Source organism: Aeromonas sp. 5HA1, from assembly GCF_029237245.1.
GTDB lineage: Bacteria > Pseudomonadota > Gammaproteobacteria > Enterobacterales > Aeromonadaceae > Aeromonas > Aeromonas salmonicida.
Map to the genome: position 1 here is coordinate 1 of NZ_JAACFW010000032.1, position 41992 is coordinate 41992.

Consider the following 41992-nt stretch of genomic DNA (forward strand, 5'->3'; position numbering starts at 1 on the left):
GAATACCGGCCTGTCACGCCGGGGGTCGCGGGTTCGAGTCCCGTCCGCTCCGCCAATAAATTGAGAAGCCCAGTCGAAAGACTGGGCTTTTTTCATTTCCGAAACTGCAAAGTCAGCGGTCACCATTACCCACCTCCTCTTCCTTTCTCCACGCCGAGGCATCTTGATGTTCGCCGCTGGTTGTCTCCTTGCCACTGGCAGCCCGGTCCCTACCTATGTCCGCTTGTGCTTGAGCCGGACAGCACCCTCCCGTCCGCTCAGCCAGTAAATTGAGAAGCCCAATCTAACGACTGGTTTTTTTGTGCATTTTTGCCCAGTACAACAAGGCCCTCCTGCTTGGGCAGGTCTTTTGTGTTCTTGGCTACGGAGTAGCTAGCTTTGAGCTTTAGCAGATTGCTATTGCATCACCAGCTGGATGGATATCTTGCCCTGTTATGCAAGGTGGTGGCTCGGTTCAAAAGCGCTCAAGCAATGGGAAATACAAAGTGTGATGTAAGGCCGGAGGCGTTGGTCTGCGTGAAAGAGCCAACAGGAGGCTTGAGAATGTGCACATAAAGAAAAGGGGACGGCAGTTGCCGTCCCCTCAAGTCATCTAGTCCAGTCCATGAACTGCAATGCTCCCTGCGATCCCTGACTTTATCCTGATCCTTCGGAATATCCCCTTCCCAATCCGTTGAGGTGTCCTGTGACCATCCTGGTCTGGCAATCGTTCCTGATTGCTGCACTCTCTCCATCCTGGAGGTGTCCCTTACCACATCCTGTGGTGTTCCTTGCGTCATCCTGACAGATAACCATCCAGGCTATCTCGCTTCATCCTGAAGCTGTCCTGCTCGCATCCGGCGAGGTCCTGTTCTTCCTGAAGAGCGGTAATCCCTACTGCTCTGCCTCATCCCGAGGTATCCGCAACCACATCCTGTGGTGTCCTGTTCAATCCGTTTGATAACCTTCCCGGTTACCAGCCTCATCCTGAGGTATCCCTGACCACGTCCTGTGGATTATTCCCTGTTTATGCGCTGTTCCTGCATCCTGCCGAACCAGCTTCGTCCTTGTGAGACCCATATTAAGGGAAGCGCACAGAGTAACAAGGGAGCTTGGGTAGTTATCGGCATGAGCCAGCTTGATTAAACCCAATCATTAACAAGATAAATCCATATTAATCATTATGTTAGTTTGTTTCATTGGAAAGCACATGGATTCAAAGATGGCTTCGCGTACGGTGCAACACAGTGGCCTCTTACAGCCTCTATGGCGGATCTCTCACACGAAAAAACAGGGGGAAAACGATGGTACAAGACTGCTCAATTCAACTGGCAAGAGTTAAAAATTAGTTGAATAAATATGCTTGAAAAGAATACAAAAAGCCGAGGCTGAGCTCGGCTTTTTGGGATTAGCTAACCCGGCTGCCTGGTGTCGGGTATGCCTTGCGCAATGACTCTGGCGCCAGCACTTCCAGGTTACCGCTCATGTTATTGAGCCAGGTGCGAAATTCAGGGGTGTCCTGGACTTCCGTCTCCACCACCACACTGCGCTTGTCATAGCGAGTCATGCGTGGGTTGTGGCCCGGGATCTGACCATCGACCAGGGTCGGGCAGTTTGCATCAATGCGACCGACAAAGCGGATTGGACCGCTGACGTCCTGGTAGCCCTGGTCACGGATCAGCTTCTGGATATTGAAATCCTTCGGCTGGGTTGCGCTGAAGTTGGTCAATTCCACGCCCTTGATGTGATCGAACGGGATGCCGTATACCTTGGGATCCAGCTCGGACAAAGTACAGAGCAGGGTCGGACCATCGGCCTGATTCAGGATGCCGAGCGGATTGATGCGGTCATAGCAGAGCCATACAGTACGCTCCTTGATGACGCGCTGTATCTCGGCGCTGAACTTGCGACCACGCCAGAGAGCATCGCGGATCAGGGTGCTGCGACGGATCTCCGGGTTGCCGGCAAACGGACGCGGTGACTGATGTACGCTCTCGAGCCAGCGTTCGGCCAGTTCGCTCTGGCTGTCGCGGATCACCTGGCTGGCCTTGTCGATCAGCGGATTCAATTCGGTCAGCACACTTGCCGGTAGCAGTTGGCTTGCCTGATCACTCCAGGTTTTCAGGGCCACCGCCAGCGACAACGGCATGATATTGGCGAAGTCGTTGAGGCCATGGCGCTCAAAGCACCAGCCGTGGGGTTTGCTGCGCTCATCCGAGGTGAGGTCGAACAACCCCATGCCGGACATCTCTTCCAGGTCCCGTTGCACGGTACGCAGACTGACATGGATACCTTCCTCTTCCAGTTTTACCTGAAGTTGGCTGGCGGTCAGCTTGTAAGGGCGGTGCGGGATGCAACGCGCCAAGGTCAGTTGTCGTAACAGCTTCTTACTCATGGTGCATGCCTTCACTGGTTTAGCGTTGAGTGTATCCTAGCCATGGCATGCGACAGTCTATGTCGCAAGTTTTGCTGCGACAACTGTCGCCATTTTCATACAAACGTCATTAACTACATGATATTAAATATGATTGCTGTTTTGGTGGGTAGCAATTGAGGCTTTTAATTGATGAGAAAATCGCAAATTAAAGTGCTGTCTTGCGGTTTTTAGGGAGAATAAAAAATAGAAATCACGTTAAAGGGCAGAAGATGATGTGGAGGGAATGGCTTCCCCCCACCAGATGGACATTCTTGTCAGGCCAACCAGGACCAGGCCGACTTGGTCATGGCGGCTCCCACCATGTACCCAAACACCGCCAGCGCGGCGACACCCGCCATAAGCTTCTGGCTGCGATCGGGCCGTTTTAACGCCATGACACCGAGCCCTATGTAGACCACCAGAGCGATCAGCTTGGTCATCAGCCAGGGTTGCTGGCCCGGGCTCATCTGCAACGTGACAGCCAGCAGCACCCCGAACAGCAGCAAGAAGGTGTCGTTGACGTGGGGCGCTATCTTCAGCCAGCGCTGTTGCAGACGCGGGCTGGCATTGAGAGAGAGCATCCAGCGATAGACAAACAGCAGCAGGCTGACGATGGCGAGGGTCATGTGCAGGTGTTTGAGCAGAGGGTAATAGGCAATCATGTTGCTTCCTTGTCGTTGTCGGGCAGACCGCTGTTCCAGTTGTGAGCGTGAATACGCTCTTGTCCTTCCTGATCGTCTTGCAACAGATCGGAAAGGATGTCCCTGTATTGCAGGCTCTTGTTGATGTAGGTGTGTTCGTCGTCCAGGTAATTGGCCTGCTCCCGCAGCAACCAGTTGTCGTGTTGTTTGAAGGTCTGTCCCGCCCGCCAGGCCTGGTTGGCCCGAAATCCCAGCTGGGTCAGCGCTTCCACCCCCAGATCCACGGCGGAACCCAGGGTTTCCCGATGCACGCTGTCCACGCCGTGGCGCAGGATCTCGTGAGCATGGGGTCTGTCTTGGGCACGCGCCAGTATCTTAAGGTGCGGGAAGTGTTTCTTCACCATTTCAATCACCTCAAGCGAGGTGGCCGGGTCATTGATGGAGAGTACCAGCAGTTTTGCCTTGTGGGCGCCGGCGGCATGCAGCAGATCGAGCCGGCTGGCGTCGCCGTAGAACACCTGATAGCCGTACCTGCGCAGCATCTCTATCTGACTGGCATCCTGCTCCAGTATGGTTGTGCCTATGCCGTGGCCGTGCAGCAGGCGCCCCACTATCTGGCCGAAGCGGCCGAAGCCGGCGATGATGACGGGGTGCTCCACCAATTCAGGTTGCTCGTGCTGCGGCGAATCGCTGTGGGTACGGTAATCGAACCAGGGCTGGATCACCCGATCGTTGAGGATCAGCAAGAGCGGCGTCAGCGCCATGGAGAGGGCCACCACCAGGGTGAGCAGCGATATGGTGTCGCCAGGCAGCACCTTGTTCTGGGAGGCAAACGAGAAGAGCACGAAGGCAAACTCGCCACCCTGTGCCAGCGCCAGCCCGAAGGTCCAGCGCTGGTTGGGCGAGATACGAATGACAAAGCCGAGCGCCATCAGCACCAGCCATTTCAATGCCATCAGGCCGATCACCAGCGCCGGGATGAGAAAGGGGTGTTCGGCAAACAGGCTGAAGTTGATTCCGGCGCCCACCGACATGAAGAAGAGGCCGAGCAGCAAGCCCTTGAACGGCTCTATGTCCGCCTCCAGCTCGTGGCGATATTCGCTGTCGGCCAGCACCACGCCGGCGAGGAAGGAGCCAAGGGCAGGGGAGAGCCCCACCGACTCCATCAGCACTGCGATGGCGATCACCAGCAGCAGGGCGGCGGCGACGAAGATCTCCCGCATGTGGGACTGGGCGATGGCGCGAAACACCGGCCGCATCAGGTAGTGGCCGCCCAGCACTATGCCGGAGATGGCCGCCACCACCAGCAGGCCGTGTTGCCAGCCGGCCAGCTCCGCACTGCCATTGCTGGCCACCGGTGCTATGGCGAGCAACGGCAGGATCGCCAGTATGGGAATGACGGCAATATCCTGAAACAACAGCACCGCAAAGGCGGATCGACCGCTTTCGCTCTGCATCAGTTTGCGCTCCTGCAGGCTCTGCAACACTATGGCTGTGGAGGAGAGCGCCAGGATGAGGCCGATGGCCAGTCCCTGCTGCCAGGGCAGTCCGATGAGATATGCCACGCCAGTCAGGGCACCTGTGGTGAGCAGCACCTGCAGGCCGCCGGTGCCGAGTATGGGCCCCTTCAGCTGCCACAAGAGGGCTGGGCGCAGCTCCAGCCCGACCAGAAACAGCATCAGCACCACCCCGAACTCGGCGAAGTGCATCACATCCTTCTGCTCCCCCACCAGCCCCAGCAGGAAGGGACCTATGATGATGCCCGCCAGCAGGTAGCCAAGCACGGAACCCAGCCCCCAGCGTTTGGCCAGCGGCACGGCGATCACCGCCGCCGAGAGGTAGATAAGCGCATCAAACAGTAATCCGTGACCCATCAGCCCGCCCTCCGTTTGAACGTCTGGTCAGGCTCATGGGGTCGGCCAAATAGCTGACAGTGTTTCATGAGAGCACCTCCAGCAGATCCCGCAGATAAGATTGCCCCGCGAGCTGATCGGGGGTCAGCTGCTCGTCGCGCAGGGCACACAACAGCTGGCGATAATCCTGGCCACAGCGGCGCAATGCCTCCGGATCCTTGATCTTGTGAAAGGAGTGGAGCACGAACGGGGGTAGCCAGGTCATGCCGCACAGTTGTGCCGTTTGCTGGAACGGCAGCAAAAAGTCGAGCAGTGGGCGACTGTTGTAGCCTGCGCTGCAATAGGACTCTGGGGCGCCCCCCGTGGTGATGGCACTCAGCCACTGCTTGCCATTGAGGGCATGGGCCTCGGGACCGTAGGCATAGCCGTATTCCAGCACCAGGTCCATCCACTCCTTCATGATGGCGGGGCAGGAGTACCAGTAGAAGGGGTGTTGAAAGACGATGATATCGTGTTCCGACAGCAGGGCCTGTTCCTGTTTTACATTGATGAACATGTCCGGGTAGTGCTGATAGAGGTCGTGAACTGTGACACCCTCCAGCCCTTCGATAGCCTGCAACAGCTGCTTGTTGGCTCTTGAGCTCTGCAGGGCCGGGTGTGAAAAGATAACCAGAATGCGTTTCATGGGGTCATAACCTGAAGACTGAGCCTGGTACTGGCAAAAACCAGTACTGGCGAAAAGAAGATGCATTGAGCGGTGACGTTATCAAGAAGTGCCATGGCCCGCCAGTTCCTGAATCAGGTCCCGTTACGCTGGACGCGGGGATCCATGGGTGAATCGCACCCCGCCAGATTACTTACGTCCCGCGAACCATAGAGGGGAGGGCTTGACCCTCCCCCTGGGCCAGAGGTTACCATAGGGCTCTTCTGCTTAATGAGTCATGTCATGGTTCTGACCCGTCGCCAACTCGCTCGCGCTCGCCGCTGGCTCCCCTTGTGGAGTCTGCTGATGGTGCTGATGTCGTTTGGCAGCCGGGCGGCGACCGATCTCTGTACGCTGACCCCCCATTGCAGCCAGAGCGAGCGTACCCTGGAGAAAGCCATGCCGTGTGGCAGCTTTACTGCGGCGCTTGCCATGACGGTGCTCACCAGCGACAGCCTGACGGTGGCCGTGCTGGAGCCTGACAGGCCTGAGTTTATTGCCCCTTCCCTGTATACGCCGGATGCGCCGCCCGAGCGGCTGGAGCGTCCTCCCCGTCATCCCGGTTGAGTCGAGCTTCCCCATTTTTTTGGGTATTTCTTCTTATCCGAGGTGAGTCATGTACAAGTCCCTGTTACTGGCCCTGCTGGCCGGCAGTGTCAGCTTCTCCGCCCTGGCTGCGGAGCGGATGACTGTCTACAAGTCCCAGTATTGCGGCTGCTGCAAGACCTGGATCAAGCACATGGAAGAGAACGGCTTTGAGGTCAAGGTCGTCGAAACCGAGCAGCTTGAACCCATCAAGCAGCAGTACGGCATCACTCCGCAGCTGGCGTCCTGCCACACGGGTGTGGTCAATGGCTATGTGGTGGAGGGACATGTACCCGCTGCCGACGTGCAGAAGCTGCTCAAGGAAAAACCGGCGATCCGCGGCCTGACCATTCCGGGCATGCCCCAGAGTGCGCCAGGCATGGATATACCGGGTCAGCCCTATCAGGTGCTGAGCATCAGTCATGAGGGCGCGACCAAGACCTGGTCGAGCTATCCCGGCTGACGCAAACTGGTCATGAGCAGACACAACTCCATCATGTGAGGCACACCTGAGCGAATCCGTGTCGCTCATGGTCAGGTTTGAGGGCCACTGTCGCGAGACAGTGGCCCTTTTACGTGTTCTGGCGGGTTTTGCGCTGATAACTTGCAACTGGGGGCGACAAGGGGCAGATTGTTGGCCACACCAAGGAGCCAAGGCTCAGGTTTGCCAACCCTTTTAAAGCGCAAAGGATGCGAGATGTTCACCTTTTCCCGAGGGCTTCTGCTGCTGGCTTGTCTGGCCGCCGTCCCCTGTTCATATGCCAATGATGAGTCCGCCATGCCCACAAGTGACACCCTGATCCAGCCTCCCGTGGCCGCCAAACATCCTCATACCATCAAAAAACACGGGGATGCCCGGGTCGACAACTACTACTGGCTGCGGGATGACGAGCGCCAGAACCCCGAGATGCTGGCCTACCTCAAGGCTGAAAACGCCTATACCGATGCCATGCTCAAGCCGACCCAGCCGCTGCGCGATCAACTCTACAAAGAGATGGTGGCCCGCATTCCCCAGCAGGATGAGTCGGTTCCCTATGTGAAGAATGACTACCGTTACCAGACCCGTTATGAGCCGGGCAAGGAGTACGGCATCTACTCCCGCACCAGGGTCGGGGAGAAGCACGCCGATGTGATGCTAGACAGCAACCAGCGCGCCGAAGGGCACGAGTTCTACGCCCTGGGCGCCCTGGAGGTGAGTCGCAACAACCGCTGGCTGGCGGTGGCGGAAGATTTCCTCTCTCGTCGTCAGTACCAGATCCAGTTCCTCGATCTGGAGAGCGGCCAGTGGGCCAGCGACAAGTTGGAAAATACCTCCGGCAACCTGGTATGGGCCAACGACAGCAAGACGGTGTTCTACGTGCGCAAGCATCCCAAGACACTGCTCCCCTATCAGGTCTATCGCCACGAGCTTGGCTCGGATCCGGCGAAAGACACCCTGGTGTATGAGGAAAAAGACGACACCTTCTACGTCAGCCTCTATGCCACCACCTCGGAAGACTTCATCGTTATCGCCCTTTCCAGCACCACAACGGGCGAGGCGCGTCTCATCGACGCCAACGTGCCGACCCAGGCGCCGCGGCTGTTCCTGCCCCGTCAGGTGGATCACGAATACAGCCTGGATCACTACCGTGGCCGCTTCTATGTGCGTTCCAACAAGGACGGCAAGAATTTCGGCTTGTACGAGACCAAAGAGAGCCCGGTCGATCGCTGGAAATCTGTGATAGCTCCCAATCCGGACGTGCTGCTGGAGAGCTACGCCCTGTTCAAGGAGTGGCTGGTACTGGAGGAGCGCAACCAGGGCCTGACCCGGCTGCGCCAGATCAACTGGCAGAGCGGCGAGGAGAAGGAGATCGCCTTCGACGATCCCGCCTATGTCACCTGGCTTGCCTACAACCCGGAGCCGGATACCAGCGCCCTGCGCTATGGCTACTCCTCCATGACCACTCCCGCATCCACCTATGAGCTGGATATGACGAGCGGCAAGCGCACCCTGCTCAAGCAACAGCCGGTGGCGGGCTTCAAAGCACAACTGTATGCCAGTGAGAGACTCTGGATCACGGCCCGTGACGGCGTGTCCGTGCCGGTGTCACTGGTCTATCGTAAGGACAAGTTCAAGAAAAACGGCCACAACCCGCTGCTGGTGTACGGCTACGGCTCTTACGGTGCCAGCATGGATCCCGACTTCAGCACCGCCCGTCTGAGCCTGCTGGACAGAGGCTTCGTCTATGCCATCGCCCATATCCGGGGTGGCGAGGAGTTGGGCCGTCACTGGTATGAAGATGGCAAGCTGCTGAAAAAACAGAATACCTTCAACGACTTCATCGACGTCACCGAGGCGCTGGTGGCGCAAGGGTATGGCGCCAAAGATCAGGTCTATGCCATGGGTGGCAGTGCCGGTGGCCTGCTTATGGGGGCCGTCATCAACCAGGCTCCACAGCTTTATCGCGGCGTGGTCGCCCAGGTACCGTTCGTGGATGTAGTCACTACCATGCTGGATGAGTCGATCCCCCTCACCACGGGGGAGTACGACGAGTGGGGCAACCCGAACCAGAAGCGTTACTACGACTACATGAAGGCTTATAGCCCTTACGATCAGGTCAAGGCACAGGCCTATCCCAATCTGCTGGTCACCACGGGTCTTCACGACTCCCAGGTACAGTATTGGGAGCCTGCCAAGTGGGTCGCCAAGCTGCGCGAGATGAAGACGGATGATAACAAGTTGTTGCTGAATACCGACATGGATGCTGGCCACGGTGGCAAATCCGGTCGCTTCAAGGCGTACGAAGACATAGCGCTGGAATTCGCGTTTATTCTGGATCTGGCCCAAGCCGGTAGCTGAGACAAGATGACACAGGCCCTTGCCCTGCAAGGGCCACAAAAGAATCCGTCATCGTTTTTTATTGCTTCCATCAGGTAGCAGATGGAATTAATCTTTGGTAGGAAAATGAATGATCAGCGTCATAATTTTCGATATTTAATTCCATCATTTTGCCATTTTGTTTGATTTGTGTTGGCTTAATGTGCTTAATCGGAGTGCTTATAACTTTTTCTTTGGCCCCTCAGGGGCCAAATTATCTTCAACTGGCACGAGACCGGTTGACTCACCGCAGGATGAGGGTGATTTTTGGGAAAGGCATCGCAGCCCAACCCTTTTCTTGCATGAGGCAAGTTAGGCAAGCCCAGCGCAGAACAGGGTGTTGTCGTACATTCATCCGGGAATCGGATGAGATAAATCAATGAAAAGGATGGAAAACATGAAAGGATTATCCTTGGCGTGCGCCCTGTCGGCGGCTCTGGTCGGTGTTTCGTTTGGCGGCCAGGTACAGGCGCAGGAGCGCTTCGTGACCATAGGCACCGGCGGCCAGACTGGCGTCTACTATGTGGCAGGCCAGTCTATCTGTCGTTTCCTCAATCGCGGCGCTGCCGATCATCAAATCAAGTGCAACGCGCCCGCCAGTGGTGGCGGTGTTGCCAACGTCAACGGCATCCGCAGCGGTGAATTCAACTTCGGCATCATGCAGTCTGACCACCAGTTCAAGGCGATGAAAGGGCTGCCCCCTTTCCAGACCGAAGGGGCCATGGATGATATCCGTGCCGTCTTCTCCCTGCAGAGCGAGGTGTTCACCATTCTGGCTCGTCGCGATGCCAAGATCGCCAGCTTTGACGATCTGAAGGGCAAGCGCGTCAACATCGGCAACCCGGGCTCGGGTCAGCGTGACACCATGGAAGAGATCATGGCGGTCAAGGGTTGGAAGAAGGGTGACTTCGCGCTGGTTTCCGAGCTGAAACCGGCGGAGCAGGCTTCTGCACTGGGTGACAACAACATCGACGCCATGAGCTACTTCGTTGGTCATCCGAATGGCGCCATCCAGGAAGCTTCCACCACCACGGATGCCGTGCTGGTGCCGGTGACCGGCGAGGCCATCGACAAGCTGTTGGCAGAGAAGAGCTACTACACCAAGGCCGAGATCCCGGGTGGCCTCTACAAGGGCAGCGACCAGCCGACCCCGTCCATCGGTGGCAAGGCTGTGCTCTCCACCAGCGCCAAGGCCGATCCGGAAGTGGTCTATCAGCTGGTGAAGTCTGTCTTTGACAACCTGGATCGCTTCAAGCGCCTGCACCCTGCCTTTGCCGACCTGAAAGAGGCCGACATGATCAAGGTAGGGCTCTCTGCACCGCTGCATGAAGGGGCTGCTCGCTACTACAAAGAGCGCGGCTGGCTCTGATTGAGGGCCCAAGGGCCTTTGTCACTCCCTCGACACCCGTTGGCTGCGCTGTTTGCGGCGGCGGGTGTCGTTTTTGTTGTACTCGTTGGCACAAGTTAACCCTATGCAAGATACACAACTCTCTACCGAGGAACTGATCGCCCAGGATGTGGGCGCTCGTCTGCCGCTCGGCATCATGGGCTGGCTCATTACCGCCCTGGCGCTGGCCTGGTCCCTGTTCCAGCTCTGGATTGCCTCGCCACTGCCCTTCATGCTGGGTTTTGGCGTACTCAATGACACCGAAACCCGTGCCATTCACCTCACCTTTGCCCTGTTGCTGGCCTATCTGGTGTTTCCGGCATTTCGACGCTCTCCCCGGGACAGAGTCCCGCTCAGCGACATGGCGCTGGGGCTGATTGCAGCCGGTGCGGCCTCTTACCTGTTTGTGATGTATGAAGCGCTGGCCCTGCGTCCGGGCAGCCTCACCACCTCTGATCTGATCACGGCCTGTATCGGCATCCCCTTGCTGCTGGAAGCGGCACGGCGTGCTCTGGGCCCAGCCCTGGCGGTCATTGCCCTGCTGTTCCTCGTATACAGCCTGGCTGGCCCCTGGATGCCGGGTCTGCTGGCTCACCGCGGCGTGAGCTTCACCGCCCTGGCCAACCACCAGTGGATCACCACCGAAGGGGTGTTTGGCATAGCGCTCGGCGTGTCGACCAGCTTCGTGTTCCTGTTCGTGCTGTTCGGCGCCCTGCTGGAGCGGGCCGGTGCCGGTCACTACTTTATCCAGCTCGCTTTCAGCCTGCTTGGTCACCTGCGCGGCGGCCCGGCCAAGGCGGCCGTCGTAGCCTCCGGCCTGACCGGCCTCATCTCGGGGTCGTCCATCGCCAACGTGGTCACCACTGGCACCTTCACCATCCCCATGATGAAGAAGGTGGGCTTCAGTGCCGAGAAGGCGGGGGCGGTGGAAGTGGCTTCCTCGGTCAACGGCCAGATCATGCCCCCCGTGATGGGGGCCGCGGCCTTCCTGATGGTGGAGTACGTGGGCATCCCTTATGTGGATATCATCAAGCATGCCTTCCTGCCGGCCGCCATCTCCTATATAGCGCTGCTCTACATAGTGCATCTGGAAGCGCTCAAGCTCGATATGCAGCCTATCGGCGGCCATCAACCCAAGCCCTGGCTGCGTCGTTTGACCGGCTTTGCCTTCGGCGCGGCCCTCATCAGTGGCCTGTCGCTGGCAGTCTACTATGGCCTCGGTTGGCTCAAGCCCGCGCTGGGTGATTATGCCTTGCCAGGGATTTCATTGCTGCTGGCTGCCGCTTATGTGGGTCTGCTCAAGATAGCGGCCAGCAATGAACCATTGGCAGCGGAGGATCCCGACAAGCCGCTGATCAAGTTGCCCAACACCCGCGCCGTGCTGCTCTCCGGTCTGCATTTCCTGCTGCCCGTGGTGGTACTGGTGTGGTGTCTGATGGTGGAGCGCCTCTCGCCTGGTTTGTCGGCCTTTTGGGGCACCGTCATGCTGGTCATCATTTTGCTGACCCAGCGGCCGCTGCTCAACTGGCTGCGTACCGATGGCAAGCATGACTACGGCTCGCTGCTCGATGGCATGGTGGATCTGCGGGAAGGGCTGGTCGCCGGTGCCCGCAACATGATCGGCATCGGCATTGCCACCGCCACGGCGGGGATCATAGTCGGTGCAGTCTCCCAGACCGGGGTTGGCCTGGTGCTGGCGGATCTGGTGGAGTTCCTCTCCATGGGCAACCTGCTGCTGATGCTGCTGCTCACCGCCCTGCTGAGCCTGATCCTCGGCATGGGGTTGCCCACCACCGCCAACTACATAGTGGTATCCAGCTTGCTGGCGCCGGTGGTGGTGACGCTTGGCCAGCAGAGCGGCCTGATAGTGCCGCTCATAGCCGTGCATCTGTTCGTGTTCTACTTCGGCATCATGGCGGACGTGACGCCACCTGTGGGTCTGGCCTCGTTTGCAGCGGCTGCCGTTTCCAAGGGCGATCCCATCAAAACCGGTATCACGGCTTTCTACTACAGTCTGCGCACCGCGGCACTGCCCTTCCTGTTCATCTTCAACACGGATCTGCTGCTGATCGACGTGGACTTCGCCCACGGCGTGCTGATCTTCGTGGTGGCGACCATTGCCATGCTGATCTTCGCCGCCGCGACCCAGGGCTGGTTCCTGGTGAAGAACTGCTGGTACGAGAGCATCTTGCTGCTGCTGGTGGCTTTCACCCTGTTCCGTCCGGGGTTCTGGATGGACATGGTGCACGATCCTTATCGCAGTACACCGCCAGCACAGCTTGCCCAGACCATGGGGGAGGTAGAAGCGCAGAGCACATTAAGGTTGCGGCTCAAGGGTGAGGATATGGTAGGCAAGCCCCGTCAATCCACCCTGCTGGTCGCAGTGCCGGATGGTGCAAATGGCGACGAGCGGTTGGCGAACCTGGGTCTGACGATCTATGAGCAGGATGGCAAGACCCTGATCGACAGCGTGGCCTTTGGTAGCCCGGCCGCCACCATGGGGCTTGAGTTTGACCAGGAGATCCTCTCCGTCAAGGCGCCTACCGAGCGCTGGCGTAAAGAGCTGATGTGGTTCCCGGGCTTCCTGCTGTTCGGGCTGATCGTCTGGTTGCAACGGCGACGTGCGGTTCGCCAATAAAAAATGCCAATAAAAACGGCGCCATCAAGGCGCCGTTTTTATTTTCCCAATCGGGGATTATTCTTGCGGATCCTGTTCCTGCAGCAGGCTCTGGGTCTGTTGTGCCAGTGGACTGAGGCCCGGCAGCTCGCATGCTAGTCCCAGACGGCACATCGTGAGGGAGTGCTAGTTTGACTGAGCCTGCTGTTGCAGCTGATCCAGCGCCTGCTGTTCTTGCGGGCTGAGACCAAGCTGTTCGCAGGCCTGCTCGAAGCTGCTCCCCGGATCTGGAACATCATGATATCCATTTCGGGAGTGCTAGTTTGACTGAGCCTGCTGTTGCAGCTGATCCAGCGCCTGCTGTTCTTGCGGACTGAGTCCAAGCTGTTCGCAGGCCTGCTCGAAGCTGATCCCCGGACCTGGAACATCATGATATCCATATCGGGAGTGCTAGTTTGACTGAGCCTGCTGTTGCAGCTGATCCAGCGCCTGCTGTTCTTGCGGGCTGAGACCAAGCTGTTCGCAGGCCTGCTCGAAGCTGATCCCCAGATGGCACATCATGATATCGATAGCGGGCAGATAGTTTTTCATTTCGTCTTCCATGGTGATCCTCCAGACCCTTCCTTATGCCCTGACCAGGGCCGGCGGGCAATTAGACTTTAGGCGTAGACTGCTCATTTGCTGAGCTCCCCTGCCACTGGCCGAGGGAATTTGCTACTCTGCTGCCAGTCAGAAGATGTTGCCGTATGACTGCGAGCAACACGTGAGGAGCAGGGCATGTTATTGAGTTTCTTGATCATCGCATCGGGCTGGTGGCACATTCGTGCGGCCTACGGCTCAGACTCCCGTCAGTTCTATATCAGCAAGCCGCTGACCATGCTGTTCATCATAGCGCTGGCGTTTGGCTATCAGAGCGATGACCATGACGGCTCACATGCCTGGATCCTGCTCGGGCTCTGCCTGTCGCTGGCCGGGGACGTACTGCTGATGTTGCCAAGGGATCGTTTCATTCAGGGCCTGGCGGCTTTTTTTGTCGCACACCTCTGCTACATAGTCGGCTTTGCCCAGGGACCCCTGGTGTTGAACCTGGTGGATGGTCTCTTGCTGCTGCTGGTGGCTGGCATGGTATTCGGCCTGCTGTGGGGCCGGTTGGGGGAGATGAAGATCCCCGTCTTCTGCTACATGCTGGTGATCATCGGCATGGCCTGGGTGGCTGCCGGTGCCTGGCACGCCTCCTTGACCGCGGGCAGTGCCGCCGCCCTGGTGGGGGCACTGATGTTCCTCTTTTCCGACAGCATGCTGGCGCTGGACAGATTCCGGCGTCCCTTTCCTCACGCCACGGCCTGGATCATGAGCAGCTACTTCGCGGCCCAGTTTCTGATCGCAGCCTCCTTGGCGGGGTGAAGAAGAGCGGGTCTCTTTCGTCACTTGCAGCTGATCACCGGCAAGAAAAATGGGCCTGTTGGCCCATTCTTTGTGTCTGTTTTTACGCCTTGGCTATGCCTCGAGCGGTTCGGCATCGGCCGCTCTGGGGGCTGGCTGCTTGAGCAGCAGCATCAGGGCGCTGGCGATGAGCAGGAAGATCCCCATCACGTAGAACACCTGGTTGTAAGCCATGATGGCCGCCTCGCGGCTGATGGTGTTCGACAGCATGGCCTGGGCCTGCTGTTGGGCCAGCTCGGGACCCGAGCCCTGCGCCATCATGCTCCGGGCCAGCTGCAGCAGGTAGCTTTGCCCCTCTATGCTGCTGGCGGCCAGGGTGCTGCTGATCTGGCTGACATGGACGCGGGTGTCGTTGTCGATCAGGGTCGCTATGATGGCAATGCCAAAGGCACCCCCCAGGTTGCGCAGCACGTTGAGCAGGGTCGAGGAGGAGGGGATCTCGTCGTGACTCAGGCTGGCTGTCGCCACCAGAGAGAGCGGCACCATGATGAAGGGTTGACCCAGGGCCCGCACTATCAGCGACTGGATAAGCTGGGGACCGGCGTAGTCGGCACTCATGTTCATGTTCATGAAGCAGCTGATGGCAAATACCAGAAAACCGAAGCTCACCAGATAGCGCGGGTCTATCTTGTGGGTCAGCTTGGGCACCAGCGGCAACACCAGCAGTTGGGGCAGCCCCATCCACATCAGCACCTCACCGATTTCCAGCGCGTTGTAGTTGTGGATCTGCGCCATGTAGAGCGGCAGCACATAGATGGAGCCCATCAGCGCCATGCCGAGCACCAGATAGGCGAAGCAGGCCAGCGCGAAGCGCGGGTTGTGCAGCAGCCGCAGGTTGACCAGCGGATGGCGTCTGAGCAGCTGGCTGATGACGAAGAACACCAGGGCCACCACAGAGATGACGGTGAGCCGCACTATGAAGCTCGAGCCAAACCAGTCCTCTCTGTTGCCCTCTTCCAGCACCACTTCCAGCAGACCCAGTCCCATCGCCATTGTGATGATGCCGATGAGATCCACCTGCTTGATCACGGTCCAGTCCACCGGCTTCTTGTCCAGCCCATGGGCCAGCATGGCCATCACCAGCAGTCCCGGTGGCACGTTCAGGTAGAAGATGTAGTGCCAGGAGAGCTGCTCCGTCAGCCAGCCGCCCAAAGTCGGGCCTATGGCGGGAGCGAAGGTGGCACAGAGGCCGAACAGTGCCATGCCGGTCGCTCGCTTGTGCAGTGGCAGCAGGCTGACGATGAGGGAGAAGGCCATGGGAATGAGCGCCCCGCCGGTGAAACCCTGCAGCGCCCGGAAGACGATCATGCTGGTGAGGTTCCAGCTGAACGAGCAGAGCACGGAGGCGACGATAAAGGCCCCCGTGGTCCACAACAGGTAACGACGCACGCTCAGACCCCGACTCAGCCAGCCGCTCAGGGGGATGGCGATCATCTCCGCCACCAGATAGGAGGTGGATATCCAGGAGCTCTCGCTCAGGGTGGCCGACAGGGCACCCTGAATATCCTTCAGAGAGGCGTTGGTGATCTGGATGTCGAGGATGGCCATGAAGGCGCCAATGAGGCCCCCCATGACGGCGATCCAGTTGCGACGTGGAATGGGTTCCATCAGTTGGCTGCCACCAGGGCGGCAGGGGCACGGGTATCCACTATCACCTCGGTGGAGAGGCCCGGCAGCAGCTTGCCTGCCAGGGCACCCGGCTCGGGGATGCGGATCTTGACCGGTACCCGCTGCACTATCTTGGTGAAGTTGCCGGTGGCATTCTCCGGTGGCAACAGGGCGAATCTGGCGCCGGTGGCGGGGGCCAGGCTGTCGATGATCCCCTCGACCGGTTGATCCGGATAGGCGTCAAGGATCACTTTGACCTTCTGGCCCGGTTGCATATGGTGCAGCTGGGTCTCCTTGAAATTGGCCTCGACCCACACTTGTTGCAGCGGCACCAGACTGGCGACCTGCATGCCGGACTGAACGTAGAGCCCTGCCCGCAGGCTGCGTTTGCCTATGATGCCGTCAGCCGGTGCCCGCAGCTCGGTATAGCTCAGCTCCAGTCTGGCCTGTTCCAGCTGCGCCTCGCTCAATGCCAGCCTGGCCTGATTCTGCTTGGCCTCGGCATCCAGCACCAACAGACGTTCACGGGCGGCTTGCAGGGCGGCCCTGGCTTCCTGTTCCTGCGCCTGATTGACCTGCAATCCGGCCCGCACTTCATCCAGGCTGTCTTGCGAGCTGTAATGGCGCTGGTTGAGCTGGCTGACCCTTTGCACCTGTTGTCTGGCGCGCACCTGCTCGGCATTGGCGGAGGCGACCTTGGCCTCGGCCTGACGGATCAGGCTCAGTTGCTGGGTCCGGGTCGCGGCCAGATTCTCGGCGGTCGCCTGATTGAGGTGCAGGTCGGCCTCGGCTTCGGCCACCCTGGTCTTGAACTCCCGATCGTCCAGTCGGGCGATCAGCTGACCGGCCTTCACCGCCTGGTTGTCGGTGACCAGCACCTCACTGATGTAGCCGGACAGCTTGGATCCGATCCCGGTCACTTCGCTCTGCAGGTAGGCGTTGTCGGTACTCTCGAAATAGCGGCCATGCAGATACCAGTAACCGGCGAACAGCAGGCCGAGCAGGGCCAGCACCGTGGCGGCCAGCAGGGGGATTTTCTTGTGTTGGCTCATTTTGGGGATTCCTGAACTTAAGGAGCGCAGGCTAACACTGGCCAACTGTTTCGATTAGTATCCATTAATGAGATATACAGTTTCACTGGTGCAACAATGGATCTGAACGCTGCCTTGATCCTGGTGCGGATCGTCGACAAGGGCTCCTTTACTGGGGCTGCCCAGGATCTGGGCATGACCAAGGCGACCGTGAGTCGCCGTATCGCAGAGCTGGAGCAGCGCCTCGGCGTACGACTGCTCTACCGCTCAACCCGTCAGCTCACCCTGACCGAGGCCGGTGAGCAATACTATCTGCGCTGCAGCAAGGCAGTGGATGAGCTGGCTCAGGCCGAGCTGATGGTGAGCGCCAGCCAGCAGGAGGTGACCGGCATTCTCAAGCTGGCGGTACCCATCGAGACGGGGCAGCTGGTGGTGGGTCGGCTGGTGGCCAAATTTCTGCAAGTTTATCCGGGGCTGCAGGTGGAGCTGGAGCTGACCAATCGCATCGTGGATCCCATCAATGAGGGGCTGGACGCCATAGTGCGCATCGGCGACATGAGCGATTCCAACCTGGCGGCGCGGCGACTGTGGAGCACTGAGCGGCTGCTGTGTGCCAGCCCGGATTATCTGGCCCGCAGTCCGGCCATCACTCATCCCGAGGATCTGGTGCGCCATGAAAGGGTGGCGGTGAGCAGCGGGTTTCTGGCTTCGCACTGGTGCTTCGAACTGGATGGAAGAGAGGTGCTGGTTGACCCTCCCTCCCGCTTTAGGGTTAATAATATAACCTGTGCCAGAGAGGCAGCGAAGGCGGGGCTCGGGCTCGCCTCCCTGCCCGCCATGCTTTGCCATGAGGAGCTTGCCAGCGGCGCCCTGGTGCCCCTGCTGCCCGAGTGGCAGCAGCCCAAGGTACCGATTTATCTGTTGTTCCCGGAGCGGCGGCTGATGCCGCGCAAGTTGCGGGCCTTTATCGATTTTATGGTGGCGCAGGGGGCCGATTACGGGATAGACAACTTGCTGTGACAGACAGGTCAGGGGAAGCCGTGGATCCTGGGATCCAGGTTCGATCCCGAGGATGGAAGAGGGGCATGGTGTCAGCTAGACATGGCATCAACAAGCGGTTGCAGGGGGAAGGCATGGATCAATGGATCAATCTTTATCGGGCTTCCCATTCGCTGGAGGCCCATGCCCTGAAAGGGGCGCTGGAAGTGGAAGGGGTGCTGGTGCGACTCAACGGCGAGGCCCTGTCGGGGGCGCTGGGCGAGCTGCCGGTGGATCTGTTGCAGGTGACCCTGATGGTGCGCGAGCAGGATCGCAGCAAGGCAGGACGGGTCATCGAACGTTATCAGCAGCGCCAGGGCAATGGTTGGCTCTGCGGTCAGTGCGGGGAGGAAAACGGCGCAAACTTTGAGGTCTGCTGGCGCTGTCATCACGATCCCCACGATAGTTAATCCCTCACCCTGCCTCAGCGCAGGGTGAAGTCGATATCATCTCCTGCGCTGGCGTCGTGATAGGTCGCCAGATCCAGCTCCTTCTCGCTGCGAGCAATCAGCACGGATACCAGAATATCGCCGGACACGTTGACCGTGGTACGCGCCATGTCGAGGATCCTGTCGATCCCGGCGATGAGGGCTACCCCTTCCAGCGGCAACCCTACCGCAGTGAGCGTCAGGGTCAGCAACATGAGCCCTGTGCCCGGTGTGCCTGCGGTACCGATACTGGCCAGGGTGGCGATGCTGATGATGGTCAGGTAATCCACCATGTGCAGATCCACGCCAAATGCCTGGGCCACGAACAGGGCTGTGACTCCCTGGTAGAGGGCGGTGCCGTCCATATTGATGGTGGCGCCGATGGGCAGCACCTTGGCGGTGATGGCGGGTGAGACCCCGAGGCGCTTCTCGGCGCAGGCCAGACTGATGGGCAGTGTGCTGCTGCTGGAGCTGCTGGTGAAGGCCACGGCCTGGGCATCGACGATGCTCTTGAAGTAGTGCAGCGGGTTGAGCCGCGCCAGCAGGATGAGCAGGCTGCTATAGACGCCAAGCACATGGAGCAGGCAGCCGAGATAGACGGCGCCGATCACCTTGAGCAGCGGCAATAGCAGACTCACCCCGTATTTGCCCGTCATCCAGGCCATCAGGGCGCAGACGCCGTAGGGCGCCAGCGCCATGACCATCTGGGTCAGCTTGAACATTCCCTCCGCCAGCGAGGTAAAGAAGAGGATGGCGGGGCGACCGCGTCGGCCTGTGGCGTTGAGGGCGAGGGCGAGGGCGACCGCAAAAACGATCACCTGCAGTATCTTGCCATCCACCATGGCCTGCACAGGGTTGCGTGGAACCAGATGGCTCAGCACGCTGGCCAGGGTTGGCTGTTCCGCCATGCCGACCCGCTCATAGGGCCCCATGTTGGCGCCCATGCCGGGTTCCAGCAGCCAGCCCATCATCAGACCGATGCAGATGGCGATGGCGGTGGAAAAGAGATAGAGGCCTATGGCCTTGCTGCCAATCCGATCCAGGCTCTTGCCCTTGAGCAGTGAGGTCAGGCCGGCGATGACAGAACAGAAGATGAGCGGCACCATCAGCATCTGTATGGTGTTGACGAACAGGACGCCAAGGGGCTTGAGCTGCAACGCCTGTTCACTGAAGCCGAGTCCCAGCCCGATCCCCGTCAACATGCCGATCAGGGTCTTCAACCAGAGGGGACGGCGGGTCCAGATCCGCCAGGGTTTGAAAGCCAATCCATGGAACAGCATGACGCCAATGTCCTTATATTCTGTCTGCGATGGCAAAAAGGGGCGTTAGTGTAGCCATCCCCTTGTCAGGTTGCCACATTATCGACAAAGCGGTACTCACGACCAGCTTGCTATGAGGGAAAACGGCAATTTATTGGCCTATATCAAGTTCACTCCCTTCGGCGCAGGATTTAATAGGCATTAAATATGTTTATTAATGAGGTTTGCTATGACTCAATCGGTACACGGTCACGAGGTGATGGAGATGATGCTGGCACAAGGGGGGCAATTTACCCGTGCCAGCCTCAAACAGGCGATCGATGAGCACTTCGGTGCCGATGCCCGTTTTCATACCTGCAGCGCGAGCGAGATGGATGCCGAGGCGCTGATCGCCTTCCTGGCACAGCGCGGCAAGTTCATCGAATCAGCGCAGGGTTTCCAGACCCACGCCGACAAGATCTGCAACCACGGTTGACCTTCACGGCGGGCACGTCCTTGGTGCTCGCCGAATCTTTGTCCCTTTGTTAGTATTTCCTCCTGTTTTTCTCTGCCGAAGGCTTGGCCCGGGCATTGCCCAGGAATCGTATGGACACTTTCTCCGCTGCCGTCATGTTGTTCCTGATCATGGATCCGCTGGGTAACCTGCCGGTCTTCCTGTCGATCCTGCGTCATATCGATCCCAAGCGACGGCGCAAGGTGATGATGCGGGAGCTGTTGTTTTCGCTGGCCATCATGATGGCCTTCCTGTTTGCCGGTCAGCAGATCCTCAATTTCCTCAATTTGCGCCAGGAAGCGGTGAGTATCGCAGGCGGCATCATATTATTTCTCATCGCCATCAAGATGATCTTCCCGAGCGAGGGTGGGGTGACCGGGCTGGCGGCGGGCGAGGAGCCCTTCCTGGTGCCCATGGCCATCCCCATGATTGCCGGTCCTTCGATTCTTGCATCCCTGTTGCTGCTGGCAAACCAGGAGCCGACCCGGATGACGGATTGGTCGCTGGCCCTGTTGATGGCCTGGGGGGCCAGCGCCGTGATCCTGATGTTCTACGAGGTATTCAACAAGCTGCTGGGTGAGCGAGGACTCACAGCCGTGGAACGGCTGATGGGCATGCTGCTGGTGATGATTGCGGTGCAGATGCTGCTGGACGGTGTCCACCACTATCTGGCGGTGACGGGTCAGGGCTGAGACACCAGCAGGCTGGGGTGAATGAAACGGGGCTGCTCAGAGACCCGTTTTTGTCTGTGACATGCTGAGGCTGCTGTCAGGTCTGTTCGGCTGAGGAGGTTTCCAGCTTGCTCATGATCAGTGCCAGAAGGGTTTCCCGCAGCCAGCGGTGGCCCGGGTCCTCTTCGTGGCGCTGATGCCAGATGAGCAGGTGGGAGATGCTGTCGAGTGCAATGGGCAGCGGCAGCGGCACCAGCGGATAGACCTGGGTGGCGTGGCGTGCATAGAGTCTGGAGAGGGTCACTATCATGTCCGAGTGCATGCCCATTCGCAGCGCGGCCTCGAACGAGGGCACGGTTGCCTCAATCCGGCGGTAGAGATCCATCCCCGCCAGCTTGTGATCCAGCATCCAGCGATCCCGTCCCTCGCAATAGGTCTGCACATGGGGATAGGCCAGGTAGCGGGCGAGGTCCCATTCGGGTTCGTGTAGGGCAGGGTGATCGTGCTGCACCAGACAGGTGAGATCATCGATGGCGAGCAGCCGCTGGCAGATGGCGTTGGGCAGGGTATCGAGCCGAAAGTCCGAGCTGATGCAGTTCTCCCGCACCGTGAAGGCAATATCCACCTGACCCTGGCTCATCTCGGTCAGGCTGTTCTCGGTCCACTCCTCGTAGCGCAGCCGTATGCCCGGTGCCTGCCGTTTCAGCTCGCTCAAATAGAGCGGGGCAAACAGGGTGAAGGCGCTGTCCATGCTGGCGATCACAAACTCCCGCTCTGTGCTGGCCGGATCGAAATCCGGTGGCTGGATCAGGTTGTCCAGGGACAGCAGTATGGGTTGCAGTTGCTGTTGCAGCACCAGAGCGCGGGCCGTGGGTTCCAGCCCGTAGGCGGAGCGCACGAACAGGGGATCATCGAAGGTCTCCCGCAGGCGCCCCAGGGCCTTGCTGACGGCAGACTGGCTCAGATGCAGGCGACGGGCTGCCCGGCTACCATTCCGCTCTTCCAGTAAAACTTGCAGGATAATCAATAGATTGAGGTCGATACGCCCCAGCTGTTCCAACAACATGATATGAATCCCTTTCAATTCTTAGATGAATTTATACCATTTGTTTTCATATCTTGGCGACCCTATGCTCGGTTCGTCTCTCGCCTTCATGGCGGCTGGTACAGGATGTAGCGGTTGAGGGGACAAGTAGCATCAATTCATACGGCGACCCTGGGTCGCCGTATTTTTTTGGTGATTTATTTGCAAACTTGCACCTGTCTTGATTTTGCCCAACAATCCTTGCGCCTTCTTTTGATACAAACAAAGCGTATCTATCAGTCAGGAGTATCCCGATGGGACTCGGTGGAATTCATATCTGGCATTTGTTGATCCTGCTCGTGGTGGTGGTCGTGGTGTTTGGCAGCAAACGCCTGGCCGGCGCCGGTGAGGATCTGGGCACCGCCATCAGGGATTTTCGTAACGCCTTGCGTGACGATGCCAATCATCCGAAATAAGTAGGAGTGGAAGTATGTCTGTAGACGAGAAAGTTGAATTGAACGAAACCTGCGACAGCTGCGGCTGTTTTGCCGAGATCGGCACCATCATTGGTGAAGGTGACGATCTGATGGAGCTGGTGATCGAAGCTGCAACAGAAGCCGATGCCCGCGCCAAGCTGGCGGCCTATGAGGCGCTGGCCAAGCAGGTGACCGCCGAAGCCATGATCAGCAGCGAGCTGGGCCAGGGGGCCAGCGGCGTGATCCTGAAGGCCCGGCTGCAATTCACCTGCACCGCCGAAAAGCTGATTTTCGAGCTGCGTGCCCGCTCTATCTGAGCCCGGTAATGACACGGCGGGTTCGCCTGCCGTGTTGACCCTTCTGCTGTGGGTCTGCGTTCTATAGTTAGTTATCCCACAGACGGTTTGCCCGGCGGGTGTCGGCCAACAGAAGGCGATTACATCATGATGCAGCGATGGATCTGGGGCCTGCTGGCTCTCTGGTGTCTTCCTCTGCTGGCGGCGGACCTCAAGCCACAGCGCTTGCCTCAACCCGGGGATCTCGAACATATACTACAAAAGAAAGAACTCAGGGCCCTGGTGGTCTATGAGCGGGGTTTCTTTTTTCTCGATAAAGGCGCCCAGCACGGCATTCTGGTCAATCAGCTGCAGGGTTTCGAGCGCTGGCTGAACCAGACCTACCTCGCCAGGGAGCAGATCAAGCTCAAGATCATCTACATACCGGTACGCCAGGACAAGCTGCTGGACTACCTCACCGAGGGGCGTGGCGATCTGGTGGCGGCCAACATGACGGTGACCCCGACCCGGCGCGAGCAGGTGGCCTTCTCCAATCCGGTGATCACCCCCATCGAAGAGTGGATCGTGAGTCAGCACGCTCTGCCGACATTCAACCGTATCACCCAGCTTTCCGGCCGGCGCGTCTGGGTGCGGGCCAGCTCCAGTTATTACGAGAGTCTGCGCCAGCTCAACTGGTTGTTTCGAGAGCTAGGGCTTCCCCCCATCTATATCGAAACTGTCCCCGAATACCTGCAGGATGTGGATCTGCTGGAGATGGTGGCGGCAGGCATCATCCCCCTCACAGTGACCGACAGCTTCAAGGGGCGCATCTGGCTTGGGATGATCAGCGGCCTCAGGGCCCACAAGCTGATCCCGCTGCGGGATAATGGCCGCAGTGCCTGGGCCCTGCGTAAAAACAGCCCCGAGCTGCTCAAGGCGGTCAACGGTTACCTGGCCGATACGGGCAAGCACTCCCTCTACAACGACATGACATTGCGCCAGTTGCTGGTGCGCAGCGACCAGATGAGCAATATTCTGGCGCCCGATCCCATGGGGCGGCTCTCGACCATCCGCAAGGTGCTTGAGCTGTATGCCGACAAGTATCAACTGGACTGGCTGATGCTGGCGGCACTGGCCTACAAGGAGTCTGGGCTCAATACCGGCGCGCGCTCGGTACGTGGGGCCGTGGGGATCATGCAGCTGTTGCCGAGTACCGGCAGCGAGGTGGGCATACGTGGCGCCAGGTTAGCCAGTCTGGAGGGCAATGTGGAGGCGGCTTGCCGCTATCTGCGGTTGATCCTGGACACCTATTTCAACGATCCTGCGCTGGATCAGCTCAATCGCCACCTGTTTGCACTGGCTGCCTATAATGCCGGACCGAACCGGGTACAGGCACTCAGGGCCAGGGCGCAAGCCGCCGGGCTGGATCCCAACGTCTGGTTTGGCAACGTGGAGCAGCTGGTGGCCAACGAGGTGGGGCAGGGCCCCATCAACTACGTCAGTACCATCTACAAGTACTATGTGGCCTATCGCTTCAGCCTGCCACAGTTGGAGGGCAAGGCGGCCGCCATAGAGGCGGCCCGGCCCTGATCACCCCACCGATCAGGGGGATCTTCAGTGGGGCTGCTCGGGAGAAGAAAAGGGTTCCCAGCCCTGATCCCTGTGTTGCAGATACCAGGGGGTCAGCTGGCCGGTCGGGGAGGGATCCGGCTGGCTGGCTTGCGGTCGATAGCTGATGGCGGGGCGATCACTGAGTTCCATGGTAAATTCCTTTATCCACATTCCAACGAGGCCTGTAGCCAGCGTTATGCCATTCCTCCATGACAAGCAGATGACGCCATGATCCCGGGTGAGTTTGCACTGATCGACCAGCCCGAACTGGCACTCAAGGTGCGTTGCCAGCTGATCCGTAACGCCCGCAGCCGGATCCAGGCCCAGTACTACAGCTGGGAAGAGGACAGCAGCGGCAAGCTGTTGCTGTCCGAGTTGCTGCACGCAGCCCGGCGCGGGGTGCGGGTACAGCTGCTCATTGACGACCTTTATGCCGGTGAAAACCGTTTTCTGGAGATAGTCGCGCGTCAGCCCGGCATAGAAGTGCGGCTGTTCAATCCGTTCTGGTTGCGGGGCTGGCGCCCGCTGACCCTGCTGCTGGAGGGGCTGCTCAGCTTTCGCCGCATCAATCACCGCATGCACAACAAGTTGCTGCTGGTGGATGGCCGCCAGGCAGTGATCGGTGGCCGCAACATAGGTGACCGCTATTTCGGGCTGGGCGGTACGCCCCGATTCGTCGATCTGGACCTCGCCTGCCGCGGCCCTGTCTGCCAGCAGGCAGAACAGGGCTTCGACCAATTCTGGCGCAGTCGCTGGAGTCACCCGATCCGCCGTCTGTTGCGCCGTCCCCTGCAGCGGGCCGAGGTGACAGTGGTGAACGACTTCCTGCTCACAATGACAGATCCGCACGTAGCTGCGGTCTACGACCTGCCTGCCAGTCTGTTCGAAGCCGAGCCCATCTCCCTGACCTGGCATCAGGGGCGGGCCGAGGTGTGGTTCGACCGACCCGGCAAGGGGCTGGTGTCGCGACCGACCACGGCGCCCCTGCTTTGGCGCAAGCTGGCTGACAACGCGGGCTCCCTGAAGTTGGTGAGTCCTTACCTGATCCTGACCCGTGGGTTGCGCCGTCGGCTCAGGCAGCAGCGCCAGGCTGGGGTGAATATCGAGATCCTCACCAACTCCCTGGCCAGTACGGATGTACCCCTGGTGTATGGTGCTTACCGACGTCATCGTCCCTGGATGATCCGGCAGGGGATAGCGCTGTCCGAGCTGGAGGGGGATACCCTCAGCCTGCATGCCAAGCTGATCCTGATCGGGGACGGGGAGGCGCTGCTTGGCAGCTTCAATCTGGACCCTCGATCCCTGATGCTCAACACCGAATTGATGCTGCATCTCGAGTGCCCAGCGCTCTGCGCCGAGCTGCAGCAGTGGCTGACGCACTGGCAGCAGCTGTCTGCTCATTCAGTGGCTGCGCCTCACTCAACCCTGCGCCGGCTGTTGGCGAAGATGAGTGACTGGTTGCCCTTGCAGCGCTGGTTGTGAGCGTGTGCGAGATCTCGTAAAGCCTTGTGCGCCTTAGAGGATAACGTTTGCCATCCAAAGGCGATATTCTATCTTATCGTATTGTTTTTAATCAGATTGTTCTTGTGTAGGAATCCTGGTAGCACACTGTCGCTTGCATGGCAGACTGAATAAAACGGTTTTTTATTTTATTTAAGTGCGTAATATTTCAATCGCAAGGACAAACACGGCGGCTCGTCCGTCGTGTGGAAAAAGGTCGTGAAGGGAACCGCCAGTTGAATTGCTCCAGCAGGCACCTGATTCGGATGGGTAGCGGAAACTCGAGAAACAGGGCAGAACCCGGCAGGACCGGACTCCAATATGGAACATGCTATTTGCGAGGGGGTGACATGGAAATGTCACCCCGTTTTTTATGGCCAGACCCCAAGTTTGTGCCCATAAAAAGACCGCCGGTTGGCGGTCTCTGTGTGCTGTGGCGGGGCCTGTAACTCAGGCGATGCCCGCCAGCAACCGGCTCCAGTTGCGCTTGCTGGCAACGAAGCCGTCGTGCAGGTTGCGATACTCCAGTTGCAGTTTCAGCTTGTCGTAGCGGGCCAGCGCCTTGCGTTTGCGCTGTTCCAGCAGGGATTTGCGGCTGGCATAGTAGAGCTGCAACTGCTGGCTCAGTTTGTCGTACTCCTCCTGCAACAATGCCTGCCACAGCTCCCTGTCTTCGCGTTTGCGCAATTTGGCCTGGGCGCGCTTGAGTTGCATCTCAAGTCTTGCCTGTTCGATCCGCTCTTCCGGGCAGGACCTCAGATCCCGGGCCAGCCCGCACCAGGAGGCGCTGCGGATCAGCCACTTGGTGGGATCGAACTGCCACCAGCGGATGCCGTTGCGGTAGTCGTTTTCGAACAGGTGGTGGAAGTTGTGATAACCCTCGCCGAAGGTGAAGAAAGCCAGGATGCCGTTGTCCCGTGCCGTGTTGCGGTCAGTAAATGGCTGACTGCCCCAGATGTGGGCCAGGGAGTTGATGAAGAAGGTGGTGTGGTGGGTCATCACCATGCGCAGCACCCCTGCCAGCAGCAGCATGCCGAGCAGATCGCCGTGGACAAGCCCCAGCAGCAGCGGAATGCCCAGATTGGTGGCCAGGGTCAGCGCCAGATAGTGCTTGTGTTGGAAGGCAACGATGGGGTTGTTCTGCAGATCCCGCACGTTGCTGTAATCGTTATAGATCTCGCGTTGGTACTCGCGCAGCATCCAGCCAATGTGGGAATACCAGAAGCCGCGACCCGCGCTGTAGGGATCCTTCAGGTTGTCATCCACATGGCGATGATGACGGCGATGATCGGAAGACCAGTGCAGGGCCGAGTTCTGCAGGGCGAGGGCGCCGCCGATGGCGAAGATCCACTGCAGGATCCGGTGAGCCTTGTAGGCCTTGTGCGACCAGAGGCGGTGATAACCGGCTGTGATGGAGATGCCGCTGTAACAGAACAGCAGCAGGAAGCAGCTCCACTGCCAGAGGTCATAGCCATGGGTCATACCGTACCAGGGCACGGCGATCAGTGCGGTCAGCCCGGAGAGGGCAAACAGCAGGGTGTTGGTCATGATGATAGGTGGGCGTTCCATCTCACTCGGTTCCTTTCAGCGAACAGCTGTGCGCCATTCTCCATGTAGCAAGAATTCGGGTCAATGGTAAAAAAGTAGGAGACAAACCTGATCCTGGCTCGGCCTTCGGGTTATCATTTGGCCTCGATAACCTGAAGGTGACTGTTTTCGTGGGTATTCGCGCGCAACAAAAAGAAAAAACCCGGCGTACTCTGATCGATGCGGCGTTCAGCCAACTGTGCGCCAATCGCAGTTTTTCCAACCTCAGTTTGCGGGAAGTGGCTCGGGAGGCCGGCATAGCACCGACCTCCTTCTATCGCCATTTTCGCGACATGGAGGAGCTGGGCCTGACGCTGGTGGATGAAGGGGGCCTGACCCTGCGCCAGTTGATGCGTCAGGCTCGCCAGCGCATCGCGGGTGGTGGCAGTGTCATCAGCACCTCGGTGCAGACTTTCATGGAATTTGTCGAGAACAACCCGAATATCTTCCGGCTGCTGCTGCGCGAGCGTTCCGGTACCTCGGCTGCATTTCGTCAGGCGGTGGCGCGGGAGATCCAGCACTTCATCGCCGAGCTGACCGACTACCTTGAAGCGACTTCTGGAGCTCCGCGGGAGGAGGCCTACATCCAGGCCGAGGCCATGGTGACCATCGTCTTCAGCGCCGGTGCCGATGCGCTCGACATGACCAGCGAGGAGTGTCGGGCCCTGTCAGATCGCACCATACGCCAGCTACGCATGATCGCCATGGGCGCCGAAGTTCAGAATCAGAAGCGCCGCGAACCTCTCTCTTAAGTCAACAGGATGGACAGCTCCATGCATGACCAGAATCTGATCCCGAAGAAACCCCTGCTGCTGGCCCTGCTCGTTGGTATCTGTGGCGATGCCTCCCTGTCGGCCCTGACCGAGCCTGCGGTGCCCTTCTCCTTCTTTCCCATGATTGCCCTGGTGCTGGCGGCTTATCAGCTCTATCAGCACTACCGCCATGTCTCGCTGGAGGGCAATACCCCGGTTTGCATGCTGCTCTGCTTCTTCATCGGCGGGTTCGGGCATGCGGCGCTGGTCAAGGTGCAGTATCCCGAGCTTGGCAGCAATTTCTTCTCGCTCATCATGATGCTGTTGCTGCTCGCCGTGTTGTCGATCAAGCTGGGTATCAGTGTGGGGAAAAAAGAGAAGGAGTGACCAGCACTCCTCCCTGAACCATGACAGCGCCGGCATCAGCCGGCGCTGTTGATATCGGTGCCATGCTGTTTGGCTTCTATGATGGCTTTGAGTCGGGCGCGGATATCAGCCATGCCGAAGACGCCGAACACCAGTATCAGTATGACTTCGAGCCGGGTGACCACGAAGTAGGGTTTGCAGGCAGACTTGACCATGCTGGCCTGCACCAGGTGGACCAGGGCGATGAGCAGGCCGCAGATCGGCAAAAGATCATTCAGCTTGCCGGGTAGCGGAGCCACCAGACTGACCAGCACGCCGAACCAGAAGAACAGGGTCAGCCCCATCGCCAACAGATTAAACACCCGTTTCATTGCTCACCTCCCGCAGATCGAGTTGATAGCAGACCTGACCGGCCTGCTTGTCTTTGAGTCGTTGCCCAAATTGACGGGGAGGGGCCAACGCTCGTTCCCCTTCCTACACGGAATTTAAACCGCAGCGTCATTCTTGGTGTCCCGCAGATAGAGTTGATAGCAGACTTGACCGGCCTGCTTGTCCTTGAGCAGTTGCCAGCTGGCGGGCAACGCCAGGTCGGCCATCTCTTTCTCCCGCTCCAGATAGATCAGAGCATCCGGTGCCAGCCAGCCGTGCTGTTCCAGCAGATCGCACACCCGGGGCAGCAGCTCGCGCCGAAACGGCGGATCCAGAAACACCAGGTCGAACGGGGTGGCCGGGCCTTGCAGCCAACTGACGGCATCGGACTGGATCACCAGGCCCTTGCTGCTGCCAAGGGCGGTCAGGTTCTTTCTGATCTGGTCGGCGGCACCTTTGTCCATCTCGACCAGAGTGACCTGCTCGGCATAGCGCGACAGCGCCTCCAGCCCCAGGCCGCCGCTGCCGGCAAACAGATCGAGACAGCGAACGCCACGCACATGGGGAGCCAGCCAGTTGAAGATGGTCTCCTTGACGCGATCCGTGGTGGGTCTGAGCCCTTCTACATCCTTGACCGGCAATTTGCGGCCCTTCCACTGGCCGCTGATGATTCTTACAAAGCCCGATTTCCCCTGCGGGGCCGGGCTCTTGTTCGGGATGTTACGGCTGGGTTTCACTCTGGGCATCGCGTTTCGTCGTCAGAAAATAAAGTGGTAGTATAAGGCGGTTCATTTTTATGCCGACCCGCCGAGGGACGGCTATCTTAGCAGTCAGCCAACGAAGTGAGTATTTTTTAGATGGCAAAAGGTTTGTTTTCCTGGCTGGGTTTCGGCCGCAAGAAAGAAGAGGCTGAGGCTGTCCAACCACAGACACCCCAAGCCACCCCTGTTACCGCTGAGCCTGAGGTCACTGCTTCCCCCGCTCCCGTTTCTGATACTACGCCGGTCGTGGTGCATGAATTGCCGGCCAGCGCACAAAATGATGCCCTGCATGCTGGCGTTCCACTTCATGATGACGATTGCCCTCCCACTGAGCTGGACGTGGCTCCACTGGTCGTGGAGGAGTGTGCTTCTGAACTGGAACCCGTCATCGTCAACGAATTGCTGATCGAGCAAGCGCGCGTTGAGGCACAGTCTGTCGAGACCGCTCGTGTTGCCGCCGAAGCGCAAGCTGCAGAAGCGGCCCGTGTTACTGCCGAAGCGCAAGCCGCAGAAGCGGCCCGTGTTGCTGCCGAAGCGCAAGCCGCAGAAGCGGCTCGTATTGCCGCCGAAGCGCAGGTTGCAGAAGTGGCCCGTGTTGCCGCCGAAGCGCAGGCCGCAGAAGCGGCCCGTGTTGCTGCCGAAGCGCAAGCCGCAGAAGCGGCTCGTATTGCCGCCGAGGCGCAAGCCGCAGAAGCGGCTCGTGTTGCCGCCGAAGCCCAGGCCGCAGAAGCGGCTCGTCTTGCTGCCGAAGCCCAGGCCGCAGAAGCGGTTCGTGTTGCTGCCGAAGCGCAGGCCGCAGAAGCGGCTCGTATTGCCGCCGAAGCCCAGGCCGCCGAAGAGGCTCGTATCGCCAAAGATGCCCAGAGAGCGGAAGATCTTCGCCTGGTTGCCGAGATGGAGGCTGAAGCCGCCGCACTGGCTGCCTTGCCGCTGGCTGCCAAGGTGGATGATGACACTCAGGACAAGCCGCAGCGGGAGGGTTTCTTTGCCCGTCTCAAGCGCAGTCTGGTGCGTACCAAAGAGAATATCGGTTCCGGTTTCTTCGGTCTGTTCAGTGGCAAGAAGATCGATGACGATCTGTTTGAGGAGCTGGAAACCCAGCTGCTGACCGCCGATCTGGGGGTCGATACCACCCGTCGCATCATAGATGGCCTGGTGCAGCATGCGGATCGCAAGCAACTCAAGGATGCCGAGGCACTCTACGGCCTGCTCAAGCAGGACATGGGCGCCATGCTGGCCCAGGTCGAGCAGCCGCTGGTGATCGACACCAGCAAGAAGCCCTATGTGATCCTGATGGTCGGGGTGAACGGTGTCGGCAAGACCACCACCATCGGCAAGCTGGCCAAGCAGTTCCAGGCCGAAGGCAAGAGCGTCATGCTGGCCGCCGGCGATACCTTCCGTGCCGCTGCCGTCGAGCAGCTGCAGGTATGGGGTCAGCGCAACAACATACCCGTGATCGCCCAGCATACCGGTGCCGATTCTGCCTCCGTCATCTATGACTCCATCGAGGCGGCCCGTTCCCGCGGTGCCGACGTGCTGATCGCCGATACTGCCGGTCGCCTGCAGAACAAGAGCAATCTGATGGAAGAGCTCAAGAAAGTGGTGCGGGTGATGAAGAAGCTCGATGAAGAAGCACCTCACGAGGTCCTGCTGACGCTGGATGCAGGCACAGGTCAGAACGCCCTGAGCCAGGCCAAGCTGTTCAGCGAAGCCGTGGGTCTGGACGGTATCGTCCTCACCAAGCTGGATGGCACCGCCAAGGGCGGCGTCATTTTCGCGGTGGCCGACAAGTTCCAGATCCCGATCCGTTATATCGGGGTGGGCGAGGGGATCGACGATCTGCGCCCCTTCGTCGCCAACGACTTTATCGAGGCACTCTTCAGTCGCGAGGAGTAAGCGCCACATGTCCCGACTCAGGTCGGGGCATGTCAATGTCAGGGATCCGTTATGATTCGTTTTGATAAGGTCAGCAAGGTATACAGCGGCGGCCATCAGGCGTTGCAGAAGGTCAGCTTTCACCTGCACAAGGGGGAGATGGCCTTCCTGACCGGGCACTCGGGGGCTGGCAAGAGTACCCTCTTGAAGCTTATTGGCGTGATGGAGCGACCGACCGATGGCCGTGTCTTCTTTCACGGCGACGATGTCAGCCATATCAAGCGGGGGGATATCCCCTATGTGCGTCGCCAGATCGGCATGATCTTCCAGGATCACCGTCTGCTGATGGACAGAACCGTGTTTGACAACGTGGCCCTGCCGCTGGTGATCGATGGCTACAGCCATGCAGACATCAACAAGCGGGTTGCGGCGGCGCTGGACAAGGTGGGCTTGCTCGGCAAGGAGCGCTATCAGCCGCGCATGCTCTCCGGTGGTGAGCAGCAGCGGGTTGGCATCGCCCGTGCCATCGTCAACAAGCCGCCGTTGCTGCTGGCGGATGAGCCGACCGGCAACCTGGATCCCCAGCTCTCCATGGATATCATGCGGTTGTTCGAGGAGTTCAACCGCTTTGGGGTCTCGGTACTGATTGCGACCCATGATCTGGGGCTGATTGCTCGCATGCGCTACCGTACCCTGACCCTCAAGGCGGGCCGCATGTATTCGGCGGGGGAGGAGCTCTGATGGCTATCGTTCGTCATAAACAACCGCCGCTGCGCCGTCTGATGATGGTCATGTGGATGGATCACGTCGCCGATATTCGACACGGGGGAGAGTTCTGATGGCTATCGTTCGCCATAAACAACCACCGCTGCGCCGTCTGATGATGTACGGGGTTGATCACGTCCGTCAGGCGTTTGCCAGCCTGGGAGAGTTGTGGCGCAATCCGCTCGCCTCCCTGATGACCCTGGCGGTGCTAGGCGTCAGTCTGGCATTGCCCTCCTGTTTCCACGTCTTGCTGAAAAACGCCGAAGTGGTGGAAGGCAGCTGGCAGACCAGCTCCCAGATTTCTCTTTATCTGCGCAAGGATCTGCCAGAGCAGAGCATTCTCGACATGAAGCAGCGGATCCTGCTCTATCCCGAGGTGGAATCCGTCACCTACATGAGCCGGGAGGAGGCGCTGAAAGAGTTTCGCGAGATCTCCGGCTTCGGCGATGCCCTCGACTATCTGGACAGCAACCCCTTGCCGCCCGTGCTGAGCGTCATTCCGGATCCCCGCTGGCAGAATCCGGAAGGGGCCGCCGAGCTGCTCGGCAAGCTTAACAACGAAGACGGGGTTGAGCAGGGCAAGCTGGATCTGCAGTGGCTGACCCGGTTGCAGGGGATCATGAACCTGCTGCGCCATACCATCACAGGCATCGCCGTGCTGTTGCTCTCGGCTGTGCTGCTGATCGTCGGCAATACCCTGCGCCTGAACATCCTCAACCAGCGCTCCGAGATCGAAGTGCTCAAGCTGGTGGGGGCGACTGACGCCTTCATCCATCGTCCCTTCCTTTATACCGGTATCTGGTTCGGGGTCATCGGCGGCATGCTGGCCTGGTGGTTGACCGAAGTGATGGTGATCTGGAGCGAGGGGGTGGTGAAGGAGCTGGCCGGGCTCTACAACAGCAATTTCCGGCTGGTGGGCATGGGGGCGATAGACGGGATCAATCTGGTCTTGCTGGGTGCCTTGCTGGGGCTGATCGCTTCCTGGTTCTCGGTACATCGCCACATTCGTGACATAGAACCATCCTGATTAATTTATCAGCGTTTCAAAGCGCTGGATTTTGAGAGCTGGATCAAGTAAAAGAATTGCCGTTTCTGGCTCGGCCACTGTTCTCGGAGTAATCTGATTAACAGCTATCTTCAGGATCTGATCTGGATCCGGTGAACCTTCTGATTTATAAGCAGTCTACAAGTGCTGAAGAACTTATACGGGTGTGGCCCCTCTGCCTTGCTCGTCTGACTTGGCAAGCATGTGAAGGTTGCGAGCTCCGCAACAATGGACTTAGCATGCTACTTTTCGGGGGTCCTTGATTGTGACCCCCTTTTTTTGACTGTTCATTCATGATTCATCCTGCCGGCCTAAGATAGCCCGAGTTCAAACTGGGCACAGTGTTTGATGTGGGCCGCAGAATGATATCCGGTCAGTAGACAGACCCTCTCAGGGTGTTAGACTGGTTCGATTGAAAAGAAAGAGGTAAAAAATGGGAACTTCATTGCAACGCACTATGGCTCTGATTCCGCAAGGTAGTCTGGAAGGCTATATCCAGGCAGTAAATTCGATTCCTGTGCTGACCGCAGAGGAAGAGCGTGAGCTGGCTGAGCGTTTGCAGCAGGGTGGCGATCTCGAGGCTGCCCGTCAGCTGGTCATGTCGCACCTGCGTTTTGTCGTTCACGTCGCCAAGAGTTATGCCGGATACGGTCTGCCCCAGGCTGACCTGGTTCAGGAAGGCAACATCGGCCTGATGAAGGCGGTCAAGCGCTTTGACCCGACCGTCGGAGTGCGACTGGTCTCCTTCGCCGTGCACTGGATCAAGGCCGAGATCCACGAGTATGTCCTGCGCAACTGGCGCATGGTAAAAGTGGCCACCACCAAGGCCCAGCGCAAACTGTTCTTCAACCTGCGCAAATCCAAGAAGCGTCTGGGCTGGTTCAGCCATGACGAAGTGCAGGCCGTCGCCGCCGAGTTGGGGGTCTCCCCGACCGACGTGACCGAGATGGAAGCGCGCATGAGCAACTACGATCAGGCGTTCGATCTGGTCGGTGATGATGAAGACGAAGGCGGCTTTGCCCCTGTCCATTATCTGGAAGACAAATCCTCCGATCTGGCAGCCACCATCGAGAACGACAACTGGGATGATCATGCGACCCGTCGCCTGAGCTCGGCCCTTGCCACTCTGGATGAGCGCAGTCAGCACATCATCCGTGCCCGCTGGCTCGATGATGACAGCAAGACCACGCTGCAGGAGCTGGCCGACACCTATGGTGTCTCCGCCGAGCGGGTGCGTCAGCTTGAGAAGAACGCACTCAAGAAGCTGAAAGACGCCATGGAGGCCTGATGCCTCCCAAACAAAAACAGGGCCTGATGGCCCTGTTTTTGTTTCGCGAGTATCTGGTCGGCCTTGCTTTGGTTACCCTTGTCTATGTTATGTTGCCGCCACTGCCACAGTAGGGAGAGCAGATAGTGAAACTGTTGAACGACCTGTTTACCAACAACCGCGAGTGGGCGGAACGGATCAAGGCCGAGGACCCGAATTTCTTCGCTACCCTCTCCGCCCAGCAGGCCCCCGAATACCTCTGGATCGGTTGCTCCGACAGCCGGGTTCCCGCCAACCAGCTGATGGGCTTGCTGCCGGGGGATGTGTTCGTCCACCGCAATGTCGCCAATCTGGTGGTGCACACCGATTTCAACTGCCTCTCGGTGCTGCAATACGCGGTCGAGGTGCTCAAGGTGAAGCACATCATCATCTGTGGTCACTATGGCTGCGGTGGTGTCAAGGCGGCGATGCAGAACCAGGAGCTGGGGCTCATCGACAACTGGCTGCGCAACATCAAGGATGTCTACTTCAAGTATCGTGAACAGCTGGATGCCATCGAAGATGAGCATGAGCGTTTCGATTACCTGTGCGAGTTGAACGTGGCCGAGCAGGTAGCCAACGTCTGCCACACCACCATCATCCAGAACGCCTGGCGCAAAGGGCAGGAGCTGGCGGTGCACGGTTGGATCTATGGCATCAAGGACGGTCTGCTGCACGATCTGGATCTCTGCGTCAGCGGCCCGGATCAGATCCCCGATGTTTACCGCGCCTGGCCGGACATGCGTCCGCCCCACCGCCGTCGCTGAGGAGCCTGCCGTTGGCGCCAGCCCTCTATCTTCAGATCAAGCAGCACATCCTGGACGGGATCCGTGAACGCCACTATCAGGCGGGAGACAGGATCCCGACCGAAGCCGCCCTGTGCGAGCAGTTTGCCGTGAGCCGCATGACGGTCAACAAGGCACTGCGCGAATTGGTGGCCGAGGGCTGGCTGGTGCGCACCGCCGGTTCCGGCAGCTTCGTGGCGGACAGGCGTACCGAGTCGCCCCTGCTGGCCATTCGCAACATAGCTGACGAGATCGCCGAGCGGGGCAGCCAGTACAGCGCCCGGGTGATCCGGTTGCAACGCCAGGCCGCCGACGAGAAGGTGGCGGTCCAGCTCGGGCTGAGAGTCGGTGCTGCCATCTTCCACAGCCTCATCGTCCATCAGGCCGATGGGGAGCCGCTGCAACTGGAGGAACGCTTCGTCGATGCCGAGCGTCTGCCCGGTTATGGCGAGCAGGATTTCACTCAACAGACCCCGAATCGCTACCTGATGGACGTCTGTCCTCTCTCCGAGATGGAGCATGTGGTAGAGGCCGTGTTGCCGAGTGCCGGTGAAGCCGGTCTGCTGCAGGTGCGGGTCGATACCCCCTGCCTGTTGCTGCACCGCCGTACCTGGTCGGAAGGGTATCTGGTCTCCTATGCCCGTCTGCTCTCGCCAGGTTCCCGCTACAAGCTGAGTTCCAAGACCAGCCTCAGTTAATTGTATATACATATTGTTTTAACAGAGCCCACCTCATGGTGGGCTTTTTTGTGCTTAAACTCCAATGAAAGCGCTGTTATCAAGATGTGAACTTGATCCTTTCTTTCCTGACAGAGATCGGATATAAGATAATGTATATACATTTAGAGGTCGGTATGAACAAGGAACTGTTGAACTGCGAGCGGGTCTGGCTCAACGTGACACCCGCCACCCTGCGCCCCGATCTGGCTGACTACGGTCTGCTGGAACCCCACGCCCTCGGCGTTCATGAAGGCAGGATCCACGCCCTGGTGCCCATGCAGGATCTCAAGGGCCCTTATCCTGCCCACTGGCAGGACATGAAGGGCAAGCTGGCAACCCCGGGTCTCATCGATTGCCACACCCACCTCATCTTTGCCGGCAGCCGGGCCGAAGAGTTCGAGCTACGCCAGCAGGGGGTGCCTTATGCCGAAATCGCCCGCAAGGGTGGCGGCATCATCAGCACTGTGCGTGCGACCCGTGCGGCCAGCGAGGAGCAGTTGTTCACGCTGGCGGCGGCCAGGATCAAGTCGCTGATCCGGGAAGGGGTCACCACGGTGGAGATCAAATCCGGCTACGGCCTCACCCTGGAAGATGAGCTCAAGATGCTGCGGGTCGCCCGCAGACTGGGGGAGGCGCTGCCCATTCGGGTCAAGACCACCCTGCTGGCCGCCCATGCGGTGCCGCCAGAATATCGCGATGATCCCGACTCCTGGGTCGAGACCATCTGCCAGGAGATAATCCCGGCGGCTGCCGAGGCGGGTCTGGCGGATGCGGTGGATGTCTTCTGCGAGCACATCGGCTTCTCGCTGGCCCAGACCGAGCAGGTCTATCTGGCCGCGGATCAATACGGTCTGCCGGTGAAGGGCCACATGGAGCAGCTCTCCAACCTGGGAGGCAGTGCGCTGGCCGCCAACTTTGGTGCCCTCTCGGTGGATCATCTGGAGCATCTGGATCAGGAAGGGATCCAGGCGCTGGCGCACCGCGGCGTGGTCGCCACCCTGCTACCCACCGCGTTCTATTTCCTGAAAGAGACCAAGCTGCCCCCCATCGCCGCCCTGCGCAAGGCCCATGTGCCCATGGCCGTTTCCTCCGACATCAACCCTGGCACGGCCCCAATTGTGTCGCTGCGCATGGCCATGAACATGGCCTGTACCCTGTTCGGTCTGACCCCGGTCGAGGCCATGGTCGGGGTGACCCGCAACGCCGCCCGCGCACTTGGCGAGCAGGAGCGTTTGGGGCAGTTGAGAGTGGGCATGCTGGCGGATTTCCTGGTCTGGAACTGCGCGCACCCAGCCGAGCTGAGCTACCTCATCGGGGTCGATCAGCTGGTGAGCCGGGTCGTCAACGGGGAGGAGACGCTGCATGGATAAGTTCAGCCTGTCCCATATGTCGGTCTGGCAAGGGCGCCAGGATCCGGAAGATGGTGAGCTCGCCCTGCGCTGGCACGACAAGGTGCAGGCCTGGTCGCTGAGCGGTACTGCCGAACCCGGCGTCGCTCTGGTGGGCTTTGCCTGCGACGAGGGGGTGCGCCGCAACAAGGGGCGTGTGGGGGCCGCTGGCGCACCGCTGGCGATCCGCAAGCTGCTGGCCAACAGTGCCTGGCATCTGACCCGTCCCGTCTATGACAGCGGGGATTTGACCTGTGACGACGGCGATCTCGATGCCGCTCATGCCCGCTTGGCCGAGCGGGTGGCGAGCCTGCTGGATGAGGGACACTACCCGCTGGTGCTGGGAGGCGGTCACGAGATGGCGTTCGGCAGCTGGAGCGGCCTCAACCGTCATCTGGCCGGTCAGGGCCGGGTCGGCATCATCAATTTCGATGCCCACTTCGACCTGCGCATGAAGCAGGAGCAGGCAAGCTCGGGCACCCCCTTCTTCCAGATAGCCGAGCAGTGCGCCGCCCAGGGGACGCCCTTTACTTACGCCTGCCTCGGGGTGGCCGAGACCGCCAATACGCAGGCGCTCTTTGCAAGGGCCGACGCCTTGGGGGTCTGGTATGTGAAAGATGAGGCCATGAGCGAGCGTAGCCTGCCCGCCTTGCTAAGCGGGCTGGATAGCTTTATCGCCCAGTGTGACCACCTCTATCTGACTATCGATCTTGACGTCTTGCCCGGCGCCGTCATGCCGGGGGTGAGTGCCCCCGCCGCCCGCGGCGTCGAGCTGGCCGTCATCGAACTCCTGATCGCCCATATCCGGGCCAGCGGCAAGCTGCGGCTCGCCGACCTGGCCGAATACAACCCGAACCTGGATCAGGATAACCGCAGCGCCCGCGTGGCCGCCCGGCTGGTCCATCAGTTAACCAAGTAGCGCTCTGCCGAGGGCAGGTCGCAATGCTGCTGCATTGATAAAACAAGGAGTGTGTATGTCTGAGCAACACCTGGATCCCCGTCAGGATCCGAGCCGTGTCATCCGTGCCTCCCGTGGTACCACGCTGACCGCCAAGAGCTGGCTCACCGAGGCGCCGCTGCGGATGCTGATGAACAACCTGGATCCGGAAGTGGCCGAGCATCCACAATCCCTGGTGGTCTATGGCGGTATCGGCCGCGCCGCCCGCAACTGGGCCTGCTACGACAAGATTGTCGAGGTGCTGACCCGGCTAGAGGAAGACGAGACCCTGCTGGTGCAATCGGGCAAGCCGGTCGGGGTGTTCCAGACCCACAAGGATGCGCCTCGGGTGCTGATCGCCAACTCCAACCTGGTGCCGCACTGGGCCAACTGGGAACACTTCAACGAGCTGGATAAGAAAGGTCTCATGATGTACGGCCAGATGACGGCCGGATCCTGGATCTACATAGGCACTCAGGGAATCGTGCAGGGTACCTACGAAACCTTCTTCGCGGTGGCCAATCAGCACTTCAACGGCGAGCCCAAAGGGCGCTGGATCCTGACCGGCGGTCTGGGTGGCATGGGTGGCGCACAGCCGCTAGCCGCCACCATGGCCGGCTTCTCCATGATTGCCGTCGAGTGCGACGAGACCCGCATCGATTTTCGCCTCAAGACCCGCTACGTCGACAAGAAGGCCCACAGCCTGGATGAGGCGCTGGCCATGGTCGAGGAAGCCAAACAGAGCGGCACCGCCGTTTCCATCGGCCTGCTCGGCAACGCCGCCGATGTCTTTGCCGAGCTGGTGGCCCGTGGCATCACCCCGGACGTGGTGACCGACCAGACCTCGGCCCACGACCCCATCCACGGCTACTTGCCGCAGGGGTGGAGCGTCGCCCAGTGGCGCGAGCTGCAAAAATCTGCGCCCCAGGAAGTGAACCAGGCGGCTCGTCACTCCATGGCCCGTCAGGTGGAAGCCATGCTGACCCTGCAATCCCGTGGCGCGGCGACCCTCGATTACGGCAACAACATCCGCCAGATGGCACTGGAAGAAGGGGTAAAAAACGCCTTCGATTTCCCCGGCTTCGTGCCTGCTTATATTCGCCCGCTGTTCTGCGAGGGGATTGGTCCCTTCCGCTGGGTGGCGCTGTCCGGCGATCCGGAAGATATCTACAAGACGGATCAGAAGGTAAAAGAGTTGATCCCGGACGATCCCCACCTGCACAACTGGCTCGACATGGCCCGCGAGCGCATCGCCTTCCAGGGCTTGCCTGCGCGGATCTGCTGGGTCGGGGTCAAGGATCGGGTACGCCTCGGTCTGGCTTTCAACGAGATGGTGAAAAATGGCGAGCTGAAGGCGCCGATCGTGATTGGCCGCGACCACCTGGATTCCGGCTCGGTGGCGAGCCCGAACCGCGAGACCGAATCCATGATGGATGGCTCGGATGCCGTCTCCGACTGGCCACTGCTCAACGCCCTGCTCAATACCGCCGGTGGTGCGACCTGGGTCTCCCTGCACCATGGTGGCGGCGTGGGCATGGGTTTTTCCCAGCACTCGGGTGTGGTGATTGTCTGTGACGGCACCGATGACGCCGCCAAGCGCGTCGGCCGCGTGCTGCGCAACGATCCGGCCACCGGCGTGATGCGCCATGCGGATGCGGGTTACGAGATTGCCATCAATTGTGCCGTTGATGCGAAACTGGATCTGCCGATGCTGACTGCAACGGCCAAAGGGGTTAAATAAGATGTTTGAACTCAATCTGTTACCGGGCAAACTCTGCCTCAATACCCTGCGCCGCGTCAGCCGCGAGCCGGTTCATATCAGTCTGGATCCGGCCGCGCTGCCGGGGATCCACGCCTCCGCTGCCGTGGTCACCAAGGTGATCGAGCAGAATCGCGTTGTGTATGGCATCAACACCGGTTTTGGCCTGCTGGCCAACACCCGCATTCCGGTGGAGCAGCTGGACGAATTGCAACGATCCATAGTGCTCTCCCACGCTGCCGGCATCGGTACCTACATGGATGACGCCACTGTGCGGCTGATGATGGTGCTCAAGGTCAACTCGCTGGCGCGGGGCTTCTCCGGCATCCGCTTGACTGTGCTTGAGGCGCTGATGACCCTCATCAACGCCGAAGTCTATCCGGTGGTGCCGAAGAAGGGATCCGTCGGTGCCTCCGGCGATCTGGCGCCGCTGGCCCACATGATCTGCCTGCTGATCGGGGAGGGCAAGGCCCGCCACAAAGGCGAGCTGATGGACGCCGCCACGGCGCTGAAGATCGCGGGTCTCGAGCCTATTTCATTGGCGCCGAAGGAGGGACTGGCGCTGCTCAACGGTACCCAGGCCAGCACGGCGTTTGCGCTGGAAGGCCTGTTCCACGCCGAAGATCTGTTCGCCGGCGCCATCACCATAGGCGCCATGAGTGTGGAGGCGGCGCTGGGCAGTCGTCGTCCGTTCGATGCCCGCATCCATGAGGTGCGCGGTCAGCGTGGCCAGATCGATGCCGCGGCTTGCTATCGTCACCTGCTGGTGGATGGCAGCGAGATCGGCATGTCCCATCACAACTGCGAGAAGGTGCAGGATCCTTACTCATTGCGCTGCCAGCCCCAGGTGATGGGGGCCTGTCTGGCCCAGATCCGCCACGCCGCCGAGGTGCTGGTATGCGAGGCCAACGCTGTCTCCGACAACCCGCTGGTGTTCGCCGAGGATGAGGAGATCCTCTCCGGTGGCAACTTCCATGCAGAACCCGTGGCCTTCGCCGCCGACAACCTGGCCCTGGCCATCGCCGAAATCGGGTCGTTGTCAGAGCGCCGCATGGCTCTGCTGATCGATTCCCGCATGTCGGGCCTGCCCGCCTTCCTGGTCAACAACGGCGGCGTCAACTCGGGCTTCATGATCGCCCAGGTCACCTCGGCGGCGCTCGCCTCCGAGAACAAGAGCCTGGCTCACCCGGCCTCGGTGGACAGCCTGCCCACCTCCGCCAACCAGGAAGATCACGTCTCCATGGCCACCTTTGCCGCTCGCCGACTGGCGGACATGGCGGAGAACACCCGTGGCATACTGGCGGTCGAGCTGCTGGCAGCTGCCCAGGGGCTGGATTTCCGTGCTCCGCTGCGCACCACAGCGCTGCTGGAGCAGGCCAAGGGTCGGCTGCGGGCAGAGGTGAGCTTCTACGACAAGGACAGGTACTTCTCGCCAGACATAGAGGCGGCTGCTGCGCTGCTGGCCAGGGCGAGTTACAACGACCTGATCCCGGTCGGTGTGCTGCCCAGCCTCTAAGCCCCCATTCGGCTCATAGCAAAAGACCGCCCATCGGGCGTAATGCCGATCAGTTAAGGATCCATTGACCGATCCTGCTGATGTGTAAAAATCCGAAACCTGTTGATTTGGTTTCGGATTTTTTATGCGTATCGAACAGGCCCTCGACTTCCTTCACGCCAGCAATG

At 59.6% G+C, this 41992-nt stretch carries 39 protein-coding genes and 1 pseudogene; 26 read left to right on the forward strand and 14 right to left on the reverse strand.

Features of this window, described 5'->3' with window-relative positions; genetic code table 11:
* Positions 1–1387: 1387 nt before the first annotated feature.
* The 4 genes from GWQ27_RS20590 to GWQ27_RS20605 all read right to left on the reverse strand — a co-directional run bounded on the left by GWQ27_RS20590 (position 1388) and on the right by GWQ27_RS20605 (position 5574).
* A complete protein-coding gene (locus GWQ27_RS20590; protein WP_005316508.1) occupies positions 1388–2374 on the reverse strand; it encodes a WYL domain-containing protein in 987 nt (328 codons plus the stop codon).
* Positions 2375–2670: 296 nt separating this feature from the next.
* The gene (locus GWQ27_RS20595; RefSeq protein WP_275908213.1) at positions 2671–3057 is read right to left on the reverse strand and encodes a SirB2 family protein; all 387 of its coding nucleotides are present in this window, start codon (positions 3055–3057) and stop codon (positions 2671–2673) included.
* The gene (gene kefC, locus GWQ27_RS20600; RefSeq protein WP_111589329.1) at positions 3054–4910 is read right to left on the reverse strand and encodes a glutathione-regulated potassium-efflux system protein KefC; all 1857 of its coding nucleotides are present in this window, start codon (positions 4908–4910) and stop codon (positions 3054–3056) included. Before kefC ends, GWQ27_RS20595 begins: the two co-directional genes overlap by 4 nt.
* A gap of 64 nt (positions 4911–4974) precedes the next feature.
* Positions 4975–5574 (reverse strand): NAD(P)H-dependent oxidoreductase, encoded by a 600-nt coding sequence (locus GWQ27_RS20605; RefSeq protein WP_159165162.1) that lies wholly within the window; start codon positions 5572–5574, stop codon positions 4975–4977.
* A 261-nt stretch (positions 5575–5835) separates the two neighbouring features.
* Here GWQ27_RS20605 and GWQ27_RS20610 point away from each other — a divergent pair, with 261 nt between their 5' ends.
* From GWQ27_RS20610 to GWQ27_RS20630, 5 genes are all read left to right on the forward strand, one after another.
* The gene (locus tag GWQ27_RS20610) at positions 5836–6159 is read left to right on the forward strand and encodes a hypothetical protein (protein WP_005316500.1); all 324 of its coding nucleotides are present in this window, start codon (positions 5836–5838) and stop codon (positions 6157–6159) included.
* A gap of 49 nt (positions 6160–6208) precedes the next feature.
* The gene (locus GWQ27_RS20615; RefSeq protein ID WP_021140157.1) at positions 6209–6640 is read left to right on the forward strand and encodes a DUF411 domain-containing protein; all 432 of its coding nucleotides are present in this window, start codon (positions 6209–6211) and stop codon (positions 6638–6640) included.
* Positions 6641–6874: 234 nt separating this feature from the next.
* Positions 6875–9016: a S9 family peptidase gene (locus tag GWQ27_RS20620; protein WP_275908214.1), complete on the forward strand. Its 2142-nt coding sequence runs from the start codon at positions 6875–6877 to the stop codon at positions 9014–9016.
* 415 nt (positions 9017–9431) lie between these two features.
* Complete coding sequence (locus GWQ27_RS20625; protein ID WP_159165166.1) at positions 9432–10403, forward strand: TAXI family TRAP transporter solute-binding subunit; 972 nt, start codon at positions 9432–9434, stop codon at positions 10401–10403.
* Positions 10404–10506: 103 nt separating this feature from the next.
* A complete protein-coding gene (locus GWQ27_RS20630; RefSeq protein WP_275908215.1) occupies positions 10507–13059 on the forward strand; it encodes a TRAP transporter permease in 2553 nt (850 codons plus the stop codon).
* Positions 13060–13488: 429 nt separating this feature from the next.
* On the opposite strand, the gene GWQ27_RS20635 is transcribed toward GWQ27_RS20630, so the two are convergent.
* The gene (locus tag GWQ27_RS20635) at positions 13489–13641 is read right to left on the reverse strand and encodes a hypothetical protein (RefSeq protein WP_005316486.1); all 153 of its coding nucleotides are present in this window, start codon (positions 13639–13641) and stop codon (positions 13489–13491) included.
* 174 nt (positions 13642–13815) lie between these two features.
* On the opposite strand from GWQ27_RS20635, the gene GWQ27_RS20640 reads away from it, so the two are divergent.
* A complete protein-coding gene (locus GWQ27_RS20640; RefSeq protein ID WP_005316484.1) occupies positions 13816–14442 on the forward strand; it encodes a lysoplasmalogenase in 627 nt (208 codons plus the stop codon).
* A gap of 93 nt (positions 14443–14535) precedes the next feature.
* Here GWQ27_RS20640 and GWQ27_RS20645 read toward each other — a convergent pair whose 3' ends face one another.
* Positions 14536–16089 carry a DHA2 family efflux MFS transporter permease subunit gene (locus tag GWQ27_RS20645; protein ID WP_021140163.1) on the reverse strand — a complete coding sequence of 518 codons (1554 nt, stop codon included), beginning with the start codon at positions 16087–16089 and terminating at the stop codon, positions 14536–14538.
* Entirely contained in the window at positions 16089–17141 is a 1053-nt protein-coding gene (locus GWQ27_RS20650) for an HlyD family secretion protein (protein ID WP_265462757.1), read from the reverse strand. Before GWQ27_RS20650 ends, GWQ27_RS20645 begins: the two co-directional genes overlap by 1 nt.
* A gap of 96 nt (positions 17142–17237) precedes the next feature.
* On the opposite strand from GWQ27_RS20650, the gene GWQ27_RS20655 reads away from it, so the two are divergent.
* Together GWQ27_RS20655 and GWQ27_RS20660 are read left to right on the forward strand one after the other, a co-directional pair.
* Positions 17238–18140 carry a LysR family transcriptional regulator gene (locus GWQ27_RS20655; RefSeq protein ID WP_017413013.1) on the forward strand — a complete coding sequence of 301 codons (903 nt, stop codon included), beginning with the start codon at positions 17238–17240 and terminating at the stop codon, positions 18138–18140.
* A gap of 113 nt (positions 18141–18253) precedes the next feature.
* Positions 18254–18568, forward strand: coding sequence for a DUF2007 domain-containing protein (locus tag GWQ27_RS20660; protein ID WP_042467471.1), 315 nt, complete (start codon positions 18254–18256; stop codon positions 18566–18568).
* A gap of 14 nt (positions 18569–18582) precedes the next feature.
* Here the strand turns inward: GWQ27_RS20660 and GWQ27_RS20665 are convergent, their stop codons facing one another.
* On the reverse strand, positions 18583–19866 hold the full coding sequence (locus GWQ27_RS20665) for a dicarboxylate/amino acid:cation symporter (RefSeq protein ID WP_017412345.1): 1284 nt from the start codon (positions 19864–19866) through the stop codon (positions 18583–18585).
* A 208-nt stretch (positions 19867–20074) separates the two neighbouring features.
* Here GWQ27_RS20665 and GWQ27_RS20670 point away from each other — a divergent pair, with 208 nt between their 5' ends.
* Together GWQ27_RS20670 and GWQ27_RS20675 are read left to right on the forward strand one after the other, a co-directional pair.
* Positions 20075–20320, forward strand: a complete 246-nt coding sequence (locus tag GWQ27_RS20670; RefSeq protein WP_005316470.1) for a YecH family metal-binding protein — start codon at positions 20075–20077, stop codon at positions 20318–20320.
* A gap of 110 nt (positions 20321–20430) precedes the next feature.
* Complete coding sequence (locus GWQ27_RS20675) at positions 20431–21030, forward strand: YhgN family NAAT transporter (RefSeq protein ID WP_005316467.1); 600 nt, start codon at positions 20431–20433, stop codon at positions 21028–21030.
* A gap of 76 nt (positions 21031–21106) precedes the next feature.
* On the opposite strand, the gene GWQ27_RS20680 is transcribed toward GWQ27_RS20675, so the two are convergent.
* On the reverse strand, positions 21107–22075 hold the full coding sequence (locus GWQ27_RS20680; protein WP_021140170.1) for a LysR substrate-binding domain-containing protein: 969 nt from the start codon (positions 22073–22075) through the stop codon (positions 21107–21109).
* A gap of 272 nt (positions 22076–22347) precedes the next feature.
* Here GWQ27_RS20680 and tatA point away from each other — a divergent pair, with 272 nt between their 5' ends.
* From tatA to GWQ27_RS20695, 3 genes are all read left to right on the forward strand, one after another.
* Positions 22348–22509 (forward strand): twin-arginine translocase TatA/TatE family subunit, encoded by a 162-nt coding sequence (gene tatA, locus GWQ27_RS20685; RefSeq protein WP_005316461.1) that lies wholly within the window; start codon positions 22348–22350, stop codon positions 22507–22509.
* A gap of 14 nt (positions 22510–22523) precedes the next feature.
* On the forward strand, positions 22524–22826 hold the full coding sequence (locus GWQ27_RS20690; RefSeq protein ID WP_265462756.1) for a YfcZ/YiiS family protein: 303 nt from the start codon (positions 22524–22526) through the stop codon (positions 22824–22826).
* Between the two features lie 126 nt (positions 22827–22952).
* The gene (locus tag GWQ27_RS20695) at positions 22953–24374 is read left to right on the forward strand and encodes a lytic transglycosylase F (RefSeq protein ID WP_275908216.1); all 1422 of its coding nucleotides are present in this window, start codon (positions 22953–22955) and stop codon (positions 24372–24374) included.
* Positions 24375–24398: 24 nt separating this feature from the next.
* Here the strand turns inward: GWQ27_RS20695 and GWQ27_RS20700 are convergent, their stop codons facing one another.
* Positions 24399–24545, reverse strand: coding sequence for a hypothetical protein (locus GWQ27_RS20700; protein ID WP_005316451.1), 147 nt, complete (start codon positions 24543–24545; stop codon positions 24399–24401).
* Positions 24546–24623: 78 nt separating this feature from the next.
* Between GWQ27_RS20700 and GWQ27_RS20705 the strand changes: the two genes are divergently transcribed.
* Positions 24624–25877 (forward strand): phospholipase D family protein, encoded by a 1254-nt coding sequence (locus GWQ27_RS20705; protein WP_265462753.1) that lies wholly within the window; start codon positions 24624–24626, stop codon positions 25875–25877.
* 468 nt (positions 25878–26345) lie between these two features.
* Here GWQ27_RS20705 and GWQ27_RS20710 read toward each other — a convergent pair whose 3' ends face one another.
* Positions 26346–27464: a fatty acid desaturase gene (locus GWQ27_RS20710; RefSeq protein ID WP_021140173.1), complete on the reverse strand. Its 1119-nt coding sequence runs from the start codon at positions 27462–27464 to the stop codon at positions 26346–26348.
* Between the two features lie 149 nt (positions 27465–27613).
* Between GWQ27_RS20710 and fabR the strand changes: the two genes are divergently transcribed.
* Both fabR and GWQ27_RS20720 read left to right on the forward strand, forming a co-directional pair.
* Complete coding sequence (gene fabR, locus GWQ27_RS20715; RefSeq protein WP_005316443.1) at positions 27614–28234, forward strand: HTH-type transcriptional repressor FabR; 621 nt, start codon at positions 27614–27616, stop codon at positions 28232–28234.
* Between the two features lie 21 nt (positions 28235–28255).
* Positions 28256–28621: a YijD family membrane protein gene (locus GWQ27_RS20720; RefSeq protein ID WP_111589339.1), complete on the forward strand. Its 366-nt coding sequence runs from the start codon at positions 28256–28258 to the stop codon at positions 28619–28621.
* A gap of 35 nt (positions 28622–28656) precedes the next feature.
* On the opposite strand, the gene GWQ27_RS20725 is transcribed toward GWQ27_RS20720, so the two are convergent.
* The 3 genes and pseudogenes from GWQ27_RS20725 to rsmD all read right to left on the reverse strand — a co-directional run bounded on the left by GWQ27_RS20725 (position 28657) and on the right by rsmD (position 29715).
* Positions 28657–28971: a DUF1145 domain-containing protein gene (locus tag GWQ27_RS20725; protein WP_275908217.1), complete on the reverse strand. Its 315-nt coding sequence runs from the start codon at positions 28969–28971 to the stop codon at positions 28657–28659.
* Positions 28955–29074 (reverse strand): annotated as a pseudogene (locus tag GWQ27_RS22280) (16S rRNA (guanine(966)-N(2))-methyltransferase RsmD); the annotation flags it as partial. The gene GWQ27_RS20725 and the pseudogene GWQ27_RS22280, both read right to left, overlap by 17 nt.
* 11 nt (positions 29075–29085) lie before the next feature.
* On the reverse strand, positions 29086–29715 hold the full coding sequence (gene rsmD, locus GWQ27_RS20730) for a 16S rRNA (guanine(966)-N(2))-methyltransferase RsmD (RefSeq protein ID WP_059168900.1): 630 nt from the start codon (positions 29713–29715) through the stop codon (positions 29086–29088).
* Positions 29716–29826: 111 nt separating this feature from the next.
* Between rsmD and ftsY the strand changes: the two genes are divergently transcribed.
* The 10 genes from ftsY (at position 29827) to hutH (ending at position 41825) form a co-directional block, all read left to right on the forward strand.
* On the forward strand, positions 29827–31626 hold the full coding sequence (ftsY, locus tag GWQ27_RS20735; RefSeq protein ID WP_275908218.1) for a signal recognition particle-docking protein FtsY: 1800 nt from the start codon (positions 29827–29829) through the stop codon (positions 31624–31626).
* 51 nt (positions 31627–31677) lie between these two features.
* Entirely contained in the window at positions 31678–32346 is a 669-nt protein-coding gene (gene ftsE, locus GWQ27_RS20740) for a cell division ATP-binding protein FtsE (protein ID WP_005316428.1), read from the forward strand.
* Positions 32347–32443: 97 nt separating this feature from the next.
* The gene (ftsX, locus tag GWQ27_RS20745) at positions 32444–33397 is read left to right on the forward strand and encodes a permease-like cell division protein FtsX (RefSeq protein ID WP_005316425.1); all 954 of its coding nucleotides are present in this window, start codon (positions 32444–32446) and stop codon (positions 33395–33397) included.
* Positions 33398–33848: 451 nt separating this feature from the next.
* Positions 33849–34703, forward strand: a complete 855-nt coding sequence (rpoH, locus tag GWQ27_RS20750) for an RNA polymerase sigma factor RpoH (protein WP_011899178.1) — start codon at positions 33849–33851, stop codon at positions 34701–34703.
* A gap of 125 nt (positions 34704–34828) precedes the next feature.
* Positions 34829–35488: a carbonate dehydratase gene (gene can, locus GWQ27_RS20755; RefSeq protein WP_005316416.1), complete on the forward strand. Its 660-nt coding sequence runs from the start codon at positions 34829–34831 to the stop codon at positions 35486–35488.
* 11 nt (positions 35489–35499) lie between these two features.
* On the forward strand, positions 35500–36204 hold the full coding sequence (gene hutC, locus GWQ27_RS20760) for a histidine utilization repressor (protein WP_058394753.1): 705 nt from the start codon (positions 35500–35502) through the stop codon (positions 36202–36204).
* Between the two features lie 155 nt (positions 36205–36359).
* Positions 36360–37595, forward strand: coding sequence for an imidazolonepropionase (gene hutI, locus GWQ27_RS20765; RefSeq protein WP_275908219.1), 1236 nt, complete (start codon positions 36360–36362; stop codon positions 37593–37595).
* Entirely contained in the window at positions 37588–38532 is a 945-nt protein-coding gene (gene hutG / locus GWQ27_RS20770; protein WP_275908220.1) for a formimidoylglutamase, read from the forward strand. Before hutI ends, hutG begins: the two co-directional genes overlap by 8 nt.
* A gap of 55 nt (positions 38533–38587) precedes the next feature.
* Entirely contained in the window at positions 38588–40291 is a 1704-nt protein-coding gene (gene hutU, locus GWQ27_RS20775) for a urocanate hydratase (RefSeq protein WP_059168896.1), read from the forward strand.
* 1 nt (position 40292) lies between these two features.
* On the forward strand, positions 40293–41825 hold the full coding sequence (gene hutH, locus GWQ27_RS20780; RefSeq protein ID WP_275908221.1) for a histidine ammonia-lyase: 1533 nt from the start codon (positions 40293–40295) through the stop codon (positions 41823–41825).
* Positions 41826–41992 lie beyond the last annotated feature (167 nt).

Bases quoted from the DNA above. Each gene is read 5' to 3' on its own strand.
- hutG (WP_275908220.1), top strand. From the start codon at position 37,588: ATGGATAAGTTCAGCCTGTCCCATATGTCGGTCTGGCAAGGGCGCCAG.
- ftsY (WP_275908218.1), top strand. From the start codon at position 29,827: ATGGCAAAAGGTTTGTTTTCCTGGCTGGGTTTCGGCCGCAAGAAAGAA.
- hutH (WP_275908221.1), top strand. From the start codon at position 40,293: ATGTTTGAACTCAATCTGTTACCGGGCAAACTCTGCCTCAATACCCTG.
- rsmD (WP_059168900.1), bottom strand. From the start codon at position 29,715: ATGCCCAGAGTGAAACCCAGCCGTAACATCCCGAACAAGAGCCCGGCC.
- GWQ27_RS20640 (WP_005316484.1), top strand. From the start codon at position 13,816: ATGTTATTGAGTTTCTTGATCATCGCATCGGGCTGGTGGCACATTCGT.
- tatA (WP_005316461.1), top strand. From the start codon at position 22,348: ATGGGACTCGGTGGAATTCATATCTGGCATTTGTTGATCCTGCTCGTG.
- kefC (WP_111589329.1), bottom strand. From the start codon at position 4,910: ATGGGTCACGGATTACTGTTTGATGCGCTTATCTACCTCTCGGCGGCG.
- GWQ27_RS20675 (WP_005316467.1), top strand. From the start codon at position 20,431: ATGGACACTTTCTCCGCTGCCGTCATGTTGTTCCTGATCATGGATCCG.
- GWQ27_RS20660 (WP_042467471.1), top strand. From the start codon at position 18,254: ATGGATCAATGGATCAATCTTTATCGGGCTTCCCATTCGCTGGAGGCC.
- GWQ27_RS20725 (WP_275908217.1), bottom strand. From the start codon at position 28,971: ATGAAACGGGTGTTTAATCTGTTGGCGATGGGGCTGACCCTGTTCTTC.
- GWQ27_RS20605 (WP_159165162.1), bottom strand. From the start codon at position 5,574: ATGAAACGCATTCTGGTTATCTTTTCACACCCGGCCCTGCAGAGCTCA.
- GWQ27_RS20705 (WP_265462753.1), top strand. From the start codon at position 24,624: ATGATCCCGGGTGAGTTTGCACTGATCGACCAGCCCGAACTGGCACTC.
- GWQ27_RS20595 (WP_275908213.1), bottom strand. From the start codon at position 3,057: ATGATTGCCTATTACCCTCTGCTCAAACACCTGCACATGACCCTCGCC.
- GWQ27_RS20630 (WP_275908215.1), top strand. From the start codon at position 10,507: ATGCAAGATACACAACTCTCTACCGAGGAACTGATCGCCCAGGATGTG.
- GWQ27_RS20710 (WP_021140173.1), bottom strand. From the start codon at position 27,464: ATGGAACGCCCACCTATCATCATGACCAACACCCTGCTGTTTGCCCTC.
- GWQ27_RS20655 (WP_017413013.1), top strand. From the start codon at position 17,238: ATGGATCTGAACGCTGCCTTGATCCTGGTGCGGATCGTCGACAAGGGC.
- GWQ27_RS20620 (WP_275908214.1), top strand. From the start codon at position 6,875: ATGTTCACCTTTTCCCGAGGGCTTCTGCTGCTGGCTTGTCTGGCCGCC.
- rpoH (WP_011899178.1), top strand. From the start codon at position 33,849: ATGGGAACTTCATTGCAACGCACTATGGCTCTGATTCCGCAAGGTAGT.
- GWQ27_RS20695 (WP_275908216.1), top strand. From the start codon at position 22,953: ATGATGCAGCGATGGATCTGGGGCCTGCTGGCTCTCTGGTGTCTTCCT.
- GWQ27_RS20650 (WP_265462757.1), bottom strand. From the start codon at position 17,141: ATGAGCCAACACAAGAAAATCCCCCTGCTGGCCGCCACGGTGCTGGCC.
- GWQ27_RS20590 (WP_005316508.1), bottom strand. From the start codon at position 2,374: ATGAGTAAGAAGCTGTTACGACAACTGACCTTGGCGCGTTGCATCCCG.
- ftsE (WP_005316428.1), top strand. From the start codon at position 31,678: ATGATTCGTTTTGATAAGGTCAGCAAGGTATACAGCGGCGGCCATCAG.
- hutI (WP_275908219.1), top strand. From the start codon at position 36,360: ATGAACAAGGAACTGTTGAACTGCGAGCGGGTCTGGCTCAACGTGACA.
- GWQ27_RS20670 (WP_005316470.1), top strand. From the start codon at position 20,075: ATGACTCAATCGGTACACGGTCACGAGGTGATGGAGATGATGCTGGCA.
- GWQ27_RS20665 (WP_017412345.1), bottom strand. From the start codon at position 19,866: ATGCTGTTCCATGGATTGGCTTTCAAACCCTGGCGGATCTGGACCCGC.
- hutU (WP_059168896.1), top strand. From the start codon at position 38,588: ATGTCTGAGCAACACCTGGATCCCCGTCAGGATCCGAGCCGTGTCATC.
- GWQ27_RS20635 (WP_005316486.1), bottom strand. From the start codon at position 13,641: ATGGAAGACGAAATGAAAAACTATCTGCCCGCTATCGATATCATGATG.
- GWQ27_RS20615 (WP_021140157.1), top strand. From the start codon at position 6,209: ATGTACAAGTCCCTGTTACTGGCCCTGCTGGCCGGCAGTGTCAGCTTC.
- GWQ27_RS20680 (WP_021140170.1), bottom strand. From the start codon at position 22,075: ATGTTGTTGGAACAGCTGGGGCGTATCGACCTCAATCTATTGATTATC.
- GWQ27_RS20610 (WP_005316500.1), top strand. From the start codon at position 5,836: ATGGTTCTGACCCGTCGCCAACTCGCTCGCGCTCGCCGCTGGCTCCCC.
- GWQ27_RS20690 (WP_265462756.1), top strand. From the start codon at position 22,524: ATGTCTGTAGACGAGAAAGTTGAATTGAACGAAACCTGCGACAGCTGC.
- GWQ27_RS20720 (WP_111589339.1), top strand. From the start codon at position 28,256: ATGCATGACCAGAATCTGATCCCGAAGAAACCCCTGCTGCTGGCCCTG.
- GWQ27_RS20625 (WP_159165166.1), top strand. From the start codon at position 9,432: ATGAAAGGATTATCCTTGGCGTGCGCCCTGTCGGCGGCTCTGGTCGGT.
- ftsX (WP_005316425.1), top strand. From the start codon at position 32,444: ATGGCTATCGTTCGCCATAAACAACCACCGCTGCGCCGTCTGATGATG.
- GWQ27_RS20700 (WP_005316451.1), bottom strand. From the start codon at position 24,545: ATGGAACTCAGTGATCGCCCCGCCATCAGCTATCGACCGCAAGCCAGC.
- GWQ27_RS20645 (WP_021140163.1), bottom strand. From the start codon at position 16,089: ATGGAACCCATTCCACGTCGCAACTGGATCGCCGTCATGGGGGGCCTC.